This is a genomic window from Algoriphagus aquimarinus, assembly GCF_007997215.1.
In the GTDB taxonomy this organism is placed as follows: domain Bacteria; phylum Bacteroidota; class Bacteroidia; order Cytophagales; family Cyclobacteriaceae; genus Algoriphagus; species Algoriphagus aquimarinus_A.
In genome coordinates, this window is record NZ_VORW01000009.1 from 57,672 (window position 1) to 115,342 (window position 57,671).

General features: G+C 41.5%; 50 protein-coding genes and 4 tRNA genes (2 of these 54 cut by a window edge). 11 read left to right on the top strand and 43 right to left on the bottom strand.

The window, feature by feature from the left end; translation table 11 throughout:
• The 40 genes from secY to ESV85_RS13895 form a co-directional block, all read right to left on the bottom strand.
• Positions 1-1,117 carry the 5' portion of a preprotein translocase subunit SecY gene (secY, locus tag ESV85_RS13700; protein WP_146918514.1) on the bottom strand. It extends 203 nt beyond the left edge of the window, so only the first 1,117 of its 1,320 coding nucleotides appear in the window; the start codon lies at positions 1,115-1,117; its stop codon lies off the left edge, out of view.
• A 4-nt stretch (positions 1,118-1,121) separates the two neighbouring features.
• The gene (gene rplO, locus ESV85_RS13705) at positions 1,122-1,568 is read right to left on the bottom strand and encodes a 50S ribosomal protein L15 (protein WP_146918515.1); all 447 of its coding nucleotides are present in this window, start codon (positions 1,566-1,568) and stop codon (positions 1,122-1,124) included.
• Positions 1,569-1,570: 2 nt separating this feature from the next.
• Positions 1,571-1,750 carry a 50S ribosomal protein L30 gene (gene rpmD, locus ESV85_RS13710; protein ID WP_092894624.1) on the bottom strand — a complete coding sequence of 60 codons (180 nt, stop codon included), beginning with the start codon at positions 1,748-1,750 and terminating at the stop codon, positions 1,571-1,573.
• A gap of 5 nt (positions 1,751-1,755) precedes the next feature.
• Positions 1,756-2,274, bottom strand: coding sequence for a 30S ribosomal protein S5 (gene rpsE / locus ESV85_RS13715; RefSeq protein WP_086539679.1), 519 nt, complete (start codon positions 2,272-2,274; stop codon positions 1,756-1,758).
• Between the two features lie 6 nt (positions 2,275-2,280).
• The gene (gene rplR, locus ESV85_RS13720; protein ID WP_146918517.1) at positions 2,281-2,631 is read right to left on the bottom strand and encodes a 50S ribosomal protein L18; all 351 of its coding nucleotides are present in this window, start codon (positions 2,629-2,631) and stop codon (positions 2,281-2,283) included.
• Positions 2,632-2,637: 6 nt separating this feature from the next.
• Positions 2,638-3,195: a 50S ribosomal protein L6 gene (gene rplF, locus ESV85_RS13725; protein ID WP_146918519.1), complete on the bottom strand. Its 558-nt coding sequence runs from the start codon at positions 3,193-3,195 to the stop codon at positions 2,638-2,640.
• Between the two features lie 9 nt (positions 3,196-3,204).
• Positions 3,205-3,600 (bottom strand): 30S ribosomal protein S8, encoded by a 396-nt coding sequence (gene rpsH / locus ESV85_RS13730; protein WP_092894627.1) that lies wholly within the window; start codon positions 3,598-3,600, stop codon positions 3,205-3,207.
• Between the two features lie 82 nt (positions 3,601-3,682).
• Positions 3,683-3,952: a 30S ribosomal protein S14 gene (rpsN, locus tag ESV85_RS13735; RefSeq protein ID WP_057939446.1), complete on the bottom strand. Its 270-nt coding sequence runs from the start codon at positions 3,950-3,952 to the stop codon at positions 3,683-3,685.
• Between the two features lie 2 nt (positions 3,953-3,954).
• Positions 3,955-4,515, bottom strand: a complete 561-nt coding sequence (rplE, locus tag ESV85_RS13740) for a 50S ribosomal protein L5 (protein WP_146918520.1) — start codon at positions 4,513-4,515, stop codon at positions 3,955-3,957.
• A complete protein-coding gene (rplX, locus tag ESV85_RS13745) occupies positions 4,508-4,852 on the bottom strand; it encodes a 50S ribosomal protein L24 (RefSeq protein ID WP_146918522.1) in 345 nt (114 codons plus the stop codon). Before rplX ends, rplE begins: the two co-directional genes overlap by 8 nt.
• A gap of 2 nt (positions 4,853-4,854) precedes the next feature.
• Positions 4,855-5,223 carry a 50S ribosomal protein L14 gene (gene rplN / locus ESV85_RS13750; protein ID WP_086500285.1) on the bottom strand — a complete coding sequence of 123 codons (369 nt, stop codon included), beginning with the start codon at positions 5,221-5,223 and terminating at the stop codon, positions 4,855-4,857.
• Between the two features lie 2 nt (positions 5,224-5,225).
• Positions 5,226-5,489 (bottom strand): 30S ribosomal protein S17, encoded by a 264-nt coding sequence (gene rpsQ, locus ESV85_RS13755; protein ID WP_146918524.1) that lies wholly within the window; start codon positions 5,487-5,489, stop codon positions 5,226-5,228.
• An 18-nt stretch (positions 5,490-5,507) separates the two neighbouring features.
• Positions 5,508-5,690, bottom strand: a complete 183-nt coding sequence (rpmC, locus tag ESV85_RS13760) for a 50S ribosomal protein L29 (RefSeq protein WP_092894631.1) — start codon at positions 5,688-5,690, stop codon at positions 5,508-5,510.
• Positions 5,691-5,695: 5 nt separating this feature from the next.
• The gene (rplP, locus tag ESV85_RS13765; protein WP_146918526.1) at positions 5,696-6,118 is read right to left on the bottom strand and encodes a 50S ribosomal protein L16; all 423 of its coding nucleotides are present in this window, start codon (positions 6,116-6,118) and stop codon (positions 5,696-5,698) included.
• Between the two features lie 23 nt (positions 6,119-6,141).
• Complete coding sequence (rpsC, locus tag ESV85_RS13770) at positions 6,142-6,873, bottom strand: 30S ribosomal protein S3 (RefSeq protein WP_057939453.1); 732 nt, start codon at positions 6,871-6,873, stop codon at positions 6,142-6,144.
• A 9-nt stretch (positions 6,874-6,882) separates the two neighbouring features.
• A complete protein-coding gene (rplV, locus tag ESV85_RS13775; protein WP_092894633.1) occupies positions 6,883-7,275 on the bottom strand; it encodes a 50S ribosomal protein L22 in 393 nt (130 codons plus the stop codon).
• 2 nt (positions 7,276-7,277) lie between these two features.
• Positions 7,278-7,556 (bottom strand): 30S ribosomal protein S19, encoded by a 279-nt coding sequence (rpsS, locus tag ESV85_RS13780; RefSeq protein ID WP_057939455.1) that lies wholly within the window; start codon positions 7,554-7,556, stop codon positions 7,278-7,280.
• A gap of 2 nt (positions 7,557-7,558) precedes the next feature.
• On the bottom strand, positions 7,559-8,383 hold the full coding sequence (gene rplB / locus ESV85_RS13785; protein ID WP_146918528.1) for a 50S ribosomal protein L2: 825 nt from the start codon (positions 8,381-8,383) through the stop codon (positions 7,559-7,561).
• A 13-nt stretch (positions 8,384-8,396) separates the two neighbouring features.
• A complete protein-coding gene (gene rplW / locus ESV85_RS13790; RefSeq protein WP_092894635.1) occupies positions 8,397-8,684 on the bottom strand; it encodes a 50S ribosomal protein L23 in 288 nt (95 codons plus the stop codon).
• Between the two features lie 4 nt (positions 8,685-8,688).
• Positions 8,689-9,318 carry a 50S ribosomal protein L4 gene (gene rplD / locus ESV85_RS13795; protein ID WP_092894636.1) on the bottom strand — a complete coding sequence of 210 codons (630 nt, stop codon included), beginning with the start codon at positions 9,316-9,318 and terminating at the stop codon, positions 8,689-8,691.
• 3 nt (positions 9,319-9,321) lie between these two features.
• Positions 9,322-9,954: a 50S ribosomal protein L3 gene (gene rplC / locus ESV85_RS13800; protein WP_146918530.1), complete on the bottom strand. Its 633-nt coding sequence runs from the start codon at positions 9,952-9,954 to the stop codon at positions 9,322-9,324.
• 238 nt (positions 9,955-10,192) lie between these two features.
• A complete protein-coding gene (rpsJ, locus tag ESV85_RS13805) occupies positions 10,193-10,498 on the bottom strand; it encodes a 30S ribosomal protein S10 (RefSeq protein ID WP_008203035.1) in 306 nt (101 codons plus the stop codon).
• Positions 10,499-10,510: 12 nt separating this feature from the next.
• Positions 10,511-12,634, bottom strand: a complete 2,124-nt coding sequence (gene fusA / locus ESV85_RS13810; RefSeq protein ID WP_146918532.1) for an elongation factor G — start codon at positions 12,632-12,634, stop codon at positions 10,511-10,513.
• 5 nt (positions 12,635-12,639) lie between these two features.
• Entirely contained in the window at positions 12,640-13,107 is a 468-nt protein-coding gene (gene rpsG, locus ESV85_RS13815) for a 30S ribosomal protein S7 (RefSeq protein ID WP_146918534.1), read from the bottom strand.
• Positions 13,108-13,125: 18 nt separating this feature from the next.
• Positions 13,126-13,533, bottom strand: a complete 408-nt coding sequence (rpsL, locus tag ESV85_RS13820) for a 30S ribosomal protein S12 (protein ID WP_092894640.1) — start codon at positions 13,531-13,533, stop codon at positions 13,126-13,128.
• Positions 13,534-13,631: 98 nt separating this feature from the next.
• Entirely contained in the window at positions 13,632-13,955 is a 324-nt protein-coding gene (locus tag ESV85_RS13825) for a DUF3467 domain-containing protein (RefSeq protein ID WP_146918536.1), read from the bottom strand.
• A gap of 64 nt (positions 13,956-14,019) precedes the next feature.
• Positions 14,020-18,330 (bottom strand): DNA-directed RNA polymerase subunit beta', encoded by a 4,311-nt coding sequence (gene rpoC / locus ESV85_RS13830; RefSeq protein WP_146918538.1) that lies wholly within the window; start codon positions 18,328-18,330, stop codon positions 14,020-14,022.
• Between the two features lie 48 nt (positions 18,331-18,378).
• Positions 18,379-22,254 (bottom strand): DNA-directed RNA polymerase subunit beta, encoded by a 3,876-nt coding sequence (gene rpoB, locus ESV85_RS13835; RefSeq protein ID WP_146918539.1) that lies wholly within the window; start codon positions 22,252-22,254, stop codon positions 18,379-18,381.
• A gap of 156 nt (positions 22,255-22,410) precedes the next feature.
• The gene (rplL, locus tag ESV85_RS13840; RefSeq protein WP_092894643.1) at positions 22,411-22,791 is read right to left on the bottom strand and encodes a 50S ribosomal protein L7/L12; all 381 of its coding nucleotides are present in this window, start codon (positions 22,789-22,791) and stop codon (positions 22,411-22,413) included.
• A 43-nt stretch (positions 22,792-22,834) separates the two neighbouring features.
• A complete protein-coding gene (gene rplJ, locus ESV85_RS13845; protein WP_146918541.1) occupies positions 22,835-23,377 on the bottom strand; it encodes a 50S ribosomal protein L10 in 543 nt (180 codons plus the stop codon).
• A gap of 2 nt (positions 23,378-23,379) precedes the next feature.
• Positions 23,380-24,078, bottom strand: a complete 699-nt coding sequence (gene rplA / locus ESV85_RS13850) for a 50S ribosomal protein L1 (RefSeq protein WP_092894645.1) — start codon at positions 24,076-24,078, stop codon at positions 23,380-23,382.
• Positions 24,079-24,088: 10 nt separating this feature from the next.
• Positions 24,089-24,532 (bottom strand): 50S ribosomal protein L11, encoded by a 444-nt coding sequence (gene rplK, locus ESV85_RS13855; protein ID WP_146918543.1) that lies wholly within the window; start codon positions 24,530-24,532, stop codon positions 24,089-24,091.
• A 3-nt stretch (positions 24,533-24,535) separates the two neighbouring features.
• Positions 24,536-25,093, bottom strand: coding sequence for a transcription termination/antitermination protein NusG (nusG, locus tag ESV85_RS13860; protein ID WP_092894647.1), 558 nt, complete (start codon positions 25,091-25,093; stop codon positions 24,536-24,538).
• An 18-nt stretch (positions 25,094-25,111) separates the two neighbouring features.
• Positions 25,112-25,300: a preprotein translocase subunit SecE gene (gene secE / locus ESV85_RS13865; RefSeq protein WP_086543367.1), complete on the bottom strand. Its 189-nt coding sequence runs from the start codon at positions 25,298-25,300 to the stop codon at positions 25,112-25,114.
• A gap of 16 nt (positions 25,301-25,316) precedes the next feature.
• Positions 25,317-25,390, bottom strand: a tRNA-Trp gene (locus ESV85_RS13870).
• 118 nt (positions 25,391-25,508) lie between these two features.
• The gene (tuf, locus tag ESV85_RS13875) at positions 25,509-26,696 is read right to left on the bottom strand and encodes an elongation factor Tu (RefSeq protein WP_146918545.1); all 1,188 of its coding nucleotides are present in this window, start codon (positions 26,694-26,696) and stop codon (positions 25,509-25,511) included.
• Positions 26,697-26,759: 63 nt separating this feature from the next.
• Positions 26,760-26,831, bottom strand: a tRNA-Thr gene (locus tag ESV85_RS13880).
• A 42-nt stretch (positions 26,832-26,873) separates the two neighbouring features.
• Positions 26,874-26,946: transfer RNA gene (locus ESV85_RS13885), tRNA-Gly, on the bottom strand.
• 164 nt (positions 26,947-27,110) lie between these two features.
• Positions 27,111-27,193, bottom strand: a tRNA-Tyr gene (locus ESV85_RS13890).
• Positions 27,194-27,342: 149 nt separating this feature from the next.
• Positions 27,343-29,973: a M1 family metallopeptidase gene (locus tag ESV85_RS13895; RefSeq protein WP_146918547.1), complete on the bottom strand. Its 2,631-nt coding sequence runs from the start codon at positions 29,971-29,973 to the stop codon at positions 27,343-27,345.
• Between the two features lie 66 nt (positions 29,974-30,039).
• Here ESV85_RS13895 and ESV85_RS13900 point away from each other — a divergent pair, with 66 nt between their 5' ends.
• From ESV85_RS13900 to frr, 3 genes are all read left to right on the top strand, one after another.
• Positions 30,040-30,534, top strand: a complete 495-nt coding sequence (locus ESV85_RS13900) for an acetyl-CoA carboxylase biotin carboxyl carrier protein subunit (protein ID WP_146918549.1) — start codon at positions 30,040-30,042, stop codon at positions 30,532-30,534.
• A gap of 185 nt (positions 30,535-30,719) precedes the next feature.
• A complete protein-coding gene (gene pyrH, locus ESV85_RS13905) occupies positions 30,720-31,433 on the top strand; it encodes a UMP kinase (protein WP_146918551.1) in 714 nt (237 codons plus the stop codon).
• 5 nt (positions 31,434-31,438) lie between these two features.
• Complete coding sequence (frr, locus tag ESV85_RS13910; protein WP_146918552.1) at positions 31,439-31,999, top strand: ribosome recycling factor; 561 nt, start codon at positions 31,439-31,441, stop codon at positions 31,997-31,999.
• A gap of 53 nt (positions 32,000-32,052) precedes the next feature.
• On the opposite strand, the gene ESV85_RS13915 is transcribed toward frr, so the two are convergent.
• On the bottom strand, positions 32,053-34,710 hold the full coding sequence (locus tag ESV85_RS13915; RefSeq protein ID WP_146918554.1) for a DUF5686 and carboxypeptidase regulatory-like domain-containing protein: 2,658 nt from the start codon (positions 34,708-34,710) through the stop codon (positions 32,053-32,055).
• 417 nt (positions 34,711-35,127) lie between these two features.
• On the opposite strand from ESV85_RS13915, the gene ESV85_RS13920 reads away from it, so the two are divergent.
• Together ESV85_RS13920 and ESV85_RS13925 are read left to right on the top strand one after the other, a co-directional pair.
• Positions 35,128-36,468, top strand: coding sequence for a vanadium-dependent haloperoxidase (locus tag ESV85_RS13920; RefSeq protein ID WP_146918556.1), 1,341 nt, complete (start codon positions 35,128-35,130; stop codon positions 36,466-36,468).
• A gap of 175 nt (positions 36,469-36,643) precedes the next feature.
• Positions 36,644-38,818, top strand: coding sequence for a bifunctional alpha,alpha-trehalose-phosphate synthase (UDP-forming)/trehalose-phosphatase (locus ESV85_RS13925; RefSeq protein ID WP_146918558.1), 2,175 nt, complete (start codon positions 36,644-36,646; stop codon positions 38,816-38,818).
• Positions 38,819-38,900: 82 nt separating this feature from the next.
• Here ESV85_RS13925 and ESV85_RS13930 read toward each other — a convergent pair whose 3' ends face one another.
• A complete protein-coding gene (locus ESV85_RS13930) occupies positions 38,901-39,794 on the bottom strand; it encodes an N-acetylmuramoyl-L-alanine amidase (RefSeq protein ID WP_146918559.1) in 894 nt (297 codons plus the stop codon).
• Positions 39,795-40,455: 661 nt separating this feature from the next.
• On the bottom strand, positions 40,456-42,237 hold the full coding sequence (locus ESV85_RS13935; RefSeq protein ID WP_146918561.1) for a glycoside hydrolase family 15 protein: 1,782 nt from the start codon (positions 42,235-42,237) through the stop codon (positions 40,456-40,458).
• A 723-nt stretch (positions 42,238-42,960) separates the two neighbouring features.
• Between ESV85_RS13935 and ESV85_RS13940 the strand changes: the two genes are divergently transcribed.
• The 6 genes from ESV85_RS13940 to ESV85_RS13970 form a co-directional block, all read left to right on the top strand.
• Complete coding sequence (locus tag ESV85_RS13940) at positions 42,961-45,927, top strand: SusC/RagA family TonB-linked outer membrane protein (RefSeq protein WP_146918563.1); 2,967 nt, start codon at positions 42,961-42,963, stop codon at positions 45,925-45,927.
• Between the two features lie 17 nt (positions 45,928-45,944).
• Positions 45,945-47,579, top strand: coding sequence for a RagB/SusD family nutrient uptake outer membrane protein (locus ESV85_RS13945; RefSeq protein WP_146918565.1), 1,635 nt, complete (start codon positions 45,945-45,947; stop codon positions 47,577-47,579).
• A 174-nt stretch (positions 47,580-47,753) separates the two neighbouring features.
• Positions 47,754-48,350 carry a hypothetical protein gene (locus ESV85_RS13950; RefSeq protein WP_223276003.1) on the top strand — a complete coding sequence of 199 codons (597 nt, stop codon included), beginning with the start codon at positions 47,754-47,756 and terminating at the stop codon, positions 48,348-48,350.
• A 29-nt stretch (positions 48,351-48,379) separates the two neighbouring features.
• Positions 48,380-51,703 carry a VCBS repeat-containing protein gene (locus tag ESV85_RS13955; RefSeq protein WP_146918566.1) on the top strand — a complete coding sequence of 1,108 codons (3,324 nt, stop codon included), beginning with the start codon at positions 48,380-48,382 and terminating at the stop codon, positions 51,701-51,703.
• A 258-nt stretch (positions 51,704-51,961) separates the two neighbouring features.
• Positions 51,962-55,246, top strand: a complete 3,285-nt coding sequence (locus ESV85_RS13965) for a VCBS repeat-containing protein (protein ID WP_146918568.1) — start codon at positions 51,962-51,964, stop codon at positions 55,244-55,246.
• 24 nt (positions 55,247-55,270) lie between these two features.
• Positions 55,271-57,671, top strand: partial view of a VCBS repeat-containing protein gene (locus tag ESV85_RS13970; protein WP_146918570.1) — the 5' portion only. It continues 908 nt past the right edge of the window; 2,401 of the gene's 3,309 nt are visible here — the first part of the coding sequence; it begins with the start codon at positions 55,271-55,273; its stop codon lies off the right edge, out of view.

A 57,671-nucleotide genomic window follows, 5' to 3' on the forward strand; every position in this document is an offset into this window, starting at 1 on the left:
CTACCGCAGCTAACAGAATAGATCCCGGAAGTGTAATCTTGGAAATGATTCCATCGATAAATTCCGAAGTAGGAGCTCCTGGCTTAATACCGGGAACAAATCCTCCATTTCTCTTCATGTCTTCAGCAATCTGCTCCGGATTAACCGTTATAGCAGTATAGAAGAATGTGAAAAGAATGATCATCAGTGCGAAAAGCAAGTTGTATTGCCATGATGTGAAATCACTGAACGTAGCACCAATATAGTTGGCAATGTCATTCTCTGAAGCCCAAATCTGCGCAATAAGTGCAGGAACGAACATCAAAGACTGAGCAAAGATAATTGGCATAACTCCTGAAGCATTAACCTTAATAGGTATATACTGTCTTTGTCCACCATATACTTTACCGCCTACCACTTGCTTCGCATACTGTACAGGGATTCTTCTAGTAGCTTCTGTCAAGGCTATAACCCCAACGACTACGAAGAACAATACAGCTGCTTCAATAAGAAGTAGTAACATACCTGAAGTACCCTTCTCAAGACCCTCTGCTATAAGCGCACCAGGAAATCTTGAAATGATACCAATCATAATTAGCATAGAGATACCGTTACCTATACCTTTTTCAGTGATTTTCTCTCCAAGCCACATGCAAAACATGGTACCAGCAGAAAGTAAAATCAAAGAACTAAACATAAATAGAGTAGAACTAACCATCACAGCTCCTGTAGGCATAATAGTAGCGGATACATAACCGATACCTTGTGCTATTGTGATCAAGATGGTCAAAACTCGAGTGATCTGGTTGATTCTTTTTCTTCCAGATTCACCCTCTTTTTGCATTTTCTGAAAATATGGTACTCCGACAGTCAATAACTGCAACACAATGGATGCAGATATATACGGCATAATGCCCAGACCGAAGATAGACGCGTTACTGAACGCTCCACCAAGGAAGGTATCGATCAATCCAAAGATTCCTTCTGGTGCATCTCCTAAACGAGAAGGATCAACACCTGGAAGAACTATGAACGACCCTAATCTGAATATGATCAGAAAACCGATCGTATTCATGATTCTAACTCTAAGGTCTTCGATAGAGAAAATGTTCTTAACTGTCGAAATAAACTTTTTCATTAAATTAAATTGTGTTTACCGTTCCACCCGCTTTCTCAATAGCTACTACTGCAGTAGCCGAGAATTTGTGAGCAGTTACGTCTAATTTGGACTTCAATTCACCTCCACCGAGGATTTTGATTTTGTCATTCTTAGAAGCAATTCCATGAGAAACAATAGTCTCCATGTTTACTACGTCAAGATTGTACTGCTCAGCAAGGCTTTGCAATGTATCCAAATTAACTGGTTTGAACTCAACTCTATTCAAGCTTTTGAATCCAAATTTAGGAACTCTTCTCTGAAGAGGCATTTGACCACCTTCAAAACCTAATTTAGACTTATAACCTGATCTTGATTTAGCTCCTTTGTGACCTCTTGTAGAAGTTCCACCTCTACCTGAACCTGTACCTCTACCAATTCTCTTACGATTTTTGGTAGATCCTTCAGCTGGTGTTAATGTATGCAGTTTCATAATTAAGCTTCCTCCACTTTTACAAGGTGATTAACTTTATTTACCATACCTGCAATCTGTGGCGTATTTTCTACGATCACTGATTTGCTGATACGACCAAGACCTAGAGCAGTGATAGTTGCTTTTTGATCCTTTGGTCTATCGATGGTACTTTTCGTTTGCGTGATTTTGATTTTAGCCATGATGATTATCCGTTAAACACTTTAGACATTTTAACACCTCTCTGTTGTGAAACAGCGATAGCATCTCTTAGCTGAACCAAGGCTTCGATAGTCGCCTTTACCACGTTATGAGGATTGGATGATCCTTTGGATTTAGCTAGTACGTCTGTAACGCCAGCACTTTCCAAAACTGCTCGCATTGCGCCACCTGCGATAACGCCGGTACCTGGTGCTGCTGGTTTGATCAAAACAAATCCTCCGCCGAATTTACCAATTTGCTCATGAGGGATAGTACCCTTCAAGATTGGCACTTTCACCAAATTCTTCTTTGCATCTTCGATACCCTTAGTGATAGCATCAGTTACTTCATTGGCTTTACCCAATCCGTAACCAACAACACCTTGGCCATCTCCTACTACAACAATTGCTGAAAAAGAGAATCTTCTACCACCTTTTACCACTTTGGCTACTCGGTTAATAGCTACTACTTTTTCTTTTAAATCTGTATCTGTAGCCCTGATAGGCTTTCTTCTTAGTTGAGACATAGCTTATTAAAATTTAAGGCCTCCTTCTCTGGCACCATCTGCCAAAGCTTTCACATTCCCATGATACAAGTAGCCATTTCTGTCAAATACTACGGATTCTACTCCGTTTGCAACAGCTCTTTCAGCAAGTTTTTTACCTACCTCTTTAGATACTGATACATTAGTGTTAGCCTTTGCTCCCAATTCCTTGGAAGAAGCCTGGGCTAAAGTCTGACCCTTAAGGTCATCAACAAGCTGCGCATATATGCCAGTATTGCTTTTGAAAACTGACAAACGAGGTCTGGAATCTGTACCAGAAATCTTTCTTCTGATACCCTGCTTGATTCTAAGTCTTCTGGAATTCTTATTAAATGCCATAACCTATTATTTTTTACCGGCAGTCTTACCAGCCTTACGTCTAACTTGTTCACCAATGAAGCGCACACCTTTTCCTTTGTAAGGTTCAACCTTACGAAGAGATCTGATTTTCGCTGCCACTTGTCCAATCAATTCCTTATCAATTGACTCCAAAGTAATGATTGGATTTTTACCTTTAGGAGTTTCTGTCTTCAATGATACCTCTTCAGGTAACATGAAGTAGATACCGTGAGAATAACCAAGATTCAATTCTAGAATCTGACCTTGGTTAGAAGCCTTATAACCTACACCCACAAGCTCAAGATCTTTCTTGTATCCTTCAGAAACACCAATCACCATATTGTTGATTAATGATCTGTAAAGACCGTGAATAGACTTGTGTCTTTTGGAATCGGTAGGACGCGCAACAACTACTTCGTTGTTTTCTACTTTCACTTGAATATCGGGATTCACATCCTGAGTCAGTGTACCCTTTGGACCTTTAACAGTCACAGTTCCATGAGCTGTGACGTCTACAGTAACACCGCTGGGTATATTTATTGGTTTTTTACCTATTCTAGACATGATTGTAAATTAGTATACGTAGCAAAGAACTTCTCCACCTACACCCTCTGTGCGGGCTTCTTTGTCTGTCATCACACCTTTAGATGTGGAAACGATTGCTATTCCTAGTCCGTTGATTACTCTTGGAAGCTCCGTATGTTTCACATATTTTCTCAAACCTGGCGTACTAACTCTCTTCAAGCTTACAATAGCATTTTGCTTAGTAACAGGATTGAATTTCAGAGCAATTTTGATGGAACCTTGAGGGCCATTTTCTTCAAACTTGTAATTCTGAATATATCCTTTCTCGTGCAATACTTTTGTAATCTCTTTCTTGATGTTAGAAGCAGGAATTTCTACGATTCGGTGAGACGCCTTAATGGCGTTTCTCAACCTTGTCAGATAATCAGCTATTGGATCAGTCATTGTATTTTATAGTCTAGCTACACCCGTTTTGGGCGTGCAAAGTTACGAATTGATTTTTATAATAAAAACTACTGTCGTTTTTTTACCAGCTGGACTTAGTCACTCCAGGGATCTTGCCTGCTGAGGCCATTTCTCTGAAGGTTACCCTGTTGATACCGAACTTTCTCATGTAGCCTTTAGGGCGACCAGTTAGTTTACATCTGTTGTGAAGTCTAACTGGAGATGCGTTCTTTGGCAATTTATCAAGAGCTTCATAATCACCGGCTGCTTTCAGCGCGGCTCTTCTATCAGCATACTTGGCTACCAGACGCTCTCTTTTTCTCTCACGAGCTTTGATTGACTCTTTTGCCATGACTATTCTTCTTTAGTTTTTTTAACGAAAGGCATTCCGAAAGCCTTGAACAATTCTAGACTTTCCTCATCTGTTTTAGCAGAGGTAACGAATGTAATATCCATACCTGAGATTCTGTTGACTTTCTCGATGCTGATCTCAGGAAAGATGATTTGCTCTTGCACACCTAGTGTATAATTGCCTCTTCCGTCAAAACCTTTATCAGAAATACCTTTGAAATCTCTCACACGTGGAAGTGCAATTGCGATCAAACGATCAAGGAATTCATACATTGTCTTACCTCTCAAAGTAACCTTAGCTCCGATAGGCATTCCTTCTCTCAACTTAAAGTTGGAAACAGAAGTTTTTGCGATAGTCGAAACAGCTCTTTGACCAGTGATCAAAGAAAGCTCTTCTACACCTTGATCAACCAATTTCTTATCAGCAACAGCAGCGCCTATACCTTTATTGAGAACAATTTTCTCCAACTTAGGCACTTGCATTACTGAAGCATATTGAAATTTCTCTTTCAACGCAGGGACGATTTCGTCCACATATTTTTGCTTGATTCTTGGATTAGCCATTGATTACCTCCCCAGTTTTCTTAGAGTATCTTACTAATTTACCATTTTCACCTGCTTTGCGACCTGTTCTAGTGGCTTCACCAGTTTTAGGATCTACAAGCTTAAGGTTACTAATATGCATTGCAGCTTCTTTCTTATCGATTCCACCCTGAGGCTTAGCCGCAGTAGGCTTCACGTGTTTAGTGATCATGTTAAGACCCTCAACGATTGCTCTACTTTTTTGCTTATCTACAGAAACTACTTTCCCTGTTTTGCCTTTATCATCGCCTGCGATCACTTTTACAGTATCACCGGTTTTGATGTGAAGCTTTGTTTGCTTGTTCATTTTTCTTTCCATGATTACAATACTTCAGGGGCCAAAGAAACGATTTTCATGAACTGCTTCTCTCTCAACTCTCTAGCCACTGGGCCAAAGATACGTGTGCCTCTTGGCTCATCATTGTTGTTCAATAACACAGCTGCGTTATCCTCGAAACGAATATAAGAACCGTCTTTTCTTCTTATTTCTTTACGAGTACGCACGATTACCGCTCTTGATACGGTACCTTTTTTCATGCTGCTGGAAGAAAGAGCAGATTTTACTGTCACAACGACTTTGTCGCCGATAGAAGCATATCTCTTCTTTGTTCCTCCCAATACGCGGATCACTAATACCTCTTTGGCACCAGAATTATCCGCTACGCTTAGTCTTGATTCTTGCTGGATCATAATTACTTAGCCCTTTCAATAATTTCAACTACTCTCCAACGCTTGTTCTTACTCAGCGGACGAGTTTCGCTTATTTTCACGAGGTCACCTGGGTTACACTCGTTGGTCTCGTCATGAGCCATAAATTTGGTTGTTTTGGTGACAAACTTACCGTAGATAGCGTGCTTTACGCGACGCTCTATCACTACAGTGATGGACTTGTCCATCTTGTTGCTAACCACCTTACCAACTCTTTCTTTTCGAAGATTTCTCTCTATCGTAGCCATATTCTTTTTGTTAGCTAGTTATTTGGCAGCCAATGCAGTCTTTAATCTTGCGATAAAGCGCTTGGTCTCGCGGATTCTGTTAGGATTCTCTATAGGAGATATCGAGTGCGCAAACCTAAGTTTGGTTAGACTCTCCTGCTCAGCGACAAGTCGCTCGGCGATTTCACTTACTGAAAGTGAATTGATTTCTGTATTTTTCATAGTGCTTATAATTCAGCGTAATCTCTACGAACAACAAATCTAGTACTTACAGGTAGCTTTTGCTGTGCAAGTCTTAACGCCGCTTGTGCTGTTTCCAGGTTTACACCTGTAGCTTCGAAAAGGATCGTTCCTGGTTTGATAACTGCTACCCAATATTCAGGAGCACCTTTACCTTTACCCATACGAACCTCCGCTGGCTTTTTCGTGATAGGCTTGTCAGGAAAAATTCTGATCCAAACCTGTCCTTCTCTTTTCATTGCTCTCGTCATTGCGATACGAGCTGCCTCGATCTGACGGGATGTTATCCATCCTGGCTCAAGGGACTTGATGCCAAAGTTGCCAAAAGAAAGCGTGTGCCCTCTTTGTGCAATGCCTTTGACACGGCCCTTTTGCATTTTCCTATACTTAGTTCTTTTTGGCTGTAACATGAGTTCTCACTTATGGGTGAAAATTAGTTATTTCTTTTTCTTCGTCTTGGACCATCGTTTCTCTTAGGGCCTGCATTACGAGCACCCTTTGGCTCATTAGCTGCACCTTGATTAGGAGAAAGATCTCTCTTACCGTACACTTCACCTTTGAAAATCCAAACTTTGATTCCGATAAGTCCATAAACCGTAAGGGCTTCTGAAAGTGCGTAATCAATATCTGCTCTCAATGTGTGAAGAGGAATTCTTCCTTCTTTGTACATTTCAGAACGGGCCATTTCGGCTCCGCCTAGACGTCCAGAAAGTTTAACTTTGATTCCTTCCGCTCCCACTCTCATGGATGCTGCAATAGCTTGCTTCATAGCTCTTCTGAAAGAAATTCTTGCTTGAAGCTGCTGAGCGATTGATTCACCTACCAATTTCGCATCCAATTCAGGACGCTTGATCTCAAAGATATTAATTTGAATATCCTTATTAGTGATATTCTTAAGCTCTTCTTTCAGTTTATCTACTTCGGCTCCACCTTTACCAATTACAACACCTGGACGGGCAGTATGTATCGTAAGAGTGATTCTCTTAAGCGTACGCTCAATAATCACCTTAGAAATACCTCCCTTAGGAATTCTGGCAAGGACGTACTTACGGATCTTTTGATCTTCGTGTAGTTTTTCAGCAAAGTCTTTCCCACCATACCAGTTGGAATCCCAGCCTTTGACTACACCAAGTCTAAATCCTATTGGGTTGATCTTTTGTCCCATAGTCTGTTCTTAATTTGCCTTTTCGTTTGTTTCTACTACATCAGCGGTAACAGACTGGTCGTTGAATGAATCAACTACTAGGGTTACATGATTTGATCTCTTGCGGATTCTGTGGCCTCTACCTTGAGGAGCTGGTCTTAATCTCTTAAGCATTCTACCTTCATCTACCATTAAAGTCTTGATGAAAAGGTCAGCCTCTTCTAATTTGGCATCAGGGTTTTTCGCCTGCCAGTTGGCAACAGCGGAAAGCAACAACTTCTCAAGTCGAATAGCTCCATGATTAGGAGTAAACTTCAAAATGGTAAGTGCCATTCCTACTCTCTTGCCTCTGACAAGGTCAGCCACAAGGCGCATCTTACGCGGAGAGGTAGGTACATTATTTAATTTTGCTAATGCTTCCATGATTATCTCTTTCCTTTATCTTTTTTGGCAATGTGGCCTCTGAAATTTCTGGTAGGAGCAAATTCACCTAGCTTATGACCTACCATGTTGTCTGTTACAAATACCGGAATGAATTTATTCCCATTATGCACAGCGAAGGTATGTCCTACGAAATCTGGAGAAATCATTGATTTTCTTGACCAAGTCTTGATTACCGATTTCTTTCCTGATTCGTTCTGAGCATCCACTTTCTTCACAAGATGGTGCTCGATATAAGGACCTTTTTTTAATGAACGTGCCATAATTATTTAGATCTTTTGCTTACGATGAACTTGTTTGAATACTTCTTAGGAGATCTTGTTTTCTTACCTTTAGACAATAGACCTTTTCTAGATCTAGGATGTCCTCCAGAAGAACGACCTTCACCACCACCCATTGGGTGATCTACTGGGTTCATCGCAACACCTCTTACACGAGGTCTTGATCCGAGCCATCTTTTACGACCGGCTTTACCCAATACTACGTTCATGTGATCACCATTGGAAACAGTCCCAACAGTTGCCATACACGTATTTAGTACAAGTCTCATCTCACCAGACGGAAGTTTTACTGTCACGTATTTCCCATCACGGGCTACGATCTGTGCATAACCTCCAGCACTTCTTACCATTGCGGCTCCTTTGCCTGGCTTCAATTCCACACAGTGTACAATTGTACCCATTGGAATGTTAGCTACTGGCATTGCGTTACCCACTTCTGGAGCAACGTGCTCACCGGAAATCACTGTTTGTCCTACTGACAAACCTTCCGGGGCGATAATGTAGGCCTTAGCACCATCTGCATAATATAGTAGAGCAAGACGAGCCGTTCTGTTTGGATCATACTCGATAGCTTTCACTGTCGCTGGTACACCAAACTTAGTTCTTTTGAAGTCTACGATACGTAGTCTTCTCTTATGACCACCACCGATATTGCGGACGGTCATTTTGCCTTCATTATTTCGTCCACCTGACTTCTTGATAGGAGCAAGAAGAGATTTTTCCGGCTTCGACGCAGTTATCTCGTCAAATGCTGGAGCTACTCTGAATCTTGTCCCTGGAGTTACAGGCTTCAACTTTTTAATTGCCATGATATAGATTCAATTAAATTTCTCCGTAAAAATCAATCACTTCACCATCGGCTACTTGCACGATTGCTTTCTTAAAAGCGTTGGTAAAGCCTGAAACCACTTTCGCTTTGGTGTATCTAGATTTATGCTTTCCAGCATATCTGATGGTTCTGATAGAAACCACTTTCACACCAAACGTTTTCTCTACAGCGTGTTTGATTTCTGGTTTCTTCGCAGTTTTTTCCACGATGAATCCATAAACGCCTCTTTCGTTCATGGCAGAAATCTTTTCTGTAATTAAAGGCTGCTTTAGAATATCCATTGTCTTATTTCGATAAAATGGTTTCCAACTTACTGATAGAACCTTCACAGATCACAAGGTGATCAGCATTTAGAACTTGGTAAGTATTTACATCATTTACAGTCACAACTTTTGCCTTTGGCAAGTTTCTGCTGGCTAAGAATACGTTAGTATTTTCCTCAGGAAGTACTAGCAACGTCTTCTTATCTCCAAGAGACAAACCGTTAAGCAATGCCATGTAGCTCTTAGTCTTTGGTGCATCTAAAGTGATGCTTTCCAATACTGACAAGCTGTTCTCTTTCACTTTATAAGCAAGTGCAGATTTTCTGGCTAGTTGTTTTACCTTTTTATTCAATTTGAAAGAATAGTCTCTTGGCTGTGGACCAAATACTCTTCCTCCTCCTCGGAATAGTGGCGACTTGATAGATCCAGCACGTGCACTACCAGTGCCCTTTTGCTTTTTGATCTTACGAGTAGAACCAGCTATCTCATTTCTTTCTTTAGACTTGTGCGTACCTTGTCTTTGGTTAGCCAAGTACTGCTTGACATCAAGGTATATCGCGTGATCGTTAGGAACGATTGCGAAGATCTCATCAGACAAGCTGATTTTTCTACCTGTGTCTTCTCCTTTTTGATTAATTACTGCTAATTCCATGGCTTACTTCTCTAGAATAACGAAAGAATTTTTAGGACCAGGTACAGAACCAGAAACCAATAATAGGTTTTTGTCAGCATAGATTTTCAACACTTTAAGGTTGACTACCTTTACTCTGTCCCCACCAGTTCTACCAGCCATTCTCATTCCTTTGAATACTCTGGATGGCCAAGAACACGCACCAATTGAACCTGGGTGTCTACCTCTGTTATGCTGACCGTGAGTTTGTCCACCCACACCAGCAAAACCATGACGCTTTACTACACCCTGGAATCCTTTACCTTTTGAAGTTCCGATAGCATCTATGAAGTCACCTTCAATAAATACTTCACCAGCCTTCACAGTAGCCCCTAGATTTACCTGGCCTTCAAACTCAACCCGGAAATCTCTGAACTCAACAACTTTGCGCTTTGGAGTTGTACCAGCCTTTTTAAAATGGCCGATCAATGGTTTAGGCGTATTTTTCTCTTTACGCTCACCATAACCCAACTGCACAGCGTTGTACCCGTCTGTTTCAACGTTTTTTACTTGCGTCACTACACAAGGACCAGCTTCTATTAGCGTGCATGCGACGTTACGTCCATCGGCACTGAAAATGCTAGTCATTCCTACTTTTCTACCTATTATACCAGACATCTTTTATAAGATAATATAATCCCCCACATGCATTTAGCTGTCGGGGTCCCCTTTAAAGGACTGCAAAGTTACTGAAATTAAATTCTGCAACAAATCCGTAATCCTAAATTTTCTATGTAATATGAAATATTTCAATTGTGACTCAGGCATTTATAGCCATAGTCACTCTATAATCGGGCTCTAGAGCAAAAAAAACCTGCTTCGAAAAGCAGGTTTTTTTAATATTAATCCAGTTCGATCAAACTTTGATCTCTACATCAACTCCACTAGGAAGCTCGATTTTCATCAAAGCATCTACAGTTTTGGAAGAGTTAGAATAGATATCAACCAATCTTTTGTATGTACAAAGTTGGTACTGATCTCTAGCTTTTTTACTTACGTGTGGAGACTTCAATACTGTGAATTTCTCCTTTTTAGTAGGCAATGGAATTGGACCTACTACTACTGCACCAGTGGCTTTCACTGCCTTTACAATCTTCTCTGATGACTTATCCACCAGGCTGTGATCGTATGATTTTAGTTTTATTCTGATTTTCTGATTCATCGCAAATATTTTTTAGTCCTTCTGACCTTTTACTGTAGCAATTACACCTTCGGCAATGTTGTTAGGCACTGGCTCGTAGTGAGAGAATGTCAATGAAGCTGTTGCTCTACCAGAGGTAATCGTTCTAAGGTCAGTAATGTAACCAAACAACTCAGACAATGGTACTGCAGCTCTAACTACGCTAGATGTTCCTTTCGTGTCCATCCCTCTCATCAAACCTCTTCTTCTGTTCAAATCACCAGTGATAGGACCAGTGTATTCATCTGGAGCAACCACGTCAACAGACATGATTGGTTCAAGTAACATTGGCTTACATCTCTTAGCTGCATCTCTGAAACCAATTCTAGCTGCCAATTCAAAAGAAAGAGCATCTGAATCGACGTCGTGAAAGGAACCATGGAACAATCTTACCTTCATTGACTCGATAGGATAACCTGCCAAAGGACCATTCTTCATGGATTCAGCGAAACCTTTCTGGATAGAAGGGATGAATTCTTTTGGAATCACACCACCTACGATACCATTTACGAAGTCAAGTCCTGGCTTGATTTCACCAGTTTCAGGATCAGGATCCTTAGGGCCAAGTTCGAATGAGATATCCGCAAATTTACCTTTACCACCGGTTTGCTTCTTGTAAACCTCTTTGTGTTCGATAGAACCAAATAAAGCTTCTTTGTAAGCAACCTGAGGAGCACCTTGGTTGATTTCAACCTTGAACTCTCTCTTCATTCTATCAATGATGATGTCTAGGTGAAGCTCACCCATACCTCTCAAGATAGTCTGACCAGTTTCGTGATCTGTATTAACTACAAGTGTAGGATCTTCTTCTACAAGTTTGGCGATTGCCATACCAAGTTTATCAACGTCAGCTTGAGTTTTAGGCTCAATAGCGTAACCAATAACTGGCTCAGGGAATACCATTGATTCCAATACTACCTTACGGCTTTCGTCGCAAAGTGTATCACCAGTTTTGATGTCTTTAAAGCCTACCACTGCACCAATATCACCTGCTCTTAGCGCATCGATTTGGTTTTGCTTGTTGGCATGCATTTGGAAAACTCTAGAGATACGCTCTTTATTTCCAGAACGGCTATTGAATATATAAGAACCAGAATTCAAAATTCCAGAATAGGCTCTTACAAAACAAAGACGACCTACAAATGGGTCAGTAGCGATTTTGAAAGCAAGCCCTACAAAAGGTTCGGTTTCATCAGGAGAGATTCTTACATCTACTTCCTCATCGTCTATATCATGAGCAATGATATCATCCTTATCCATTGGAGAAGGAAGCAATTCCATTACTAGATCAAGCATAGTCTGAACTCCTTTGTTCTTGAATGAGGATCCACATACCATCGGTACAATCTTCATGTCAATAGTAGCTTTTCTCAAAGCGGAAAGGATCTCATCTGCTGTAATGGATTCAGAATCCTCGAAGAATTTCTCCATCAATGATTCATCATAATCCGCTACTGCCTCTAATAGATGCTCTCTGTATTCCGCCACTTCCTCTAGCATATCCTCTGGAATAGGAATCTCTTCGAAAGTCATTCCGAAATCATCCTCATTCCATACGATAGCTCTATTGTTGATCAAATCAACTACACCGCGGAATTTATCTTCTGCACCGATAGGAAGTTGCAAAGGAACAGCGTAGCTGCCTAGCATTTCTTTCACCTGCTTACATACTTCCAGGAAGTTTGCACCAGCACGGTCCATTTTGTTTACGAAGCCAATACGAGCAACTTTATAGTTATCCGCAAGTCTCCAGTTCGTCTCAGACTGAGGCTCAACCCCATCTACAGCACTGAACAAAAACACCAATCCATCGAGAACACGAAGTGATCTGTTTACCTCAACGGTAAAATCAACGTGACCGGGAGTATCGATGATGTTGATCTGGTATTTTTTCTCTCTGTAATCCCAAAAAACGGTAGTTGCAGCAGAAGTAATCGTAATCCCTCTCTCCTGCTCCTGAGCCATCCAGTCCATGGTAGCTGCACCGTCATGTACCTCACCAATTTTGTGAGATACGCCTGAGTAAAAAAGTATTCGCTCTGTCGTCGTAGTCTTACCGGCATCAATGTGCGCGGCGATACCAATATTTCTAGTAAGTGTTAAATCTCTTTTAGCCATATTGATTAAAATCTAAAGTGTGAGAATGCTTTGTTGGCTTCAGCCATTCTGTGCGTATCATCTTTCTTCTTCACTCCGGCACCTTCGCCTTTGGAAGCAGCGATAATTTCGCCAGCAAGTCTGTCCATCATTGTCTTCTCACCTCTTCTTCTGGCGTAGCTGATCATCCATTTAATTCCTAAGGCAATCTTTCTGTCAGGTCTGACTTCCATTGGAACCTGGAATGTAGCACCACCAACTCTACGACTCTTCACCTCTACGGATGGAGAAATATTGTTTAGCGCTTTTTTCCAAACTTCAAGACCATTCTCACCTACTTTGGATTCTACCTTTTCTACTGCGTCGTAGAAAATTCTGTAAGCAATACTCTTCTTCCCATCGACCATTAGATTGTTCACAAACCTAGTTACTAGGGTGTCATTGAACTTTGGATCAGGAAGAATATATCTCTTCTTTGGTTTCGCTTTTCTCATTTTTTCTAAATGTTTTTATTATTTTTTCTTTGCCGGAGCTGCAGCACCTTTGCCTGCCTTCGGTCTTTTAGCACCATACTTAGAGCGACCTTGCTTACGGTCTTTAACTCCTGCGGTATCTAGTGCACCACGGATGATGTGATATCTCACACCTGGTAGATCTTTCACACGACCACCTCTGATCAAGACGATCGAGTGCTCTTGTAGATTGTGACCTTCTCCAGGAATGTAAGCATTCACTTCTTTTCCGTTTGTCAATCTCACCCTCGCCACTTTTCTCATTGCAGAGTTTGGCTTCTTAGGGGTTGTAGTGTATACTCTGGTACAAACTCCTCTTCGCTGTGGACATGCGTCCAGAGCTCTTGATTTAGATTTGGTCTCCAGTGTAGTTCTACCTTTTCGTACTAACTGTTGAATAGTAGGCATTAACTGATAAAATTTAGTTTTCCCGTAAACTGTTAAATTTTGGACTGCAAAGGTAATGAAAGTAATAAGAGTAACAAAGCTAAGCAGTTATATTTTCTCTAGGCTTCTCCTGGGGTTCCGAAACTAATCGGAAACTGAGGTGCTCCGCCTGATTGATTGATTTTTCCGAATGCTGCTTCGTACTTCTCAATATTATCTTTCAAAGCTGAAAGCAAGCGCTTCGCATGATCTGGAGTCACGATAATCCGTGACTTTACTTTAGCTTTTGGCACTCCTGGCATCAAGCGAATAAAATCAATTACAAACTCAGAATTAGAATGTGCGATCATCGCCAAATTGGAATAAACACCTTCTGCCACTTCCTCCGAGAGCTCTACATTGATCTGCTGATCTCCTTTTTTTTGTCCGTTTTCGTCTTGCATGATTGTTATAGATTAAAAAAAGGCCTGTTGCGAAACAGGCCTCTTAAATTAATTTACTAGCATATTACAGGATCGCTTCGCTAGATCTTTTAGCGCTACGTTCCATATTTTCAGAAAGTTTGTCATACTCATCCTGAGATCCAACGATCATCGGTTGCAATCTTCTCTGACCAGTACCGGCAGGAATCAAGTGACCCACAATCACGTTTTCTTTCAGACCTTTCAATTCATCTCGCTTACCTCTAATGGCTGCTTCTGAAAGCACCTTAGTAGTCTCTTGGAAGGACGCTGCAGAAATAAATGACTCAGTACCCAAAGATGCTGCAGTAATACCTTGTAGCGTAGGCTTAGAGACCGCAGTCTCAGCATCACGTACTTGTACCAACTTAAGATCTTTACGCTTCAAGCTTGAATTCTCATCTCTCAGCCTTCTTGCTGAAAGAATCATTCCTGGCTTTAAAGTAGAAGAATCACCTGCATCCATGACCACCTTACGATCAAGAATATTATCATTCTCTGCTCTGAAAGCCCACTTATCCACTACTTGGTTTTGAAGGAATCCAGTATCACCAGCATCAAGGATTTCAACTTTCTGCATCATTTGGCTTACAATTACTTCGATGTGCTTATCATTGATTTTTACACCCTGCAGTCTGTACACTTCTTGGATTTCATTCACCAAGTACTCTTGAACTGCCGTTGGGCCTTTGATCGCTAGGATATCATTAGGAGTGATAGCTCCATCAGAAAGTGGTTCGCCAGCTCTGATAAAGTCATTCTCCTGAACTAGGATATGCTTAGACAAGGATACCATGTATTTCTTGATCACACCATCTTTAGATTCGATGATGATCTCTCTGTTACCTCTCTTGATACCACCGTATGTTACGACACCATCGATCTCAGAAACTACAGCCGGATTGGATGGGTTTCTTGCTTCAAATAGTTCAGTAACTCTTGGAAGACCACCAGTAATATCTCTTGTCTTACCTACCGATCTTGGGATTTTCACCAAAATCTGACCAGATCTTACTTTATCACCTGCTTCAATTGCTAAGTGAGCTCCTACTGGAATATTATATCCTTTAGACTCATCACCATAGTTTACAATAATTGCAGGGTTCCTAGTTCTATCTTTTGTATCGATAATTACTTTCTCACGGAAACCAGTCTGATCATCGGACACTTCCTTGTAAGTAACGCCTTCTACAATTGCTTCAAATTCAATTTTACCGTCGAATTCAGAAAGAATTACTGCGTTATATGGATCCCACTTACATAGAGTCTGACCCTTTGTAACTTTCTCTCCATCCTTCACATTTATAATCGAACCATAAGGAGCATGGTTTGACACAAAGGTCTTTCCAGTCTTAGGATCATTGATCTTGATTTCACCAGATCTACCCATTACTACAGTGATATGCTCACCATCCTTATTAGTAGTCTCGATCAATCTCAATTCGTCATCAAATTCTACAACACCGTCGAACTTAGCGATCACACTGGCTTCTACAGCCATGTTTGATGCTGTACCACCTACGTGGAACGTTCTTAGTGTAAGCTGAGTGCCTGGCTCACCGATCGACTGAGCAGCGATAACGCCAACAGATTCACCTTCCTGTACCATGTGGCCAGTTGTAAGGTTTCTACCGTAACATTTACCACAAACACCTCTACGGGTCTCACAAGTCAATACAGATCTGATCTCAACTTCTTCAATTCCAGACTCATCGATCAACTTAGCAACCTCATCATTTATCTCAAGACCTGATTCTACGATCAATTCTTCTGTAAGTGGATGGAATATATCATGAACAGATACACGTCCAAGAACTCTTTCAGAAAGAGGTTCAACGATCTCGTCATTGTCTTTCAACGGTTGTACAAGAAGTCCTCTCAAGCTACCACAATCATCCTCAGTAATAATCATATCCTGAGCTACATCCACTAGACGTCTGGTTAGGTAACCAGCATCAGCAGTCTTCAATGCAGTATCGGCAAGACCTTTACGTGCACCGTGTGTAGAGATAAAGTACTCCAATACATCCAGACCTTCTTTGAAGTTAGAAAGGATTGGGTTTTCAATGATTTCACCTACAGAACCTTGAAGGTTTTTCTGTGGCTTAGCCATCAAGCCTCTCATACCACCCAACTGACGAATTTGTTCTCTGGAACCACGAGCTCCTGAGTGCATCATCATGTAGATCGCATTGAATCCTTGCTTATCCTCTTCCATCTGCTTCATAAGATTATTAGTCAAATGAGAGTTGGTTCGAGTCCAGATATCAATTACTTGGTTGTAACGCTCGTTGTCTGTGATCAGACCCATTCTATAGTTATTCCAAACCTCATCTACCTCAACTTTGGCTTTGGCAATCATTGGTTCTTTTTCCTCTGGAATAATTACATCATTAAGTCCCATGGACAAACCGCCTTTGTAGGCCATTTGAAATCCTAGGTTCTTGATGTCATCCAAGAACTGAGCTGTACGTGCCATTCCACAAACTTTAACCACCTTAGCGATAATCTGCTGAAGTTTTTTCTTGGTCAAAAGCTCATTTACATAACCAACTTCTTTTGGCACAAACTGGTTGAAAATCAAACGACCGGCTACAGTCTCAATGATCTCATCCTTATATCCGCCATCTTCAGTTCTTAGCTGTACTTTACACTTGATATTCGCATGCTTGGAGATTTGCTCTTCATTCATTGCGATGATCACTTCTTCTACACTATAGAAAGTCATTCCTTCACCAGCAACGATCTCTTCTGGAGTAGATCTCTTGCCTTTGGTCACATAGTACAAACCCAACACCATATCCTGAGAAGGAACAGTAATTGGAGCACCATTAGCCGGGTTAAGAATGTTGTGAGAAGAAAGCATCAAAGTAGAAGCTTCCAAAATCGCTTCATGACCAAGAGGTACGTGAACTGCCATCTGATCACCGTCAAAATCGGCGTTGAATGCAGTACATACCAATGGGTGAAGCTGGATAGCTTTTCCTTCTATCAGTTTTGGTTGGAAAGCTTGGATACCTAGTCTGTGAAGCGTAGGAGCACGGTTAAGGAGCACTGGGTGTCCTTTTAGTACATTTTCCAAAATATCCCAAACCACTGGATCCTTACGATCCACAATTTTCTTAGCAGACTTAACAGTCTTTACAATACCTCTTTCAATCAGTTTTCTGATGATAAAAGGCTTGAAAAGCTCAGCAGCCATATTTTTAGGAAGACCACACTCGTGAAGCTTCAACTCAGGACCTACCACGATCACAGAACGACCGGAGTAATCCACACGCTTACCGAGCAAGTTTTGACGGAATCGACCTTGCTTACCTTTCAACATATCGGAAAGGGATTTCAAAGCACGGTTTCCATCAGATCTTACCGCATTTACTTTTCTAGAGTTATCGAATAGAGAATCGACAGCTTCCTGAAGCATTCTCTTTTCATTTCTCAAAATCACCTCTGGAGCTTTGATATCTATCAATCTCTTCAGACGGTTGTTTCTGATGATTACTCTTCTATAAAGGTCATTCAAATCGGAAGTAGCAAAACGACCACCATCCAAAGGAACTAATGGACGCAATTCCGGTGGAATCACTGGAACCATACGAACTACCATCCACTCTGGGCGGTTTTCGATTCTGGTTCTAGCATCACGGAATGCTTCTACTACTTTCAGTCTTTTCAGCGCTTCTGCTTTTCTCTGCTGAGACGTATCAGTAGCAGCCTGGTGACGAAGTGCGTAAGAAAGGTCATCCAAATCAATTCTTGCCAATAACATTTCCAAAGCTTCAGCACCCATTTTGGCGATAAATTTGTTTGGATCTGCATCATCAAGCATGTGGTTTTCCTTAGGAAGCTTGTCCATGATATCCAGGTATTCATCTTCAGTCAAGAAATCCAAATACTGAACTCCCTCTTCTGCTTTGATACCTGCCTGAACTACCGCATATCGCTCGTAATAGACTATCTGATCAAGCTTCTTAGTTGGAAGACCAAGAAGATAACCGATTTTATTAGGAAGAGATTTGAAATACCAAATGTGAGCAACTGGTACAACCAGTTCGATGTGCCCCATTCTCTCTCTTCTTACTTTCTTCTCTGTAACCTCTACACCGCAGCGATCACAGATAATACCTTTATACCTGATGCGCTTGTACTTGCCACAATGACATTCCCAGTCTTTGACCGGACCAAAGATTCTCTCACAGAACAAACCACCCATTTCAGGCTTATAAGTTCTATAGTTGATCGTCTCTGGCTGGGTCACCTCACCGTTTGAGCTATCCAGAATAGATTCTGGGGAAGCCAAACTAATGGTGACTCTGGAAAAATCATTGTTAAGTTTTTTATTTTTTCTGAACGCCATAGTTTTTTGAAAGATATGTAAAGGGCTCTTGCGAGCCCATTCGCTTTATTAATCTAGGGTAATTTCAAGAGCCAAACCTCTCAATTCATGAACCAATACATTGAATGATTCAGGAATATTAGGCTTAGGAAGGTTTTCACCCTTCACAATTGCTTCATAAGCTTTTGCTCTACCGATTACGTCATCAGACTTCACTGTCAGGATTTCCTGAAGTACGTGTGATGCACCGAATGCTTCCAGTGCCCAAACTTCCATCTCTCCGAAACGCTGTCCACCAAACTGGGCTTTACCACCCAATGGCTGCTGCGTAATCAATGAGTATGGTCCGATTGAACGGGCGTGCATCTTATCATCTACCAAGTGACCAAGTTTCAGCATGTATGCAATACCTACTGTAATTGGCTGATCGAATTTCACACCTGAAAGACCATCGTATAGGTAAGTACGACCGTAAGCTGGTAAGCCTGCTAATTCCAATTCGTGAGCTACTTCTTCCATAGAAGCGCCATCAAAAATTGGTGTAGCGTATTTCTTATCCAGTACCTGTCCGGCCCAAGCCAATACGGTTTCGAAGATCTGACCTATGTTCATACGAGAAGGTACACCTAGTGGATTCAATACGATATCCATTGGAGTTCCATCCTCAAGGAATGGCATATCCTCGTCTCTTACGATTCTTGCTACGATACCTTTGTTACCGTGACGACCTGCCATCTTATCACCTACTTTAAGCTTACGCTTCTTAGCAATGTATACTTTAGCAAGTTGAACGATACCAGCAGGAAGTTCATCCCCTACTTCTAGAGTAAATCTCTCTCTCTTGAAAGTACCAGCGATCTCATTTCTAGAGTTAATAAAGTTTTTAACCAAGTGAACAATTAGCCCATTGATATGTGCATCATTTGTCCAGTCGTCAAGAACGATATCAGATATAAGGTTAGCTTCTTCAGGCACATTGTAGTTACTCTCATCTCTGTAAGGATTCTTAGCAGGGAAAAGGTTGTTTTCAATGTTCTTCAAGTTGAACTTCTGACCTTTAGTGATGATCTCATCACCAAATTTATGTTTAACACCCTGAGAAGTTTTGCCTTCTAGGATAGTAACCATCTTATTAATCATTCGAGCTCTTAGTCCCAAAAGATCTTTAGAGTATCTACCCTTCAGTTTTTCAACATCAGCTTTAGATTTTGCTCTAATATCCTTGTCCTTCTTAGGTCTAGCGAAAAGCTTAGTCTCAATTACAACACCATTCAAGGAAGGTGAAGCTTTCAAGGAAGCATCTTTCACGTCACCAGCTTTATCACCGAAGATTGCTCTAAGCAATTTCTCTTCTGGAGTAGGATCAGTTTCTCCTTTTGGAGTGATCTTACCGATGATGATATCGCCTTCTTTTACTTCAGCTCCAATCGCGATGATACCATGCTCATCAAGATTTTTAACTGCTTCTTCAGAGACGTTAGGGATTTCAGAAGTCAATTCTTCTTCACCTCTCTTCGTATCACGAACTTCCAATTGGAATTCCTCTACGTGAATAGAGGTAAAGACGTCTTCTCTTACCACTCGCTCAGAGATTACGATAGCATCCTCAAAGTTGTATCCTTGCCAAGGCATGTATGCCACTTTAAGGTTTTTACCTAGAGCTAGCTCACCGTTATTAGTAGAATAACCTTCTACTAGAACCTGGCCTTTCTTCACCTTTTGGCCTTTCAGCACCAAAGGAGTAAGGTTGATTGTAGTGTCTTGGTTAGTTCTTCTGAACTTGATAAGATTGTAAGATTTGTATTCGTCAGTGAAATTAACCAAAAGCTCATCATCAGTCAGATCGTACTTGATGGTGATTTTCTTAGCATCCACATAATCTACTACACCATTTGCTTCCGCAATGATTAGAGATCTAGAATCTACAGCAGCTTTTGCTTCAAGACCAGTACCTACAATAGGTGCTTCGGCTTTCAACAAAGGAACTGCTTGACGTTGCATGTTGGATCCCATCAATGCACGGTTTGCATCATCATGCTCCAAGAAAGGAATCAAAGATGCTGCAACTGATACAATTTGGTTAGGAGCAACGTCCATATAAGTGATTTCAGAAGGCTCCAATACAGGGAAGTCGCCTTCAAATCTCGCTTTTACTTTTTCATTGATAAACTTGCCATTTTCATCCAATGGCGCATTTGCCTGTGCAATGTTATGGTCATCTTCTTCTTCAGCTGTAAGGAATAACACATCCTCTGCTTTCATACTTGCTTTACCGTCCTTCACCTTACGGTAAGGAGTTTCAAGGAAGCCCATTGAATTCACTTTGGCGTGAACACAAAGAGAAGAAATCAAACCAATGTTTGGACCTTCTGGAGTTTCGATAGTACATAGACGACCGTAGTGCGTATAGTGAACATCTCGAACCTCAAATCCTGCTCTTTCTCTTGATAGACCACCTGGACCCAAAGCTGAAAGTCGTCTCTTGTGAGTCAACTCTGCCAATGGATTGGTTTGATCCATAAACTGAGAAAGCTGGTTTGTTCCGAAGAAGGAATTGATCACAGAAGAAAGAGTACGTGCATTGATCAAATCGACTGGTTTAAAGTCTTCATTGTCACGAACGTTCATTCTCTCACGGATAGTTCTGGACATTCTAGCCAAACCTACACCAAACTGGCTGTAAAGCTGCTCGCCTACAGTTCTTACTCGTCTATTGCTCAAGTGATCAATATCATCGACAACAGCCTTAGAGTTTATAAGTCCAATCAGGTACTTAACGATATTGATAATATCTTCCTTAGTAAGGACGATTTTAGCAGAATCGATGTCTAGACCTAGTTTCTTGTTAATTCTATAACGACCAACTTCTCCTAGATCATAACGCTTGTCAGAAAAGAATAAACTATGAATAACCTCACGAGCTGTTGACTCATCAGGCGCTTCAGTGTTTCTCAACTGACGGTAGATAACTTCTACTGCCTCTTTCTCAGAGTTAGAGTTATCTTTTTGTAATGTATTATAAATGATAGAGTAATCAGCCACGTTCACATCTTCTCTATGGAGGATGATGCTTTTCGAGCCTGAATCCAAGATCATATCAATGTCTTCATCAGTAAGAATGGTATCACGCTCAAGCAATACCTCATTTCGGTCGATAGAAACTACTTCACCAGTATCTTCATCTACGAAATCTTCTACCCAAGTTCTTAGAACCCTAGCAGCTAACTTACGTCCAGCTACCTTCTTCATTGCTGTCTTAGTAGCATTGACTTCTTCAGATAGACCGAATAGATCGAGAATATCTTTATCAGAGCCATAGCCAATAGATCTTAGCAAAGTCGTTACAGGGAACTTCTTTTTACGATCGATATAAGCATACATGACATTATTAATATCTGTAGCAAATTCAATCCATGATCCTTTGAAAGGGATAATTCTGGCAGAGTAAAGCTTCGTACCATTTGTATGCTTGCTTTGAGCAAAGAACACACCTGGAGAACGGTGAAGTTGGGAAACAATAACTCGTTCTGCACCATTAATTACAAATGACCCTTTCTCGGTCATATACGGAAGATTACCTAAGAATACTTCTTGCTCAATCGTTTCGAAATCTTCATTATCCTCGTCATGACAAAGTAATCTCAACTTTGCTTTCAACGGTACAGAGTAGGTCAAGCCACGGTCAATGCATTCGCTCACAGAATATTTCGGTGGATCTACTGCATAATCAATAAATTCAAGAGTAAAATTCTCTCTAGAATCACTGATTGGGAAGTTTTCTGCGAATACTTTAAATAAACCGTCTGCCCGGCGCTTTTCTGCTGGTGTATCCAGTTGGAAAAAGTCTTTGAAAGACTGCAACTGAATATCGAGAAAATCCGGATAGCTTTTGACCACCTTAATGGAGGAGAAACTTTTCCTTTCGGTTTGATTCTTGATAGCCAAGGTAGTGTATGTTTATGGTGAAATGTTGATATCGGAATAACCCTATTTCCGATTAGAATAATGCAATTTTAAACCTGTGCATAAACAGGAAAAGACCTGACTAAAATAGTCAGGTCTTAGGTGTGAACCCCAACCTAATAGTTGCGGTTCAGCAAATTATTTGATCTCTACTTCAGCACCAGCTTCTTCCAAAGACTTCTTCAAGCCTTCAGCTTCGTCCTTAGCTACACCTTCTTTCAATGCTTTAGGAGCAGAGTCAACTAGTTCTTTAGCCTCTTTAAGACCAAGACCTGTCAATTCTTTTACAAGTTTAACAACTGCCAGTTTTGATCCACCAGCTGCTTTCAAGATCACGTCAAAAGTCGTTTTCTCTTCTTCAGCTGCAGCTTCACCAGCACCAGCACCACCTGCTACAACTACTGCGCCTGCAGCAGCTGGCTCGATGCCATACTGATCCTTAAGGATATCTGTCAATTCTTTAACCTCTTTTACAGTCAAGTTTACCAACTGATCTGCAAGTTGCGTAAGATCTGCCATTGTATTTGAAATTTAATATTTGTTTGAATTATTTTTTTTTGAACTATTTTTCTTCTCTATCAGCAAGCGTCTTAAGCACACCAGAAATATTGTTCTGGCCACTTTGCAATGCTGAGATAAGATTCATCGCTGGAGACTGTAGCAAGCCGATTAGATCGCCTAACAACTCCTCCTTTGACTTCAACTTCGACAACATCTCTAAGTTCTCTTCACCGATGAAAATATCTGCATCGATAGAAGCGCCTTTAAATGCTGGCTTGGTTGCTTTTTTACCTATTTTTTTTCTGAAGTCCAGCAATACGTTTGCCGGAAGGTTACTCGTCTCTTTTGAGAAAATTATTCCAGAGAATCCTTTCAATGCATTATCTGCTAACTCGCTAAAGTCTGCATCTAAATTTTCCAGTGCCTTGCTGATCAAGGTGTTTTTGTACACTTTGTACTCTACACCTCTCTCGTAACAAGCTCTTCTGAATGCATTCACTTGTGCTACAGAGAAACCTGAAGCATCGGTGATATAGAAGAAAGGGTTTTCTTTAAATTTCTCAGTAAGACCGTCGATTATTACTTTCTTTTCGTCTCTAGTCATGATTAAATTCCTTGAATGCTACCCTTGTCCACTGCAATCCCAGGAGACATTGTACTGGATAAATGAATACTCTTGAAATACGTTCCCTTAGATGATGAAGGTTTCAGCCTAGAAATGGTAAGGATAAGTTCTTTAACATTCTCTTCAATCTGCACTGCAGTGAAGGATGCTTTACCAATACCCGCGTGAATAATTCCAAATTTATCTACTTTGAAATCAATTTTACCCGCTTTTACTTCTCTAACTGCCTTAGCTACATCCAGAGTAACAGTTCCTGATTTAGGATTTGGCATAAGACCTCTTGGTCCTAATACTCTACCCAATCTACCTACTTTCGCCATTACGTTAGGCATCGTGATGATGACATCAATGTCAGTCCATCCGCCTTCAATTTTAGCTATGTATTCGTCCAAACCTGCGTAATCTGCACCTGCTTCGGTTGCTTCTGCTACTTTGTCAGGAGTACAAAGCACCAATACTTTGATGTCTTTGCCTGTACCATGAGGAAGCGCAACAACGCCTCTTACCATTTGATCAGCTTTCCGAGGATCAACACCCAAACGGATGTCTAGATCTACAGAAGCATCAAACTTCGCCATAGTAATATCCTTCACGATAGTAGAAGCTGCCTCCAGGGAGTACACTTGGCTTGGGTCGTATTTAGAAAGAGCTTCTTTTTGCTTTTTTGTTAACTTAGCCATTGTTTTTTATTTATACTTCCCAAGGGGCTTTACCAGATACTGTGATTCCCATGCTTCTTGCTGTACCAGCCACCATTTTCATAGCAGACTCAACTTTGAAAGCATTAAGGTCAGGCATTTTTACCGCCGCTATTTCTCTCACCTGATCCCAGGTTACTGATCCTACCTTCTTACGGTTTGGTTCAGCAGATCCACTTTTAACTTTCGCAGCCTCAAGCAACAAGTTTGCTGCAGGAGGAGTTTTAACAACGAAGTCAAAAGTCTTGTCTGAGTAGATCGTAATCAATACAGGAAGCACTTGACCCATTTTCTCCTGAGTACGCGCATTGTATTGCTTACAAAACTCCATTATGTTCAGACCCTTGGAACCAAGAGCTGGACCTACTGGAGGCGACGGGTTTGCCTGGCCACCTTTCACCTGTAGTTTTATATAACCAGTGATTTCCTTAGCCATTGCTTAGTCTTGTTTTTCTACTTGTATAAAGTTTAATTCGACAGGAGTATTTCGGCCAAAGATCTTAACCATAACATTAAGTTTTTTCTTCTCCTCAAATATCTCCTCTATTGTTCCGGTAAACCCACTGAAAGGACCGTCCATTACTTTGACAGTCTCTCCGACTATAAATGGTGTATCCAGTTTCTCTGCGAACTCGTCAATCTCCTCAACCTTACCTAAAATACGATTGATTTCTGACTGACGAAGTGGCTCAGGAGTTTTGGAAGCTCCTCCTGAACTTGATCCCAAGAAACCGATTACCCCCGGAATACTCGTAATTACGTGATTGGCCTCCCCATTTGAGAGATCAGCATTAACTAAAACATAGCCCGGAAAGAAGTTTCTCTCACGAACTCGCTTTTTGCCATTTCTCATCTCATATACCTTCTCTGATGGTATAAGGACTTCCGGAATAAAATCTCCAATATCCTGTCTGGTAATTTCATTATCCAAATAGGTTTTAGTTTTTTTCTCCTGTCCCGCTACTACTCTGAGTACGTACCATTTATGTTCAGCCATTCTGTAATGTCAATTCAATTAGAATAAATCATAAAACCATTTCATGATGTTTTCGAATCCCAGATCCACTACTCCTATAAATAGGGCAAAGATCAGAGAGGCGACTAACACCAATACTGCACTATTTTGAAGAAATGAAAATTTAGGCCATGTGACCTTATTTACCATTTCATCATAAGATTCTAGAACAAAGTTTTTCAGATTCATAGTGTACTTAACTTACTGGCACGGGCAGAGAGATTCGAACTCCCATCAACGGTTTTGGAGACCGCTATTCTGCCGTTGAACTATGCCCGTGTAAATGAACGCCCCGCTAATGGGAACGCAAAATTAGGTATTGATTACTAAAGAAACAAATGCGATCCCAAAATAATTTGAGATCGCATTGTATAAATAGTCAATCAGTGATTGATGATTAGTCAAGAATTTCAGTAACCTGACCAGCTCCTACTGTTCTACCACCCTCACGGATCGCAAAACGAAGACCTTTCTCAAGAGCAACTGCGCTTAGCAAAGTTACTTCGATAGTCACGTTATCACCTGGCATTACCATCTCAACATTTTCAGGAAGCATGATCTCACCAGTTACATCTGTAGTTCTAAGATAGAACTGTGGACGGTACTTGTTAAAGAATGGAGTGTGACGTCCACCTTCTTCTTTTGAAAGAACATATACTTCAGCATGGAAGTGAGAGTGAGGCTTCACAGATCCTGGCTTACAGATAATCATACCACGTTTGATTTGTGATTTTTCAATACCTCTAAGCAATAAACCTACGTTGTCACCTGCTTCACCTCTGTCAAGGATCTTACGGAACATCTCAACACCAGTAACTGTAGACTTAAGGCCTTCAGCACCCATACCGATAATATCAACACCTTCACCAGAGTTAATAACTCCTCTTTCAATTCTACCAGTAGCTACAGTACCACGACCAGTGATCGAGAATACGTCCTCTACAGGCATCAAGAAATCTTTGTCAATTGCTCTTTCTGGAAGAGGGATATAAGAATCGACAGCGTTCATCAATTCCATTACAGTTTCAACCCACTTTTCTTCACCGTTCAATGCACCAAGTGCAGAACCTGCGATTACAGGGATATTATCACCGTCGAAATCATAGAAAGAAAGTAGCTCTCTGATCTCCATCTCCACAAGCTCAAGAAGCTCAGGATCATCAACCATATCTACTTTATTCATGAATACTACTAGTTGAGGTACACCTACCTGGCGAGCCAAAAGGATGTGCTCTCTAGTTTGAGGCATTGGTCCATCAGTAGCTGCTACCACTAGGATAGCACCGTCCATCTGGGCAGCACCCGTTACCATGTTCTTAACGTAATCAGCGTGACCTGGACAATCTACGTGAGCGTAATGTCTTTTTTCAGTCTGATATTCTACGTGAGAGGTGTTAATGGTGATACCTCTTTCTTTTTCTTCTGGCGCGTTATCGATAGAAGAAAAGTCTCTTAATTCAGATAGACCCTTACTAGCCAGAACGGTAGTGATGGCAGCAGTCAAAGTGGTCTTTCCATGATCTACGTGACCAATCGTACCGATATTAACGTGCGGCTTGGAACGGTCGAATTGTGCTTTTGCCATGCGTGAAAATCCTCAGTTTAAGTTTAAAGATATATTTAATTTTTTTTCTAATAAATCGAAATGAGCCAACGAGGGGATTTGAACCCCTGACCCCTTCCTTACCAAGGAAGTACTCTACCCCTGAGCTACGTCGGCTTAGACTCTTATGTTCCCCTAAGAAACCTTAGAGGAACAAAGAGCGGGAGACGAGGCTCGAACCCGCGACCTGCAGCTTGGAAGGCTGCCGCTCTACCAACTGAGCTACTCCCGCTTGTAATCTTTCGAGATGAAATCCATCTCATGCCTGCTCTACTTTTAAATATTTCACCTTTCAGTTTAATACCTCGGAGAGCTACTTCCACTTAAAATCCAGTTTAACCTAGATTTTTTCGCCCTGCAAAATTAGATAAAAAATTTTGCATTCTGGCAATGGTGTGGGGGAAATAGGATTCGAACCTATGAAGACTTAAGTCAACGGATTTACAGTCCGTCCCAGTTGGCCGCTTTGGTATTCCCCCAACTAGTGCTACTTTTCAAACCTTTTTCTCTGGCCTTTCTATCGTAACGGATGGCAAAATTATAGGCTTTTATTAAAGATTCAAAACATGCCTTTCATATTTCATGATATTTTGCTGTTTTAATTTCCAAACAATTATAAATCAATGCATTAATTTTCATCTTTTAATGCCTCCAAAAAATATTGGTAGTAGATTATCAGCTCAGAGTCCGTTTCTTGAGCCGCGGCTTCGCTAATTCTCCTCATTACCTCTGGCTTTTCCGTGAAGCTCAACAATCCCTGAAAAGCTCCTAATCGAACATAATTTCTTGAATCATGCTCCATCTTTTCCAATAGAAAAGTAACAGCATCCATTTCCCCCTCCTCTGGAGAGCGACTAAAATACTCGCTGAAATACCCCAAGAAAAAATATAAACCTTCACCAGAAATCGAATTTGCCTTCTCAATAAACCAATTTCCCTTGCCCGATACGGAATTCGTAATGTAATAATCCGCTACAGGAATCACCATCCGGAAATTACTTTCAGTCGCGAACCCCTCTATTAAACTAGAATCGACCTCATGCTCACTGACAGTCACCAAACCCGTCAGGGCGGATCCTGCCACCAAATAGGAAGAATCATTTACTAGCTTCAAAAATGAGCTAAAATGTTTATCAGGCCCATAAGTTGACAATACATCTATTGCTCCAGCTCTTACAGAATTCTTAGAATCATTGACTGCCATAGCCACAACTTTTCTTTCTAGCTCTGGCGTATCTGCTAACCATTCCGGATGACTTTGAAGAATGGACAAGGCAGATTCCCTAATTGACCAAAACTGATCTTCTAATGCTGCCGGAAGGATGGATTCTAATTCGGTTGTTGCTTCCCATGCCATCAAACTATCCAATGCCTCATACCGAGCTATTCCGAATATTGAAGACCTGAACTGCTCTCGCATTTGATCTGGACTCATTTCAATTGACTTCTCCGCTAAAAGATTTTTCTGCTCATCAATCAACACCAGCTCCACTGGACTCTCATTTTCCAACGCAAATTGCTGAGAAGCCTTAGTGACCATGAATTGCTTACTCTTTCTCACGGCACCCTCATACCAGCTCACATCCAGAGGGAATTGATAAAGTGGCGTAGTGCTCAAATCCTGTCTCTGTGAAACGGTAATAAGGACATTTGAAGGATCTGAATAATCCACTTCAAAATAAATATCCGGATGACCTTTGTCCAGAAACCATTGATTGAAAAACCAATTCAAATCCTCTCCACTGACTTTTTCAAAGGCTATACGGAGATCATTTACCTCCACATTTTCAAATGCATGCTCCTCTAGATAAGTATGTAGTCCTGCATAAAAAGCGTCCGAACCCAAGTACACCCTAAGCATATGTAGAATGGCGCCCCCTTTGGAATAACTGTGCGAATCAAACAAGTCTTCAGCATTTTCATATTCAAAACGCACCAGATCAACCTGCTTAGTTTTTGCTTCCGCAAAGTAATTCTCAGTCTCTGCTATCAACTTCAGTTTAGCTTCATCTGCCCCATATTTGTACTCGCTCCACAAGAACTCACTGTAATTGGCAAACCCTTCATTCAAGGTAATATTTGCCCAAGATTCTGTGGTCACATAGTCACCAAACCACTGGTGAAAAAGCTCATGTGCAATGATGTAATCCCATTCAGAATCAATAGCTTCTCGCTCTGTCAACCTCAATTCCTCCATGAAAATGGAAGCGGTAGTATTCTCCATCGCTCCAGACACAAAATCCCGAACGACGATTTGATCATATTTTGGCCATGGATACTTCACTCCAAGTAAATCGGAGAAGAATCCAATCATTTCAGGAGTATTCTTAAACACTTTCTCAGCACCTTTTTCATAGCCTTTCTCTACAAAATAGCCCAACGGAACATCTTCCCATTGCGCAGTGACTTTTGCAAAATCCCCAATAGCGAAAGCTGCCAAATAAGGTGAATGTGGAAGTTTCATTTCCCAGTAATCCTTTCTCAGCCCATCCCCTAAGCTCTCCTGTCGAATCAATTCCCCATTCCCAATACTGATCAACGAATCAACCACCGTGAGTTTGATCAACTGTGTAAATTTCTCATTTGGGCTGTCTATCGTAGGGAACCACTTAGAATTATGGGCCGTCTCCCCTTGCGTCCAGATCATCGTTGGCTTATCTGGCACTGTATCCATTGGATCTATAAAATAAAGTCCTTTCGTATCGGTGATTGCCGCACTTCCCTCTCCTGCATTTCGTTCTGGAAAGGCAGTATAATCGAATGTTACCTGGAAAGTGTCTTTTCTTGTCAACTCTCTAGGTAATTGAATTCTAATTTTTTGGTCATCGTATTGATAACTCAAGGATTCAAGATCACCCTTTTGCGAGAAAAAAATTTTACCCAACTCAAAATCCTGAGCATCTAGGATTAATTCTTTTTGGGGGTAGAAAAAGGGCTTTATGGTAAGTACGGCTTTGCCTAAAACTGACTGGTTCATATAATCAAAAGCCAAATCCAAATCAGTATGTAAGATGTCAAAATCCTTTTTTGCTGATGGCTGATAGTTTTCTATAGCAAGTTCCTCTGCGGCAACTAGTGCTTTAATCATCGCACTATCACCTTTGATTGTATGAGTCTCAGTTGCAAGAATATTATCCTCAGCATCCTCCACAGCTACTTGATTAGTCTTACAAGCCATCAAAATTACTACAAAAAAAAGAGCTGGTAGTTTCGACACAATCCATCGAAAGCTAAGATCATTTAGGGTCAATTGATTCATATTTAAAGCGTAAGAATGGGTTCCTGTTTTAGGGGAAATTGTATATTCGGCTTCAAATTAACATGAATGTTTACAGTTACCATCCAAAATAAGAGCTATTCGGTAGAAAAAGCCGATGACACCACCCTAGTAAATGGGAAAACGATCAATTGGGATCTTCAGTGGATTTCTGATCGTAAAATTCATCTGATTTATGAAAACAAGTCACTTGAAGCTGAATTGATTACCATAGATAAAGAATCAAAAACCATTCAAATCAGACTTGGCGATAAAGTCTCAAACCTACAACTCAAAGATAGATTTGACATCCTCTTAGAGCAAATGGGGATGAACAACACTGCCTCAAATGCCTTGAAGGAAATTAAAGCGCCGATGCCAGGATTGATATTAGACCTGAAAGTACAGCCCGGAGATGAAGTGGTCAAAGGTGACGTGGTATTGATCTTAGAGGCGATGAAAATGGAGAATATTATCAAAGCCCCAGGCGATGGCATAGTAAAAGCCGTGAAAGTTTCTCTCAATCAAAGCGTGGAAAAAAATCAAGTCTTGATTCAATTTTAACCTTTATGCCTAGCATAATGAAATGAACAAATTATATTTGTCGGATTATTTTGTGCAAATCGGGCTACGCTCGGTCCTTTTTCAGTCAATTTGCTAAAGATTTTTAGCTCCAATCTGAGAATAATTCGCCTCAAATAATCGCAACAATAGCGATAAAAAAACCTCTGAAATACAATACCAAACACATGAAATACAAGAGAATACTGCTCAAACTCAGTGGAGAAGCGCTAATGGGTGAGAAGAATTATGGCATTGACCCAGCAAGATTGCAGCAATACACAGAAGAGATCAAGAAGGTACATGACATGGGTGTGGAAATTGCAATCGTAATTGGCGGTGGCAATATTTTCAGAGGGGTACAAGCTGAATCATCTGGAATCGACAGAGTTCAGGGTGACTACATGGGCATGTTGGCTACCTTGATCAATGCTATGGCGCTTCAAAGTGCACTGGAGCAAGGTGGAATGTACACTCGTCTAATGTCTGGTATCAAAATCGAAAGTGTTTGCGAACCATTTATCCGCAGAAGAGCTATTCGTCACTTGGAAAAAGGTCGTATTGTGATTTTCGGTGCTGGGATAGGCAACCCCTATTTCACGACCGATTCTACGGCAAGTTTGAGAGCTATTGAAGTAGAAGCAGATATTGTATTGAAAGGAACAAGAGTGGATGGAGTCTATACCGCTGACCCGGAAAAAGACCCTACAGCCACAAAATATAAAACCATTTCGTTTCACGAAGTGTATGAAAAGAACCTAAACGTCATGGATATGACAGCCTTTACTCTTTGTCAGGAAAACAACCTACCAATCATTGTATTTGACATGAACTTGTCAGGAAACCTAAGCAAATTGGTGCAAGGCGAAGAAATAGGTACTTTGATCACTTCTTTAAGCTAAAAAACATGGAAGAAATCGAATTATACTTAGACGAAGCAAAAGAATTAATGCAGAAAGCAGTAGATCATACGGCTGCTGAGCTTTTGAAAATCCGTGCTGGCAAAGCAATGCCAAATCTTCTGGACGGAATTATGGTTCAGTATTATGGAGCTAATACTCCCTTGAGCCAAGTGTCATCTGTCAATACACCTGATGCTCGAACACTTTCTATTAAGCCTTTTGAGCGCACGATGATTTCCGAGATTGAAAAGGCCATCATCAATTCAGACCTTGGACTAGCTCCTCAAAACAATGGGGAAGTGATCATTCTGACCATTCCGGCACTTACTGAAGAAAGACGTATTAACTTGGTCAAACAAGCTAAGCATGAATGTGACGGAGGAAAAATATCCCTGAGAACAGTACGCAAGGATATCAATGACGAACTGAAAAAGCTTCAAAAAGACGGTGCTGCAGAAGACGAAATCAAAAGAGCTGAGGACGTTGTTCAAAAGCTAACCGATCAATATTCGGTTAAAATAGATGAACTGCTAGCGAAAAAAGAAATAGACATTATGAAAGTCTAATCATTAAAAAACCCGGTTTTAAGCCGGGTTTTTTAATGGCCTTATTTTTTGGACTAATTATCAATATTGACATTGATAAAGGTCGCAACCCCAAACCTCACGCCTCCCCGTAAGAAATCATTGTTTTCAAATCCTGCTCCCATTTCCAATCGGAAAATTCGAAACAGATTGTCGAGTGAATAGCCAACTTCCCAATAATGTGGGGAATTGTCTGTTTTCAGATAATTGAAAAAGATATTCTCTCTCAGCCCTGAAAATCTCAACATCGGCAATTGAGTAAAAAGGAATTTCCTAAACTGGTAATGTACTATACCCGAGAAGTACTTAGAGTTTGTGCTGTACTTGTAATAATCCATAAAGCGATAATTGGAGGCAGGACCAAAGTTGGAGAAGATCGTACGATTGCCACCGAAGTGTTGGAAGTCCGGGAAATACACTTGATCGTTAGACAAAAAGGCTCCTGCAGAAAGATTGAAGTCTAGCTTTCCACTAACCCCAAAAGTGTAATTATGCTGAATTCCAAGTTCCAAGTGATCAAAATCTGCCGCTGTTCCATCACCACTAATGCCTCCAAACGCTTTATTATAAGCGAGCTTAACCAAGGGAGATCGATCATTTATTGGGTACTTTCGCCCATTTCTAATCCCATATTTTATTCCCGGTCTCCACTCTAGTTCGGTATTGAGCTTTAGAATATCATGATCTCCAAATGATCCCGGACTTGTCTCTACATTCTCTGGCTGATTGGAAGTGTAATCCCTTCCTTCCTTATTGTAGAAACTGTAATTATTCGTGTTGAATAACTCCGTACGATGGGCATAAGTCATATTTACCCGATAAGTCAATCCGCCATTTACACGATGAGCCCAATAAGCTTGCGCAAAATCCTGCTCGTATAGCTTCATGTAATTCTGCCTAAAAATCAAGGAATAAAGGGCATTTACCTGTTCGTTGATAGGCTCGCCCCCATTGAATTGATAGATATATCTACCGCCTCTTACTCCGAATGTTGTACCTGATATTGGCAAGGTGCTTGACCATCGGAAATCAACTTTTCCATAAAAACGATTGCTCGAAAACCCATAGCGTAGCTCAGGTTCGATATTGAAGCTTTTGCGCTGTGTGCTTACACTATCAGCCAATTTGGTTGATGACTGCTTTCTGTAAAATAATCCCACTCCAACCTTGAAACCTTCAACGGTATTGAAAGAAGTCTTTGTCCAGTTTTGCTTGAATCCTATAGAAACTCCTTTGCCCATGCTGTACGAAGCGCCATTCATGAAGTCCAGTGGCTTATATTTTCGTTTGGCTTTTTGCGCTACTGAATCCACTTCACTCATCTTGGCCACCTCCACCGTCGCCAAACTATCATCCCGCTGATATCCTTCAATCTCACTATCTGTCAGTGGAACTGGACGAATACTATCCCAATAAGCTTGGTTATACTTTTTGGCCATGGAATCCACTTCATAGTAACTTTCCTGAACCACATCTGGCTCCTCGAGTTCTTTCAGTGACTCCTTCTCGTACTCGTTCAGAAGTTTGCGATATTCTTTTCTTGTTTTAGGTTCTTCCTTCGCCAGCTGCTCCAAAGCCGATACAGACTTATTAAAAGCCACAGCATCTTCAGGTACTTCCTGTACTTTTTCATCGATAATCTCAGGTACGACTTCTAGATCTGGATTCAGTTCTATTTCATATTCACGGGTAGAAGCCAAGTATTTGAAGTTCCCTTCAAAGCCGAAAACCTTGCCACCAAAATCATAGGTGTGCGTCAAAGGCATCCATACATTATCCGCTACAGGGGCGTATTGTTGTTTGGCTTGGATCTGAAAGCCCAACATAGAAGTCTGCAAGTTCAGGCTATGAATTGCCCACAAATCCTCAATAATGTAAATAAAGCCTTCAAATACCTGCTCTCCTCTTGATCTTGGGGTGACCTTAATCTTGCTCACCAATACATTCTGATCAAAGAAGCTCCCTTCGTATTGGAACTTATAATACTGAAAAGCGGAGCGAGAAAGCGGCGAGATGATGCCGTTGATTTTCTCTTGATAAAAAGTAGTCTGGATATAAGGAGCAGGAGAGGTAGATTGATTATCGCCGTTGGTACGAATAGAAATCACTTTTTCCTCCACTTTATTGGGTTGAGTAAAAGTGATTCTAGATACAGATTCGGAGGTATAAGCTTCATTGAGCTTGAGACCTTCTTTTTCAATAGTCTTTCGCAAGAAAAAAGGTGCGTCGGTCAGTTTACCTGTTCCTTTCAGATAAACAGTCATGCTGTATTTCTGAATCTGCAGTCTATGATACTTGGCTTTTGCTATCGCTTTTCTCATAATAGTCAGCGCAGGATCTTCCGCCCCCGCCCTTACTTCCACCTCAGCCAAGGTATATTCCTGGGGATCCAGCACAAAGTCTTTGGTAATCCATCCCTCTGACACTGTGATCGTTTCGAGCTGAGATTTGTAACCAAGGTATTGGACTAAAACATCATAAACGCCCTTCGGAAGCTTGTATTCATAATTTCCCTCTTCATTGGTAGGCACCCCGTCACCGAGATTTCGAATATAGACCGAAGCAAAAGCCAAGGGTTCGCCATTTGCAGTTTTCACATTCCCTTTGATTCCTTGAGCCTCTAGATGATGGGGGAAAAGTAATGCAGTTATAGAAACCCACAGGACAAAAATTACTTGTATTTGTTTTTTCATAAAAGTCAATTGGCTCTTCAAGTTAAACAGCTTTTCAAAAACGTACTTTACATAGGGTATGTTTTAAGATGATTTAGCAATCCTATAAACCTTCTATTTTAATCTCTATAATTATCAGAAATGATACTAAGTACCCAGAAAAGTAGAGTCAATACCTATCGCAGACAGTCCACAGTCGACAATCAATAGGTGTCCATTTGAAAAAACTTTCCCCACTAAAGTTTGATAATAGCAGCTTACCTATTCCTCCTAAAGTGGACAGTTATTATTTTGTTTTACAACTAATCTTCCGAAAAATCATTGTAAAGTGTTCTAATTTCCAATAGCTTTAAGGCCCAAACGCAACGAATGGAAATCCGCTTTGACAAAGCTTTACTTCGATTTCTGATACACAAGCACTATAAAAATTCCAAAAATATGCGTACCCTCAAATACATGCTCTTTTCAGGAATACTCCTGATTGCATCCTCATGCGCAAAACAGGTCGACTATTCTCAAGCCATCACTGATGGACAATATATTAGTGAAGCCCAAGATAGAATCACCGAAGTGATCATTCACGACATTTTTTCTCCACCAGTAGCTGCGAGAATTTACACCTATGCATCCCTTGCGGCCTATGAAGTAGCAGCCTCAGTTGATCCAAATTACCTTTCCTTAATGGGGCAATTAAATGGATCAGAGAAAGTGACTTTCACTCCTTCTGAAAAAGTATATCCTCCTCTAGCCTCACTGGCAGCCTATTATTATGTGGGCACAGGATTGATTTTCTCGGAAGATATGATGAATGAGCATAGAGATGCAACTTTTGCTGCGCTGAAAGAAAAAGGCATTCCAGACGATGTATTTGAAGCTTCTATAGCCTTCGGCAAAGAAGTGGGTGACGTGATCAAAGCCTATTCTTCCAAAGACAACTACCACCAGAGTCGGTCCTTCCCGAAATTCACTGTAACTGCAGATGAAGGAACTTGGCAGCCTACTCCACCGGCATATATGGAAGCCATTGAACCTCATTGGAGCAAAATCAGAACTTTCGTGCTTGATTCAGCTTCTCAGTTCAGACCACTTCCACCTCCTCCATTTTCCACAGAGCCTGGAAGTGAATTTTATAAGGTAGCGAAGGAAGTATATGATATGGACAGAAGTGCCACCCAAGAGCAAAAAGACATTGCGCTATTCTGGGATTGTAATCCTTATAAAATGAATGTGAAAGGTCATGTAATGTTTGCGGAGAAGAAAATCACCCCTGGCGGACATTGGATGAGCATTGCAGCAATAGCATCTAAAGCAGCAGGAAAAGATTGGAAAGGAATCGCAGAAGTCTTTGCCATGACAGGCATTTCACTTAATGAAGCATTCATTTCCTGCTGGGAGGAAAAATACCGAAGTAACCTCATCAGACCTGAGACTTATATCAATCAACACATCGATGAGCAATGGGTGCCTCTTTTGCAAACACCGCCATTCCCAGAGCATACCAGCGGACATAGCGTAGCTTCGGCCGCTTCCGCTTATACATTGGCACATCTCTTCGGAGATGAGTTTCATATAGTAGATAGCTCGGAAGTCGCTTATGGTCTTCCTGTAAGAGAATATGACTCCTTTACGCAAGCCGCCGAAGAAGCCGCTCTAAGCAGGTTCTATGGAGGGATTCATTACCGACCAGCTATAGAATATGGCATCACGGAGGGCCGGGATTTGGCCGCGTTCATCTGGACTAAAGTGGACACCAAACCCAAAAATGTAGCAAGCAATTAATTTCAAAAGCATCCGACACCTCGGGTGCTTTTTTTGTTTCCTACAAATGAAATTTGAAATAAGAATGGACTCATCGTCACTCCTGTTGTTTTTATTCCAAGAGATATTCTGTACCTTCTCTTATCACCTTTTTGAATTGGATCTATCCTTTTCTTGTTTTTAAACCTACTATTTTATGTCAAAAACCATTATCGTTTCCAACCGCCTTCCTATCAGTTTAAGACACCGAAACGGCCGATTTGAGTTCAAACCAAGTGCAGGAGGATTAGCTACTGGCCTTGGATCTATTTATAAAGAGGGAGATAATATTTGGATTGGATGGCCAGGAAATACAGTAGACGACCCAGAGCAACGCGCAGAAATTATACTGGAACTTCATGAGCTTAAGATGGCTCCTGTTTTCCTTTCCAAGGAAGATGTAGAAGAATTCTATGAGGGTTTCAGTAACGAGACACTGTGGCCAGCATTCCACTATTTCACTCAGTATATGGTATACAACCCTGAGCATTGGGAAGCTTATGTACGTGTGAATCAGAAGTTTTGTGATGCCATCTTGAAAAAAGCAGGACCAGACGATACCATCTGGATTCATGATTACCAGCTGCTCTTACTTCCTCAAATGCTACGTGAGGTACTTCCAAATGCAACTATCGCATTTTTCCAACACATCCCATTCCCATCCTACGAGATCATCCGTATGATTCCTTGGAGACAAGAATTGCTTGCAGGAATGTGCGGAGCAGATTTGATTGGCTTTCATACCTATGACGATATGCGTCACTTCCTCAGTGCTGTGGGCAGAATCAATGGTTTGTCCAGCGAAAGCGGCTACATCCAAGCAGAAAACAGAATCATCAATGTCGATTCTTTCCCGATGGGGATCGATTACGACAAATTTGCAAAGCAGGCGAAAAGCAAAAGAACGCTAAATTTTGTAAAGGAATTTGGCAAACAGGTGGAAGATCAAAAGCTGCTTCTAACCATTGATAGACTGGATTATTCCAAAGGGATTCCTCAGCGTATTCAGGCTTTCAATCAATTGCTCGAGCAGCATAAGGAACTTCATGGCAAATTATCCATGATCATGATCGTAGTGCCAAGTCGCGACAAGGTGCAGTCTTACAAAGAACTTAAAGAAGAAATTGACCTTTTGGTAGGTAGAATAAACAGTGAGTATTCCACATTGACATGGGTACCAGTGCATTATTTCTACCGAAGTTTCCCATTCGAGGAACTCAGTGCTTTTTACAATATGTCGGATATCGCATTGGTGACTCCTCTACGTGACGGTATGAACTTGGTGTGTAAGGAATTTGTAGCCAGTAAAACTGACCAGACGGGGGTTTTGATTCTCTCCGAAATGGCTGGAGCATCCAAAGAGCTTCAAGATGCGATTCTAGTCAATCCAAACGACCGTCAAGGCGTAGTCGATGCCATCTTCAATGCGCTTTCTATGCCGCTCGAAGAGCAAAAATTCAGAATGAACAGCATGCAGGAAAGCTTGAAAAAATACGACGTTTTCCAATGGGTGAAAGTCTTTATGGATCGCCTCGACCATGTGAAGAAAAAGCAGGAAGATCTTACCTCCAAGGACGTAGACGTCAAAGTGATGAACGAAATTCAAGCTAGCTTCAAAAAAGCTAAGAAAGCTATTTTGTTCCTTGACTACGACGGTACGCTTACAGGATTTCATTCAGACCCACAGAAAGCCGTGCCGGATGATGAATTGAGAGGTATTGTAAAAGATCTTAGCGAACTCGCTCAGGTAGTGGTCATCTCAGGTAGAGACAAGGACACTTTGGGTCGATGGTTTGAAGGACAGTATATCGACATGATCGCTGAACATGGCGTATGGGTGAAAAAGAAAGAGGACAAAGGAGACTGGGAGTTATACGCTGAAGTCGAAGACGGATGGAAAGATGACATCCGAAAAGTGATGGAATATTACGTTCTCCGAACTCCTGGAGCATTTATCGAGGAAAAGCACCATTCCCTAGTTTGGCATTATAGAAAAGTAGAAAGTGGATTGGGAGATCTCAGAATGCGTGAGCTTTTCAGCCACTTGAAGTACATGGCTAGAGGTTACAACCTTCAAGTACTGGAAGGAAATATGGTCTTGGAGATCAAACGCCCTGATATCAACAAAGGCAGAGCGGCTACCGCGATGATGAAAGGAATGGAATATGATTTCATCTTGGCAATCGGAGATGACTGGACAGATGAAGATACGTTCAAGGCTATGCCAAAAAACGCCTATTCTATCCGGGTAGGTTACGCATACACACAAGCCAATTTCAATATCAAATCAGTCAAACAAGTAAGGCAATTGCTTCAGAAGTTGACTTCCTGATCTGAGAAATGAATTTATAATTAAGGTAGGGGCGAAAGATTTTTTCGCCCCTACAAATTTGTGGCCTCTGCGACAAACTACCCTACAAATATTTTTTATACAGATTATCCAGTATCCTCTTATCTGTTTCTGTCAATTCCGTTTCTATATCATGCTGGACAAAATGCAGTTTGAATGCGCGTATTGCAGCATTTGGATCACTCATATCATAGCCTATTATTCTAAGCGCCAGAATAGGATCTACAGTTTCTTGAGGTAAATCGTCTGTGCTTTCGATAGGAATAGAAGTATACTCATGCGGGGAAAGAACTGGAAACACTACTTCTTCATCATACCATAATCCAAAGCCTTCTTCTGCAAGCATTTTCCAAGGAAAATAAATACTTGGATCTACTTTTCTAGATGGAGCGATATCCGAATGCCCGATGAAATTGGCTGTAGGAATTCCATATTTCCACTTGAGACGCTTAAGTAAAACCAGCAAACTTTCTATCTGCGCAGAAGTGAATGGCTCGCTTCCATTATTATCCAGTTCAATTCCTATAGAAGCAGAATTCAAATCCGTATCATTTCCCCATCTTCCTCTTCCGGCATGCCAAGAGCGTAGGTAATCATTCAACATCTGCACGATCTCCCCATCTCTGCCTACGACATAATGAGAGCTCACCTGAGTTCTGCTAACTGTGAAGGTATTGATCGTCTGCTGTAGGGAATCCTGAGCTGTATGATGGATGATCACGTAGTTTGGTTTTCTGATACTGAAATTGGTCGTACCTATCCACTTATCTGTGATGCTCAGAGTATCATACTTGAGTTCAGCCTTGGTCTTAGGGATCTCTCGGATAGATGCGGTGGTTTCCTTAATAGCCTTCTTATGCGCCTTGTTATTCTCACGATAGATATCTTTGGAACAGGAGACAAAAGCTAAGGAGAAAATAATTAATAGAAGGAAGGTGAGATGTTGTTGGAACTTCATAGACAGGAGTGATTAATCTTGATTTGAAGCTACAAGTATTGTACTAAGTCTGAAAACCAACTATAGAAAAAACAGGATAGTATGAGATATGAAGAAAACCTTTGAGGTCTTTTTTTGACCTCGAAGGTTTTGATAGTGTAGTTAATAAAAAAGGTTCTACCACTAATTTAATGGAAGTCCGGTAATGAAAATCTACCTCCTAGCTGAATAACGCTTAAAGGAGCCTGATATTCAGTCTTAAAATGCTCCTGACCTTTTCTCCATTGATATTTAAGCCTAACAAGAACCATGTTTCCCACTAACTTAAGGGTAGAACCGAAAAAATAAGCAACGTTGGGACAAGGAATGTAAAGAAAAAAGTATGTTTATCCGTGATTACGCACTTAGCCAAATAACATTCTAAGTATTGGCCCCTCGACGTTGCTCGGGGTCCGAATTATAGATTAGAGCCTTGGGAGGGAGAAAGAGGCGGCTCCGCCGCCTCTTTCTCCCTCCCACATAAAAAATAGCATACGGTGGCCGAGCGAAGTCGAGGCCTGTTGATCACTACCTGTAACATAGCAGAGACTCAAATAAAAAAGTCCTGCTTCTGGAGAAAGCAGGACAACTGTAAGCTATAACCTCTGCGCAAAACTCCGCGCACACTGAGGTAAAATAAGAACTACAAGAAATTCGGTCTATCCAATTTCCTACCGATGCGGAAAGCAGCGTTCATCAGGCCAACATGGGAGTATGCCTGAGGGAAATTTCCCCACTGACTTCCTGTCTTCTGATCTACATCTTCGGAGAATAAATGCAAGTGATTGCAATATTTCACCAGCGTCTCAAAGCCTTCCACGGCTTCATCCAATCTTCCCACGCAAGCTAGCGCCTCAATATACCAGAAAGCACAGATCAAGAACGTCGTCTCTGGCACACCAAAATCATCCATGTGCTTGTAGCGATAGAATAGGAAATCCTTTGCCAACAACTCGTCTTCCAATGCTTTTAGGTGATCATTTGCTCGCTCTAGATCATCACCAAAGTAACCCATGGTAATTAATTGAAGCGTAGAGGCATCCATGTACGTCGAGCCAATTGCTTGCCCATATGCCTTACGATCTGGAAGATAACACTCCTCTATTTTGCCGATAGCTAAATTTCTAAGAACTATCGCTTTCTGATACATCGCATCATCCTTTAGACGTGTACCAATTTTTGCGGCAGCACAGGCTCCGGCCCAGTGAAATAAGAAGGTATAGCAATGCTGCTGTGCCAAATTCCTAAACTCCCAGAGCCCAGCGTCTTTTTCATTCATCGTCGCTTCGATCTTATTCAGCAAATTCATAATCATCGGCTTGGAGTTACTTCTCTCCTCTTCGGTAAATCGCTGATCAGAATAGAGTGGCAGTAAAGACACCAACACCTGGCCGTAAAGATCATTCTGAATATGTGTATAAGCTTGGTTTCCAAAGCGAACTGGCTTCTCTCCCATATAACCATCCAAATCTGAAATCTCTTCAGTCAAAAGCGAATCGCCAGTAATCGAATAAAGTGGTTGATAACGACCATCTGGTCCAGGCTTTAGGTTATGAATAAATTCGAAGTACTTCTCCAACTCCTCAAAGTGCCCCAAACTATTGAAACAAGTCAAGGTATAATAACTATCCCTAATCCAGCAGTAGCGATAATCCCAGTTTCGTGTGGATCCTGGAGATTCCGGTAAACTAGTTGTCGATGCAGCGATGATAGCTCCTGTATCTTCGTACTGGTGGATTTTGAGAATCAAAGCTGATCTCAAAACCAACTTCTGATGAAAATTGGAAATACTCGTGGACTTTACCCACTCTTGCCAATAAGCAGTAGTAGCATGCAGAAAACGCTCAGAAGTGGTCTCAATGGCTGCTTCCAACGGCCTCCCATAAGTCAATACTAGGTATATGGGCTTATTTAAAGAGAATGCCTTTCCATCCATAATGTAACTCAACGGCGCATTGGTAGACAATCTAAGTTCCTGCTCAGTATCCATAAAACGGATATGATTGCTTCCCATACTTGACTTCAGCAATCGAGAACCATGCTCAGCCGAAGGCTGACATTTGATCAGGATTTTAGGAGACCCTGATACTGCTTCGATCTTACGGATCAGCATCAGTGGCTTATAGTAGCGATCGAAGTTTTTGAATCGTGGTGCAAAATCGGTCACAGAATAACTGCTATCTCCCGATTTGACGGTAGTCTTGAGTACGTTGGTATTTTCTAGATAAACTTGACTAGACTTGAATTCTCCGGATTCTGGGTGTATGGTGAATTCTCCGCCTTTCTCCCGGTCCAGCATTCCCCCAAAAATGAAATCAGAATCAAATCTTGGCAGACACATCCAGCTGATATTCGTGTCCAGTTCCACATGGGCGATATAGGCGCAATTGCCGATCACCCCACTTCCATAGGTATGTTTTTGCATTAAGGTCAGGTTTGAATTTGAAAAGTCAGGCTAGTGGGTCAACTATCAAGAAAGGAAAAAGGATAGGTTAATCCAAAAAATATGGGGGATTTTGGCTTGATTAATTGGAACTAGACTCAATATTCAAATACTGCAATCCCCAGATCTTCATCGTATGTAATTAAATAAATTTTTCTATCGATTGAATTGACAGAAATTAATTTTATAGATCTATCCAACAGAAAATAAGCAATGGGTTCTTCGTCAAAATCAAACAAAAAGACATCTGTGGACATCAATCTTGTAGTTGCAATTTCTTCTTCACTACTAACCACACATTCATTTATATCCCAAACTTGATAGTATAACCCATTTTTCCAAAAAAAACACCCCCCTCTTCCCCAAGCTAAAAATTCACAATATTAAACATCATTGACCCTCAAAATGGAATGACTCCAAAAACTGCAACTGGCCGTTTGTTCAGAATTCACTTTTATTGAAAAATCCAGCACAAAAACCCTGTTTTAAAAATAATAAAGAAACATTATTGGGTAATTGGAGAAGCGGAAATACTTTTATACTGAAAATTTATTCTGGAGATGAGTTGCATTTCAGATTTAAATTCTTGAGATTCAGCAAGAATGGAACTAAATCACTTTTCAGAATAGCACTTCTGAAGATTTTATGGGGTCCGTGATATTTCAGTGAAGTCAATTATTAATCAACCCAATTAACCAAATCACTATGAAAAAGCAGAGGAAGTTGTCTTTCCTGTTGGTTTTCCTTCTGTGCCTGAGCTTGCCTAGCCTGACTTTTGCCCAAGAAGGAGAAATAACGGGAAAAGTTACTGACACGGAGTCCGGCGAAGGGATTCCAGGAGTGAGTGTCATTATTAAAGGTACCTCCAGAGGAGCCATCACAGATTTAGACGGGAGCTATTCGATCAGTGCAGGATCGGAGGATGTACTCGCCTTCTCATTTTTAGGCTATGTAACTGTAGAGGAGACTGTCGCCAACAGGACAGTCATCAACGTTAGTTTATCGCCATCTATTCAGGCTCTGACCGAGGTTGTGGTCGTAGGCTACGGTACCCAAGAAAGAAAGGAAATTACAAGTGCTGTGACTAGTGTCAAGGCCGAGAATTTCAATCAAGGTACTGTAAATGACCCTCGCCAATTGCTTCAGGGTAAAGTAGCAGGCTTAAACATTGCAAGACCTGGAGGTAACCCCAACGGCGGCTTTAATATGCGTCTAAGGGGAATCTCTTCCATAGGTGAAAATGCTGAACCTCTTGTAGTAATTGACGGTGTAATCGGAGGTTCTTTGAGTACTGTGGATCCTAATGACATCGAATCCATGGATGTACTAAAAGACGGATCAGCTGCCGCAATTTATGGAACAAGGGGCTCTGCAGGGGTTATCTTGGTTACCACCAAAACAGGAAAAGTAGGCAGAACTGTAGTGGAATTCAATAGCAGCATGGCCATTGAAAATGTTGCTCGGACCATCAGTGTGATGAATGCTGATGAATATAGACAGGTCCCCAATTCTGTTGACTTAGGTGGCAATACCAACTGGTTAGATGAAGTAACGGGCACCGGCTTAAGTTTTGTAAATAACCTTTCATTAGGTGGAGGCACCGCCTCAACAAGCTATAGAGTCTCCATCAACTCAAGAAATGTGAATGGCGTAGGTATCAATTCCGGTTTTGACCAATTGAACGCCAGGCTAAACCTGACCCAAAAAGCATTGAAGGACAAAGCCACCTTCACAGTAAACGTTTCAAACACTACAATTGACAGAGAATTTGGAAATGACAACTCCTTCAGATATGCGATCGTAAGTAATCCTACTATCCCTGTCAGAAGTTCATTGCCACAGGATGTTCAATTTGGAGGATATACGGAGCGGGATATTTTCGACTGGTTCAATCCTGTTTCAATTGCTGAACAAAATATCGCAGATGGTCGTGACAGCAAGCTGTTGGCTAGTATACGAGGGGAATACAACTTCACAAACAAATTTAGAGGTGCTGTATTCTATGCAAGCCAAAGAGAAACTGATTGGAGAGGTTCATATTCGCCAAAAACAGCAAAATTCGGAGGAGGATTTGGCAGAAATGGCCTTGCTACCATTGAAAATAATGAAAGACTGAACGAACTGTTTGAGACCACACTTAATTACGATGAAACAGTGGGCAAAGTTGGAATGGCTTTCTTGGCAGGTTATTCCTTTCAGGAGTTTTTCAATAGAGGCAGTTATACCCAAGCAGGGAATTTCCTGACAGATGCATTTACGTATGATAATATCAGTGCTGCACTTGACTTGGCCAATGGTTTGGCATCAGTTTCAAGTTATGCCAATTCAAACAGGTTGGTGGCATTCTTTGGACGTGCCAACTTCAACTTTGAAGACACTTACCTTTTATCTCTCAGTGCACGATATGAGGGTTCCTCTAGATTTGGAGCCAATAACAAATGGGGATTGTTCCCTGCGATTAGCGCGGGCGTAAACATTGCCAATTTGATCGATATGGCAGGTGTAACTGCTATGAAATTTAGAGCCAGTTATGGTAGAACAGGTACACAACCTGGAGAATCCTATTTGTCCCTACTAAGATTTGGTCGTCAGGGCAACTTCTTTTATAACGGACAGTTTGTACCTTCCTATGGCCCAGTATCCAATGCCAACCCAGACTTGGCATGGGAAACAAAGGATGAATATAACGTTGGTTTGGATTTTGTCATCCTCAACAACAAACTGGATGGTGCGATTGACTACTACACCAGGATCACAACAGGTATGATCTTACCTATAAATGTTCCAGTTCCTCCAAATCTTTTCCCTACCACCCAATTGAACATCGGTGAAATGTCTAATTCGGGTCTTGAGGTCATGTTGAATTACAAAGCCATCCAAAAATCTGATTTCAGATGGACTACCGGTGTCAACTTCTCAACCTTAAAAACTAAGCTTAGAAGCTTGTCCGCCGGAGATTTGAGTTTTGGAGAAGTTAACTATCGTTCCAACTTTGGTTCACCTGGTCAAAACCTGACTCAATTGATCCGAATCCAAGAAAATGGTCCTTTGGGACAGATCTGGGGGCCGGTACTCGATGGAATCAATGAAAACGGAAGCCCAAGGATGAAGGTCATTAATGGAACAGCATTAGATGCCAACGGCAATCCAGTTTATTGTAACTGTAATGATGACCGTGCCCAATTGGGTACTGCCTATCCTACTTTAAATTTTGGTTTCAATAACAGCTTCAAATACAAAAACTGGGACTTGAATTTCTTCTTCAGAGGATCATTTGGTCATTATCTGATCAACAGCTACAGAGGTTTCTATGAGAATACAGAAGGTACCACTGTCCAAAATTATAACATTGTAAATACCAAATACTATGATCCAAGTGTCACCAAGGCTGAATATAACAGCAGCCACGTCGAAAAAGCGGATTTCGTAGTCCTTGACAATGCCACTATAGGATACAACTTTAAAATGAGTCCTGGAAAAGCAGTTGGAAGAATTAGAACTTTCATCTCTGTCCAAAACCCGTTCATGTTAACTGGTTATACAGGAGTTGATCCTGAGGTAAGGTATGGAGATTCGGAGGCGGGTGGTGATCCGCTAGCTCCAGGCATAGAGCGTAGAGCAACGTATTTCACTACTACGGTCACTACTTTCGGTCTAAATTTAACTTTCTAAGCTAAAAATAAGATATCATGAAAAAATTAATCAACATAAGATCCTTCTTGATTGGCTTAGGAATGTGTTTTGTCATTTCTTCCTGCGTTGATTTGGAAGAAGAAGTGTACAGCGCGGTAACAGCCGAGAACTTTTTCAAAACCGACGAAGAATTCATCTCCGCATTGGGACAGGCGTATAGTTCACTCGGAGGCCTGGGCAACCACTCAGGGCTCTGGTCTATAAATGAACTAGCTTCAGACGAAATAGTAATTTCCACTAAGGGTGGCGACTGGTTTGACGGGGGGGTATTATTGCAGCTACATCAGCATGAATTCCTGCCTGACAATCCCTTCTTCCAAAACTCCTGGAATTTCCTTTATGGGGGCATCAATACCTGTAACCGGTTGATATTTTCCTTTCAAAATCTGGATAACCCGAATTCTGAAGCCTATATCGCTGAATTGCGGGCCCTAAGAGCTTTGTATTATTACTGGGCTATGGATGCTTTCGGGAATATCCCAATCGTAACGGATTTTACCATCACTGAGGCTCCGGATACCAAAAACCGGGTGGAGGCTTACAATTTTATCCTTAGCGAACTCAATGAAATCATTCCCTTACTTCCTGACGCCAAGGACGGAACCACCTATGGCAGAATGACCAAATGGAGTGCGCTGATGATTAGGATGAAGTTATATCTGAATGCTGAGACCTATACAGGAACAGCCCAATGGGCTCTTGCAGCCAAGGATGCCGAGGAAATTATCAATACAGGGCCTTATAGTTTAATGCCTACTTACAGGGACAATTTTATCATCAACAACTCAAATTCTACAGAAAACATCTTTGTTTATCCTTATGACAAGGTGTTTGCGCGGGGATTTAACTGGGTGATGATGACTCTTCACATTGCCAGCCAGTCCACCTTCAACCTCACCCAGCAGCCCTGGAACGGATACCAAACCGTAGAAGAATTTTATAATTCTTATGTGGATCCGACAAAGAACCCCGGCGTTCAGGGTCCTGTATGGAAAGGTTTAGCTTTAGAGCCTTCCACAGGAACCGTTGACGGCAGATTAGGTAATTTCTTGGTGGGTCCTCAGAAAAGATCAAATGGGGGTACTCTGTTAGACCCGGGAGTAGAACCTACGGATCCAACCGGCCAAAATGGAGACCCAAACGGAGAGCCGATCACTTTCATGCCATTTTTGAATGAAATATGGCCACAGGGATTGCGTCAGGCAGGTGCACGGATAGGCAAGTATGAGTTTGAAATTGGTGGAACCGATAACATGAGCAATGACTTTGTAGTATTCCGGCTTTCTGATGCCATTCTAAGTTTGGCAGAAGCAAAATTCAGATTAGGAGAAACTACCCAGGCATTGGCTTTGGTCAACCAGATCAGGGACAGAGCAGGAAATCTCGATCCATTCACTACCCTCACCAATGAAAATCTACTTGCAGAGCGAGGCAGGGAGATGTTTGTGGAAATGACGAGAAGACAGGATTTGATCCGATTCAAGAAATACGGAGAGGCATGGTGGCCTTTTGAGGGGATGAAACGTCCTAAGAAGGTACACAGCGCAGGAAGTTTTCTGGAGCTGTTCCCTATCCCACAGCCTCAGCTTTTGGCAAACCCTAAGCTGCAGCAAAATCCAGGTTATAATTAACAGGGGATAAATACAAAGAAAAAAGCAGGCTGAAAGTTTACTCAGCTTGCTTTTTTTTGTCTTCTTTCTTTTCATTAGCTTCAACTTTAGCCGTCAGCTTTGGGATTTTACTCCAATTACCCCGGGCTTGACATTCTGCGTACCCTTTATTTCTATTCTTATATCGCCAACCGCATGTATATTAAAAATCTGATTTTACCTTTTTTTATTCTTTTGGTCATAGGACAAGGCTGTAGTTCTCCGGGCATTGGAGTAGATGAAGACTATAATTCATCTGACAGTCTATTTCTGGGAATGTATCTGGGAATGGGGCAAGAGGATTTTTTTAACCTCTGTACAGAGTTGAATAAGCAGGAGCTTATCACACAGGGACCTGGAGGAAATACCAACGTGGAACATCGGATGACCGATGAATTTGACAGTGAGGTTAGCATGCGTTTTTTTCCCACATTTATTGAAAACAAAGTGTTTGAAATGCCTGTGACCTATTCCTATGTTGCTTGGGCCCCCTGGAACAAGCAATACTGGGCAGACAGCCTGCTGGAAAAGGTTTTGGATAAATATAAAATTTGGTACGGGGATGATTTCACATTGATTAATCATCCAGACCAGGGTAAGGTATACTACAAAATTGACAAGAAAAGAAGAATCAATTTGTTTATCCGGGATGAACAATATGTTCAGGCCGTGTTCACAGATCTGAAAGTAGAGAAAAGGCTGAGGGAGGAATTCGAGAAAAACAAACCATCTAACTATGAGCCCTCAAATTGATTGGTTAAATTCTAAACATTGAATACCTGATGAAGAATGCCTGTCTTTTGGCCCTTATCTTTTCCTTTTTGATTTTTTCTTCCTGTAATGAGGAAGGTAAGTCCGGGTCAGAATATTTATTTGTAGAGTTGGATTCCAATATAACAGGTATTGATTTCACCAACCAACTGACAGAGACGGAGGAATTCAACATCATTGAATACCTGTATTTCTACAATGGTGGGGGAATAGCGGTGGGGGATGTCAATAATGACGGACTTCTGGATTTATACTTTTCTGCCAACCAGCTTCCCAATAAGCTTTTTTTGAATAAAGGAAATCTGGTTTTTGAAGATATTACTGCACAGAGCGGCCTAGCTTCTGCCGGAGCCTGGAAAACAGGAGTGAGCATGGCAGATATCGATGGAGACGGTCTTTTGGATATCTATGTCTGTAGACTGGGAGACTGGAAAGGGGTAAAAGGTAAAAATGAGCTTTATCTCAATAATGGAGACCTGACCTTTACCGAAAACGCTGCGGAATTTGGTCTTGACTTTCAGGGATTTAGTACGCAGGGGGCATTCTTTGACTACGATCTGGACGGAGATCTGGATATGTATCTTCTCAATCATGCGGTGCACACAGCCAATAGTTATGGCAGGGCATCTTTGAGATACATAGACAGTGGTCCTTCAGGAGATCGCCTTTACCGCAACAACGCAGATAAGGATGAAAAAAAATTTACCCCAGTCACCAATGAGGCCAGGATTTTTTCTTCCCAAATTGGTTATGGCTTGGGAGTTGGGATTTCTGATATCAACAAAGATGGTTGGCCGGATATCTATGTTTCCAACGATTTTAATGAAAATGATTACCTCTATCTGAACCTGGGAAATGGAGCCTTTATGGAATCTGGTTCAGAGAGTATAACGCATTCCAGCCGGTTTTCTATGGGCAATGATTTGGCGGATATCAACAACGATGGTTGGATAGATATCTTAAGTCTTGATATGCTTCCGGAGGATGAGATCACACAAAAACGCTCTGCGGGAGAGGACAGTTATGAAATCTACCGGTTGAAACTGAATTTTGGATATGGCCGGCAAGTGAGCAGAAATACCCTGCAGCTGAATAACGGAAATGGGACTTTTTCAGAAATCGCACAACTGGCCGGTATTTCTGCCACCGATTGGAGTTGGGCTCCCTTGTTTGCAGATTTTGACAACGACGGATGGAAGGACCTCTTTATCTCCAACGGTATTTTGAGGCGCCCCAACGACATGGATTACATTAACTTCATCACTAATCCGGAACTAGAGGATGGCATGGTGAAAAAGCCGGAAATCAGTAACCTGGATTTGGCCCAAAAAATGCCTTCAGGGAAGGTCTCAAATTACATCTACAAAAACACCGGAAATCTTTCCTTTCAGGACATGAGTGCAGACTGGGGTATTTCCAAGGCAACTGCTTCCAATGGAGCTGTCTACGCCGACCTAGATAATGACGGGGACCTAGATCTGGTGGTCAATAACCTGAATGCTCAGGCTAGTGTTTTTGAAAATCAACTCAACAAAATATCAGGTAAGGATAAAACCACATTTTTAAAACTCCGGTTTGAAGGTGCCAGAAACAATAAATTTGGCATTGGTGCCCGAGTGGAAGCATTTAGTAAAGACCAAACTCTCATCCAGGAAAATTTTACCGCCAGGGGGTTTCAGTCATCCGTGGCTCCCGAGATCCATTTGGGACTGGGTGATATACAATTTTTGGATTCCTTGAAAGTTACCTGGCCCGGCGGTGGAAGCCAGACTTTGAAGAAGGTGGAAGTGAACAGAAGTATGATTTTCAGGGAAATCGACGCGCAGTCCCCTCCCCTCCCAATCGAGACTAAGAGAACTCCACTTTTGAAAAAACTTCCTTATGAAATCACAGGGCTGGAATTTTTCCATATGGAAGATGAGTATAATGATTTCAATCATCAACCCTTAATTCCTTTCAAGCTTTCCCATAGCGGACCTGCCATGGCTGTGGGCGATGCAAATGCAGATGGGTACATGGACATTTATCTTGGAGGGGCAAAAGGTCAAAAGGGAGCTCTTTTTGTCCAAACCAAAGATGGGAAGTTCAAGAATTCATCCCTTTTTATTGGAGAAGAAAAATTGAATCAGGATGAAGTTTTTGCCGTTTTCTTGGCAAATGAACAAACAGGAAAACCAGACCTTTTGGTGCTCAAAGGAGGAGAAACGCCGGATGCCCGGAGAGAAGGAAACAACACCCTTTTTACAAATGAAGGGGCTGCCGGTTTTTCAAAAAAACAGCAGCTATCCATTGATGCGGACATTCAAGTCTCTATGGTACTGCCAGCAGATATTGACGGCGACGGTTTACAGGATTTAGTTATTGCAGGTAGGAACGTCGCTGGGAAATACGGGCTGATCCCGCGGAGTTATATTTTAAGAAATAAAGGAGGAAATGAGTTTGAAGATATAACAGCAAGGATTGCTCCGGAGTTGGAATTCATCGGTATGGTCACTGATGCCGCCTGGGTGGATTTGGATCAAAACGGCAAGCTGGATCTGGTTATCGTGGGGGATTGGATGCCTATAACTGTTTTTATGAACAGAGAGGGGCGCCTAGTCAACGAAACAGAAAAAATGGGTCTGGCAAAAACTTCTGGTTGGTGGAATTCCCTAGCCGTGGAGGATCTAAATGGAGATGGATTCCCGGATCTGGTGGCGGGAAATCTGGGATTGAACAGCAGGCTGAAAGCCACAGAAGAATTTCCCCTGAAAATGTATGTTAAGGATTTTGATGGAAACGGAAGCCTGGAGCAGGTTATTGCCTATTCCCGACAAGGCAACTATTACCCGGTTGCGACAAGAGATGAACTGGTCAGGCAGATTCCAATAATGAAAAAGGACCTGCTCAGCCACAGGGACTTTGCCGGAAAAACTATTGGTGAGTTATTTAATAACTTAAGGCTGGAAAAGGCTGCACTTTATGAAGCACATCAATTACAGTCCCTGGTCTTGATTAATCAAAAGGGAAATGGTTTTTCGAAGAAACACTTGCCCATACAGGCTGATTTTTCCTCTCTGGAAGCTATTGCCATAGATGACTTGGACGGGGATGGGAATTTCGATCTCATCCTCGGAGGAAATAAAACTGAGGTTTCTCCCTATTTAGGTGCTTTTCTGGGAAGTCAAGGATTAGTTTTAAGGGGAGATGGATCCGGAAATTTCATTCCCATGATCGATTCTGGACTATTAATCAAGGGGAATGTTCGCCAGATCAAAGTAATGGAAGTTGACAATCAGAAATGGGTCTTGTTTCTAAAAAATGATGGTGAACTGGAAGTTTATAAAGTGAGATGATGGGATATTTCTGAAGGATCTGTTAGAAATTTAAGTCAATCGATCTTGAAAAAAAATATCACGTGTAATGGATACTGAAGCATAAAGAAGAACTGACAAAAGCCGTATTGGAAAATGGAGCAGCGAAGCGAGAAAAAGTAGGTTTGTGACCTTTCAGCGTTTTATTCCCCATTCCATTGCAACAAATCAATGCTAACCCTAACTTGAAACAAAACCCATGTTAATACTAATGCTCACAATAAAATTCTTGATGCATAGATGAAAATCAGGAATTACATCCTGCCGATAGTTCTTTTATTTTCTTCCTGCCAGAAGGAGGAAAAGATTCCTGATTCTCTTTTCGAACTTCTCTCGGAGGATCTGACAGGAGTAAGCTTCCGGAATGACCTCGCTTACTCCGAAAAAATCAACCCTTACACATTTAGAAACTTTTATAATGGCGCCGGAGTGGCGCTAGGGGATATCAACAACGATGGGTTATTAGACATTCTTTTTGCAGGCAACCAAACTTCCAACCGATTATATCTCAATCAGGGAAACCTGAAATTCAAAGATATTACTCAATCCGCCGGCTTAGAATCTACCGGCTATTGGTCCACAGGAGTAAGTATGGCAGATGTCAATGGAGATGGTTTACTCGATATTTATGTAAGTAAATCTGGACCAAAAGGTGGAGAAAAGCGCCACAATGAACTCTTTATCAATCAAGGAGACCTTACTTTTTCAGAACGATCCAAAGAATATGGGCTGGCAGAGGAAAAGCTGTCGCAGCATGCCGTGTTTTTGGATTTTGACAAAGACGGAGATCTGGATCTCTATCTCCTGGCTAATTCCGGACGATCGGTCGGAATATTTGACCTTCGCGAAGGCCAACGTGAAACCCGTGATCCAGATGGTGGAAATAAACTATTTCGAAATGACAGTACAATTTTCACAGATGTAAGTGAATCCGCTGGGATCTATGGTAGTGCTATAGGTTATGGTCTGGGCGTGACTGTCGCAGATCTCAATCAGGATACCTGGCCAGATCTTTACGTTTCGAATGATTTTTTTGAGCGTGATTATCTCTACCTGAACAATCAGGATGGCACTTTCTCTGAAGTTTTGCCTGAAACACTGAACGAAATAAGCATGGGCTCCATGGGTGCCGACATCGCCGATCTGGACAATGACACACGTCCGGATATTTTTGTGACCGAGATGCTTCCAGCAGACATGGCCAGGGTAAAAACCAAAACTCCTTTCGAAGAATGGGACAAGTATCAGGCAAGTGTAAAAGCCGGATATCATCATCAATTCACACGAAATACACTTCAAAGAAACCTGGGATTCAAGCCCGGAACCAAGGAACCGGTTTTCACTGAAATGTCCCGCCAAACCGGAATGGATGCAACTGACTGGAGCTGGGGTGCGTTGATTTTTGATGCAGACAATGACGGATGGAAAGATGTTTTTGTCGCAAATGGGATAGTTAAGGATTTGACAGATTTTGACTTCGTCGACTTTTACGTGAATAATCAGAAGAAAGTGGATGGCTACAGAGCGGATTCAATTCTCCTCACCAAAATGATTGATGCCTTCCCTTCGATTCCTCAGCAGAACTACTGGTTCAAGAATTTGGGAAATTGGCAATTTGAAAATCAGGCAGCGACACAAGGCTTGGATCAGCTCACCTTCAGCACAGGTTCTGCCTATGGAGACCTTGATAATGACGGTGACTTGGATTTGGTGGTCAATAACCTGAATGAGCGTGCTTTTATCTATAAAAACACAAGTCGTGAAAATGGATCAGGTAATTACCTTCAAGTTGATTTGGGGGATGCATTTGGAGCACAGGTTACTTGCTTTGCAGACTCAAATACCTTTTATCAAGAGTTTCAACCGGTAAAAGGCTACATGTCTTCAGTAGATCCGAGATTACATTTTGGATTAGGAAAAATCACACAGCTGGACTCGGTCAAAATCCAATGGCCAAATGGGAAAACTAGCTTACTCAAAAATATAGCAGTCAACCAAATCCTGAATCCAGACCAGGTAGATGCAATTCTTTTAGAGGAAAATTTTACGACTCCAAACACTCTTCTTTCTCTTTCTGACAAGGAAATTCCCTTTACCCATTACGAAAGTGATTTCGTAGATTTTGATAGAGACCGACTTCGGTTCTGGATGATCACCAATGAAGGTCCAAAACCGGCAAAAGCAGACGTCAACCAGGATGGTTTGGAGGACTTGTTTATACCAGGAGCCAAAGGCCAATCATCAAGTCTCTTGATTCAGGAAAACGGAGGAAAATTCAGAAACTCTCAAGCAGCGCTGTTCCAAAAAGATAGCTTGGCGGAAGACGTGATTGCATACTTTTTTGATGCCAATGGAGACAATGCACCGGATGTACTGGTAGGAAGCGGTAGTGTTGAGTACGGTGCCAATTCACCACTTTATCAAGACAGACTCTATCTGAATGACGGCAAAGGCAATTTTGTAAAAAGTGATCAGATCTTCTCTTCTCTACCAACTTCCTTTATCCTCAGCACTGACCTCGATCAGGATGGTGACGAAGATTTGATTATTGGATCAAGGAGCATCCCGTTTGCCTATGGTATCCCAACCGGCATTCAAGTTTGGGAAAATGATGGTAAGGGTAACTTTCTGAATATTTCTTCAAAATTCGGGGAAGCAATTCAGTCACTGGGCATGCTCACTTCTGGAGCAATTGCTGATTTGGACGAGGATGGGAAACAAGAACTTATCGTAGCAGGTGAATGGATGTCGATTCGGATTTTCACCCTTTCGAAAGATGAAATTATCGAAAAAACATCCGAATTCGGATTCACGGAGACTAGAGGGCTTTGGAATTGCCTTTTGGTTGAAGATATTAATGGCGATGGCAAACCAGATATTCTGGCAGGAAATTGGGGATTGAATTCAAGACTAAAATCATCTGAAAAATCCAAACTCCGAATGGTCATCAATGACTTTGATCAAAATGGCACTTTGGATGACATCCTGGTTTCATATGACGGAACAAGCTCCATTCCATGGGTACTTAAAACCAGTCTGGTTAAGCAAATCCCCTCATTACGAAAGCAATTACTGACGTATTCCTCCTATCAAAACAAGTCCTTAGAGGAGCTATTTCCTGAGTCAGTTATGTCAAAATCACTACTTCTGCAGGCTGATTTACTGGAAACATCGCTTTGGATAAATGAAGGAAATGGGAAGCTATCTAAAAGCCCGTTACCAAATGAAATTCAAGCCTCTCCGATCTTTGCAATTTATGCGCTTCCTTCCGAATCAGGTGCTGCAACTCTACTCTTTGGAGGGAATCAAAGTCGCATTAAACCCGAACTCGGAGGACAAATGGGAAGCTATGGATGGGTACTGAAACCAAGCCAAAAAAACCAATGGAAATCACTTCTTCCAGAACAAAGCGGACTGTTTGTCCCTGGTGAAATCAGAGGTATCCTCTCAATAAAAATCGAAAAAGAACCTCATATTATCACATTGAGAAATAATGAAAAGCCTCTTGTATTTAAGATTCAATAACTTTCTGCTTATTTTAATTCTTTCATGAAACATAAACTCCTAATCCTTTTACTTTTAGCGGTATCCCTCTCTTGTCAGAAGAAGGGGGAAATTCCAACTTTATTTGAACAAATCGCTCCAAAAGATTCAGGCGTTGACTTTATTAATGAACTTTCATTCGACGATAAGTTCAACATTTTCACCTACCGTAATTACTACAACGGTGGTGGCGTGGCATTGGGTGATGTAAACAATGACGGCCTTCTGGACCTCTATTTCACTGCCAATCTTGGCCCAAACCAACTCTACCTAAACAAAGGTGATTTCAAATTTGAAAATGTAACAGACAAAGCTGGAGTAGCTGGAACAAGAGCCTGGAGTACTGGTGCAGCGATGGCGGATATCAACGGTGACGGGTTTTTGGATATTTACGTTTGCAACTCGGGGAGTATATTGGGAGACAACAAGCAAAATGAGCTTTTTCTCAACCAGGGTGACGGTACTTTTAAAGAACAGGCAGAAGAATACGGGTTAGCTGATCAGGGATTTTCCACACATGCTGTATTTTTTGATTATGATAAGGACGGAGATCTCGATGTTTATCTCCTGAACAATAGCTACGAAGCAATTGGTAGCTTCAATAAAATGCAAAATGAGCGTCCAAAACGAGATCCTGTGGGTGGCGACAAACTCTTCCGAAATGATGGAGAGAAGTTCACCGACGTGAGTGAAGAAGCGGGGATTTATGGCTCAATCATAGGTTTTGGATTAGGTATTACAATTGGAGATGTAAACCAGGATACCTGGCCTGACATTTTTATTTCCAATGACTTCTTTGAACGCGACTATCTCTACATCAACAATCAAGACGGGACGTTCACCGAATCTCTGGAGACTTCCATGCGATCCATTTCAGCGGCATCAATGGGAGCCGACATCGCTGACATCAATGGAGACGGATTGCTGGATATTTTCGTGACGGATATGATTCCTGAATCTCAAACCCGTTTGAAACAAGTCACTACTTTCGAAAGCTGGGACAAATTCCAGTTCAATAAAACTCATGGCTATCATTACCAATTCTCTCGAAACATGCTCCATATCAACAATGGAGATGGAACATTTAGCGAAATGGGACGCCTTGCGAATATGGAAGCCACAGACTGGAGCTGGGGGGCCTTGATTTTTGACATGGATAATGATGGCAAGCGCGACCTATTCGTAGCCAATGGGATTTATCAGGATATTACGGATCTGGATTACCTCAATTTCATCTACGATGAGGAAACTAAGATCAAAATCATCTCTCAGGAAGGCGTAGACTACAAAGCGCTTACTGATCCGATACCTATCAATCCTATTTCAAACTTTGCCTTCCGAAATCTTGGAGATCTGAAATTTGAAAATGTAACTGCGGAATGGGGATTAAACGAACCAATCCATTCTAACGGTTCCGCCTACGGTGACCTGAATAATGACGGTACGCTGGATCTCGTAGTGAATAACGTGAACAAGCCGGCCCAGATTTTCAAAAATGCAGGAAAAACATTTTATCCGGACAATCATTTCCTCCAATTTAATTTAATCGGAAAAGGAAAAAATACAGCCGCAATCGGAACCCAGATTCAGGTAAAAGCAGGTGAAGAAATCTACTATCTGGAACAAATGCCAAACCGTGGTTTTCAATCCTCCGTCGATCCTAAACTTACGCTTGGATTGGGAGATAAAACCTCCGTAGATCTGATTCGGGTACTATGGCCTGATGGAAGTTTTACAGAAATAAAAAATCAACCAACTGATCAATTATTGACTTTGAAATGGGAAGCAGCCAGCACCTTGCCTGAAGGCGAGAGTTTCTTTTCCAAACCTGAATCATCCTTCTTTCAGAAAGAAAACTCTGCCTCACTGGATTTCACCCATTTGGAAAATCTTGCCGTGGATTTTGACCGGGATCGATTGACTTATCATATGTTTTCGACAGAAGGCCCTGCTTTCGCAAAAGCAGATTTGAATGGCGACGGGTTAGAGGATTTGTTTTTTGGCGGAGCCAAAGGATATGCTGGGAAAATCTATTTCCAAAGTCCAAATGGCAATTTCCAAGTTTCAAAACAAGAAGCATTCAACAAGGACGCATTTTCTGAAGACACAGATGCCACCTTCTTCGATGCCAACGGTGACGGATTTCAGGATTTATTGGTATGCTCCGGGGGCAATGAATTCGGTCTAGGATCTCCTGATCTCATCGATCGCCTCTACCTCAATGATGGCAAAGGGAATTTTACTATCACCCAGCAAATGGGTTTTGCGGTTAATGTCGGTAGTAGCTCAGTTGTGCAGATCATTGATTTGAATGAAGATGGCGCCCCGGATTTATTTATCGGTGGCAGATTGGTTCCGTTCGTTTATGGGGCAGCAGCGAACAGTAGCATTTTTATCAATGACGGAA

What these genes read in the sequence shown, in the direction of transcription:
- rplF (WP_146918519.1), bottom strand. Translation starts at nt 3,195, where the DNA reads ATGTCTAGAATAGGTAAAAAACCAATAAATATACCCAGCGGTGTTACT.
- ESV85_RS13900 (WP_146918549.1), top strand. Translation starts at nt 30,040, where the DNA reads ATGTTTACAGTTACCATCCAAAATAAGAGCTATTCGGTAGAAAAAGCC.
- rplN (WP_086500285.1), bottom strand. Translation starts at nt 5,223, where the DNA reads ATGATCCAGCAAGAATCAAGACTAAGCGTAGCGGATAATTCTGGTGCC.
- ESV85_RS13935 (WP_146918561.1), bottom strand. Translation starts at nt 42,237, where the DNA reads ATGCAAAAACATACCTATGGAAGTGGGGTGATCGGCAATTGCGCCTAT.
- rplB (WP_146918528.1), bottom strand. Translation starts at nt 8,383, where the DNA reads ATGGCAATTAAAAAGTTGAAGCCTGTAACTCCAGGGACAAGATTCAGA.
- rplE (WP_146918520.1), bottom strand. Translation starts at nt 4,515, where the DNA reads ATGGCTAATCCAAGAATCAAGCAAAAATATGTGGACGAAATCGTCCCT.
- rpsJ (WP_008203035.1), bottom strand. Translation starts at nt 10,498, where the DNA reads ATGAATCAGAAAATCAGAATAAAACTAAAATCATACGATCACAGCCTG.
- rpsC (WP_057939453.1), bottom strand. Translation starts at nt 6,873, where the DNA reads ATGGGACAAAAGATCAACCCAATAGGATTTAGACTTGGTGTAGTCAAA.
- rplO (WP_146918515.1), bottom strand. Translation starts at nt 1,568, where the DNA reads ATGAAACTGCATACATTAACACCAGCTGAAGGATCTACCAAAAATCGT.
- rplP (WP_146918526.1), bottom strand. Translation starts at nt 6,118, where the DNA reads ATGTTACAGCCAAAAAGAACTAAGTATAGGAAAATGCAAAAGGGCCGT.
- ESV85_RS13955 (WP_146918566.1), top strand. Translation starts at nt 48,380, where the DNA reads ATGAAGAATGCCTGTCTTTTGGCCCTTATCTTTTCCTTTTTGATTTTT.
- rpmD (WP_092894624.1), bottom strand. Translation starts at nt 1,750, where the DNA reads ATGGCTAAAATCAAAATCACGCAAACGAAAAGTACCATCGATAGACCA.
- rpsH (WP_092894627.1), bottom strand. Translation starts at nt 3,600, where the DNA reads ATGACTGATCCAATAGCTGATTATCTGACAAGGTTGAGAAACGCCATT.
- rplK (WP_146918543.1), bottom strand. Translation starts at nt 24,532, where the DNA reads ATGGCTAAGGAAATCACTGGTTATATAAAACTACAGGTGAAAGGTGGC.
- rplW (WP_092894635.1), bottom strand. Translation starts at nt 8,684, where the DNA reads ATGGATATTCTAAAGCAGCCTTTAATTACAGAAAAGATTTCTGCCATG.
- ESV85_RS13925 (WP_146918558.1), top strand. Translation starts at nt 36,644, where the DNA reads ATGTCAAAAACCATTATCGTTTCCAACCGCCTTCCTATCAGTTTAAGA.
- rplX (WP_146918522.1), bottom strand. Translation starts at nt 4,852, where the DNA reads ATGGAAAGAAAAATGAACAAGCAAACAAAGCTTCACATCAAAACCGGT.
- pyrH (WP_146918551.1), top strand. Translation starts at nt 30,720, where the DNA reads ATGAAATACAAGAGAATACTGCTCAAACTCAGTGGAGAAGCGCTAATG.
- rplJ (WP_146918541.1), bottom strand. Translation starts at nt 23,377, where the DNA reads ATGACTAGAGACGAAAAGAAAGTAATAATCGACGGTCTTACTGAGAAA.
- ESV85_RS13945 (WP_146918565.1), top strand. Translation starts at nt 45,945, where the DNA reads ATGAAAAAATTAATCAACATAAGATCCTTCTTGATTGGCTTAGGAATG.
- rpoC (WP_146918538.1), bottom strand. Translation starts at nt 18,330, where the DNA reads ATGGCGTTCAGAAAAAATAAAAAACTTAACAATGATTTTTCCAGAGTC.
- ESV85_RS13895 (WP_146918547.1), bottom strand. Translation starts at nt 29,973, where the DNA reads ATGAATCAATTGACCCTAAATGATCTTAGCTTTCGATGGATTGTGTCG.
- rplR (WP_146918517.1), bottom strand. Translation starts at nt 2,631, where the DNA reads ATGGCATTTAATAAGAATTCCAGAAGACTTAGAATCAAGCAGGGTATC.
- rpsG (WP_146918534.1), bottom strand. Translation starts at nt 13,107, where the DNA reads ATGAGAAAAGCGAAACCAAAGAAGAGATATATTCTTCCTGATCCAAAG.
- frr (WP_146918552.1), top strand. Translation starts at nt 31,439, where the DNA reads ATGGAAGAAATCGAATTATACTTAGACGAAGCAAAAGAATTAATGCAG.
- rpsL (WP_092894640.1), bottom strand. Translation starts at nt 13,533, where the DNA reads ATGCCTACTATTCAACAGTTAGTACGAAAAGGTAGAACTACACTGGAG.
- ESV85_RS13915 (WP_146918554.1), bottom strand. Translation starts at nt 34,710, where the DNA reads ATGAAAAAACAAATACAAGTAATTTTTGTCCTGTGGGTTTCTATAACT.
- ESV85_RS13930 (WP_146918559.1), bottom strand. Translation starts at nt 39,794, where the DNA reads ATGAAGTTCCAACAACATCTCACCTTCCTTCTATTAATTATTTTCTCC.
- ESV85_RS13940 (WP_146918563.1), top strand. Translation starts at nt 42,961, where the DNA reads ATGAAAAAGCAGAGGAAGTTGTCTTTCCTGTTGGTTTTCCTTCTGTGC.
- rpsN (WP_057939446.1), bottom strand. Translation starts at nt 3,952, where the DNA reads ATGGCAAAAGAGTCAATCAAAGCTCGTGAGAGAAAAAGAGAGCGTCTG.
- fusA (WP_146918532.1), bottom strand. Translation starts at nt 12,634, where the DNA reads ATGGCTAAAAGAGATTTAACACTTACTAGAAATATTGGTATCGCCGCG.
- ESV85_RS13950 (WP_223276003.1), top strand. Translation starts at nt 47,754, where the DNA reads ATGTATATTAAAAATCTGATTTTACCTTTTTTTATTCTTTTGGTCATA.
- rpsS (WP_057939455.1), bottom strand. Translation starts at nt 7,556, where the DNA reads ATGGCACGTTCATTAAAAAAAGGTCCTTATATCGAGCACCATCTTGTG.
- ESV85_RS13965 (WP_146918568.1), top strand. Translation starts at nt 51,962, where the DNA reads ATGAAAATCAGGAATTACATCCTGCCGATAGTTCTTTTATTTTCTTCC.
- ESV85_RS13825 (WP_146918536.1), bottom strand. Translation starts at nt 13,955, where the DNA reads ATGCAAGACGAAAACGGACAAAAAAAAGGAGATCAGCAGATCAATGTA.
- nusG (WP_092894647.1), bottom strand. Translation starts at nt 25,093, where the DNA reads ATGGCTGAACATAAATGGTACGTACTCAGAGTAGTAGCGGGACAGGAG.
- rplA (WP_092894645.1), bottom strand. Translation starts at nt 24,078, where the DNA reads ATGGCTAAGTTAACAAAAAAGCAAAAAGAAGCTCTTTCTAAATACGAC.
- tuf (WP_146918545.1), bottom strand. Translation starts at nt 26,696, where the DNA reads ATGGCAAAAGCACAATTCGACCGTTCCAAGCCGCACGTTAATATCGGT.
- rpsQ (WP_146918524.1), bottom strand. Translation starts at nt 5,489, where the DNA reads ATGGCTACGATAGAGAGAAATCTTCGAAAAGAAAGAGTTGGTAAGGTG.
- rpsE (WP_086539679.1), bottom strand. Translation starts at nt 2,274, where the DNA reads ATGTCTCAACTAAGAAGAAAGCCTATCAGGGCTACAGATACAGATTTA.
- rpmC (WP_092894631.1), bottom strand. Translation starts at nt 5,690, where the DNA reads ATGAAAAATACAGAAATCAATTCACTTTCAGTAAGTGAAATCGCCGAG.
- rplC (WP_146918530.1), bottom strand. Translation starts at nt 9,954, where the DNA reads ATGTCTGGTATAATAGGTAGAAAAGTAGGAATGACTAGCATTTTCAGT.
- rplL (WP_092894643.1), bottom strand. Translation starts at nt 22,791, where the DNA reads ATGGCAGATCTTACGCAACTTGCAGATCAGTTGGTAAACTTGACTGTA.
- rplV (WP_092894633.1), bottom strand. Translation starts at nt 7,275, where the DNA reads ATGGAAGCATTAGCAAAATTAAATAATGTACCTACCTCTCCGCGTAAG.
- secE (WP_086543367.1), bottom strand. Translation starts at nt 25,300, where the DNA reads ATGAATCTGAAAAACTTTGTTCTAGAATCTTATGATGAAATGGTAAAT.
- rplD (WP_092894636.1), bottom strand. Translation starts at nt 9,318, where the DNA reads ATGGAATTAGCAGTAATTAATCAAAAAGGAGAAGACACAGGTAGAAAA.
- ESV85_RS13920 (WP_146918556.1), top strand. Translation starts at nt 35,128, where the DNA reads ATGCGTACCCTCAAATACATGCTCTTTTCAGGAATACTCCTGATTGCA.